The sequence below is a fragment of the Pantoea sp. KPR_PJ genome, assembly GCF_041386365.1.
Lineage (GTDB): Bacteria > Pseudomonadota > Gammaproteobacteria > Enterobacterales > Enterobacteriaceae > Pantoea.
Window position 1 is genome coordinate 115,343 of sequence record NZ_JABMIK010000006.1, and the last position, 57,080, is coordinate 172,422.

54 protein-coding genes (2 of these 54 running past the window's edge) are annotated in these 57,080 nt (G+C 55.7%); 29 read left to right on the forward strand and 25 right to left on the reverse strand.

Going from position 1 to position 57,080, the window contains the following annotated elements; translation table 11 throughout:
- The 3 genes from HP564_RS14045 to speA all read right to left on the reverse strand — a co-directional run.
- On the reverse strand, positions 1–3,030 hold the 5' end (the start) of the coding sequence (locus HP564_RS14045) for an Ig-like domain-containing protein (RefSeq protein WP_371244017.1). Its footprint begins 13,005 nt before the window's first position; 3,030 of the gene's 16,035 nt are visible here — the first part of the coding sequence; its start codon is at positions 3,028–3,030; the stop codon falls past the left edge of the window.
- Positions 3,031–3,264: 234 nt separating this feature from the next.
- Complete coding sequence (locus HP564_RS14050) at positions 3,265–4,077, reverse strand: EAL domain-containing protein (protein WP_371244019.1); 813 nt, start codon at positions 4,075–4,077, stop codon at positions 3,265–3,267.
- Positions 4,078–4,761: 684 nt separating this feature from the next.
- Complete coding sequence (gene speA / locus HP564_RS14055; RefSeq protein WP_371244021.1) at positions 4,762–6,738, reverse strand: biosynthetic arginine decarboxylase; 1,977 nt, start codon at positions 6,736–6,738, stop codon at positions 4,762–4,764.
- A gap of 808 nt (positions 6,739–7,546) precedes the next feature.
- On the opposite strand from speA, the gene metK reads away from it, so the two are divergent.
- The 8 genes from metK (at position 7,547) to ruvX (ending at position 14,826) form a co-directional block, all read left to right on the forward strand.
- A complete protein-coding gene (gene metK / locus HP564_RS14060; RefSeq protein WP_371244023.1) occupies positions 7,547–8,698 on the forward strand; it encodes a methionine adenosyltransferase in 1,152 nt (383 codons plus the stop codon).
- A 426-nt stretch (positions 8,699–9,124) separates the two neighbouring features.
- Positions 9,125–10,522: a sugar porter family MFS transporter gene (locus HP564_RS14065; protein WP_371244256.1), complete on the forward strand. Its 1,398-nt coding sequence runs from the start codon at positions 9,125–9,127 to the stop codon at positions 10,520–10,522.
- 75 nt (positions 10,523–10,597) lie between these two features.
- Entirely contained in the window at positions 10,598–11,110 is a 513-nt protein-coding gene (locus tag HP564_RS14070; RefSeq protein WP_371244025.1) for a SprT family zinc-dependent metalloprotease, read from the forward strand.
- Positions 11,111–11,188: 78 nt separating this feature from the next.
- Positions 11,189–11,896 carry a deoxyribonuclease I gene (endA, locus tag HP564_RS14075; protein WP_371244027.1) on the forward strand — a complete coding sequence of 236 codons (708 nt, stop codon included), beginning with the start codon at positions 11,189–11,191 and terminating at the stop codon, positions 11,894–11,896.
- A 73-nt stretch (positions 11,897–11,969) separates the two neighbouring features.
- Entirely contained in the window at positions 11,970–12,701 is a 732-nt protein-coding gene (rsmE, locus tag HP564_RS14080; protein WP_371244029.1) for a 16S rRNA (uracil(1498)-N(3))-methyltransferase, read from the forward strand.
- A 115-nt stretch (positions 12,702–12,816) separates the two neighbouring features.
- On the forward strand, positions 12,817–13,761 hold the full coding sequence (gene gshB / locus HP564_RS14085) for a glutathione synthase (protein ID WP_033752255.1): 945 nt from the start codon (positions 12,817–12,819) through the stop codon (positions 13,759–13,761).
- Positions 13,762–13,843: 82 nt separating this feature from the next.
- A complete protein-coding gene (locus HP564_RS14090) occupies positions 13,844–14,407 on the forward strand; it encodes a YqgE/AlgH family protein (RefSeq protein WP_371244031.1) in 564 nt (187 codons plus the stop codon).
- Complete coding sequence (ruvX, locus tag HP564_RS14095) at positions 14,407–14,826, forward strand: Holliday junction resolvase RuvX (protein WP_371244033.1); 420 nt, start codon at positions 14,407–14,409, stop codon at positions 14,824–14,826. Before HP564_RS14090 ends, ruvX begins: the two co-directional genes overlap by 1 nt.
- Here ruvX and HP564_RS14100 read toward each other — a convergent pair.
- Positions 14,823–15,860: a type IV pilus twitching motility protein PilT gene (locus tag HP564_RS14100; RefSeq protein ID WP_371244035.1), complete on the reverse strand. Its 1,038-nt coding sequence runs from the start codon at positions 15,858–15,860 to the stop codon at positions 14,823–14,825. The two genes, ruvX and HP564_RS14100, sit on opposite strands and share 4 nt — an antisense overlap.
- 16 nt (positions 15,861–15,876) lie before the next feature.
- On the opposite strand from HP564_RS14100, the gene HP564_RS14105 reads away from it, so the two are divergent.
- Genes HP564_RS14105 through hemW form a run of 4 tightly spaced genes read left to right on the forward strand, consistent with a single transcriptional unit; the run spans position 15,877 to position 18,894 of the window.
- Positions 15,877–16,584 carry a YggS family pyridoxal phosphate-dependent enzyme gene (locus HP564_RS14105; protein WP_371244037.1) on the forward strand — a complete coding sequence of 236 codons (708 nt, stop codon included), beginning with the start codon at positions 15,877–15,879 and terminating at the stop codon, positions 16,582–16,584.
- Between the two features lie 12 nt (positions 16,585–16,596).
- A complete protein-coding gene (locus HP564_RS14110; protein ID WP_371244039.1) occupies positions 16,597–17,151 on the forward strand; it encodes a YggT family protein in 555 nt (184 codons plus the stop codon).
- A 17-nt stretch (positions 17,152–17,168) separates the two neighbouring features.
- Entirely contained in the window at positions 17,169–17,762 is a 594-nt protein-coding gene (locus tag HP564_RS14115) for an XTP/dITP diphosphatase (protein ID WP_371244041.1), read from the forward strand.
- A complete protein-coding gene (gene hemW / locus HP564_RS14120) occupies positions 17,755–18,894 on the forward strand; it encodes a radical SAM family heme chaperone HemW (RefSeq protein ID WP_371244043.1) in 1,140 nt (379 codons plus the stop codon). Before HP564_RS14115 ends, hemW begins: the two co-directional genes overlap by 8 nt.
- 201 nt (positions 18,895–19,095) lie before the next feature.
- Here the strand turns inward: hemW and HP564_RS14125 are convergent, their stop codons facing one another.
- From HP564_RS14125 to HP564_RS14145, 5 genes are all read right to left on the reverse strand, one after another.
- Positions 19,096–20,166 (reverse strand): ABC transporter ATP-binding protein, encoded by a 1,071-nt coding sequence (locus HP564_RS14125; RefSeq protein ID WP_371244045.1) that lies wholly within the window; start codon positions 20,164–20,166, stop codon positions 19,096–19,098.
- Positions 20,159–21,928 carry an ABC transporter permease gene (locus HP564_RS14130; protein ID WP_371244047.1) on the reverse strand — a complete coding sequence of 590 codons (1,770 nt, stop codon included), beginning with the start codon at positions 21,926–21,928 and terminating at the stop codon, positions 20,159–20,161. The genes HP564_RS14125 and HP564_RS14130 overlap by 8 nt, the downstream gene beginning before the upstream one ends.
- Before the next feature lie 74 nt (positions 21,929–22,002).
- A complete protein-coding gene (locus HP564_RS14135; protein WP_371244048.1) occupies positions 22,003–23,091 on the reverse strand; it encodes an ABC transporter substrate-binding protein in 1,089 nt (362 codons plus the stop codon).
- A 179-nt stretch (positions 23,092–23,270) separates the two neighbouring features.
- Positions 23,271–23,969: a response regulator gene (locus HP564_RS14140; RefSeq protein ID WP_371244049.1), complete on the reverse strand. Its 699-nt coding sequence runs from the start codon at positions 23,967–23,969 to the stop codon at positions 23,271–23,273.
- Positions 23,956–25,614, reverse strand: a complete 1,659-nt coding sequence (locus HP564_RS14145; protein ID WP_371244051.1) for an ATP-binding protein — start codon at positions 25,612–25,614, stop codon at positions 23,956–23,958. The genes HP564_RS14140 and HP564_RS14145 overlap by 14 nt, the downstream gene beginning before the upstream one ends.
- Before the next feature lie 361 nt (positions 25,615–25,975).
- On the opposite strand from HP564_RS14145, the gene cspA reads away from it, so the two are divergent.
- From cspA to HP564_RS14160, 3 genes are all read left to right on the forward strand, one after another.
- A complete protein-coding gene (cspA, locus tag HP564_RS14150) occupies positions 25,976–26,188 on the forward strand; it encodes an RNA chaperone/antiterminator CspA (RefSeq protein WP_371244053.1) in 213 nt (70 codons plus the stop codon).
- Between the two features lie 244 nt (positions 26,189–26,432).
- On the forward strand, positions 26,433–26,915 hold the full coding sequence (locus tag HP564_RS14155) for a cold-shock protein (protein WP_371244055.1): 483 nt from the start codon (positions 26,433–26,435) through the stop codon (positions 26,913–26,915).
- 43 nt (positions 26,916–26,958) lie between these two features.
- Positions 26,959–27,204, forward strand: coding sequence for a DUF2543 family protein (locus tag HP564_RS14160; RefSeq protein WP_371244056.1), 246 nt, complete (start codon positions 26,959–26,961; stop codon positions 27,202–27,204).
- A 79-nt stretch (positions 27,205–27,283) separates the two neighbouring features.
- On the opposite strand, the gene HP564_RS14165 is transcribed toward HP564_RS14160, so the two are convergent.
- The 3 genes from HP564_RS14165 to trmB form a co-directional block, all read right to left on the reverse strand.
- Positions 27,284–27,997: a DUF2884 domain-containing protein gene (locus tag HP564_RS14165; protein ID WP_371244058.1), complete on the reverse strand. Its 714-nt coding sequence runs from the start codon at positions 27,995–27,997 to the stop codon at positions 27,284–27,286.
- Between the two features lie 176 nt (positions 27,998–28,173).
- Positions 28,174–28,500: a YggL family protein gene (locus tag HP564_RS14170; RefSeq protein ID WP_371244059.1), complete on the reverse strand. Its 327-nt coding sequence runs from the start codon at positions 28,498–28,500 to the stop codon at positions 28,174–28,176.
- Positions 28,500–29,219: a tRNA (guanosine(46)-N7)-methyltransferase TrmB gene (gene trmB / locus HP564_RS14175; RefSeq protein WP_371244061.1), complete on the reverse strand. Its 720-nt coding sequence runs from the start codon at positions 29,217–29,219 to the stop codon at positions 28,500–28,502. The genes HP564_RS14170 and trmB overlap by 1 nt, the downstream gene beginning before the upstream one ends.
- 155 nt (positions 29,220–29,374) lie before the next feature.
- On the opposite strand from trmB, the gene mutY reads away from it, so the two are divergent.
- The 4 genes from mutY to HP564_RS14195 all read left to right on the forward strand — a co-directional run bounded on the left by mutY (position 29,375) and on the right by HP564_RS14195 (position 32,903).
- Complete coding sequence (gene mutY / locus HP564_RS14180; RefSeq protein WP_371244063.1) at positions 29,375–30,460, forward strand: A/G-specific adenine glycosylase; 1,086 nt, start codon at positions 29,375–29,377, stop codon at positions 30,458–30,460.
- Positions 30,460–30,732: an oxidative damage protection protein gene (locus HP564_RS14185; RefSeq protein ID WP_033792153.1), complete on the forward strand. Its 273-nt coding sequence runs from the start codon at positions 30,460–30,462 to the stop codon at positions 30,730–30,732. Before mutY ends, HP564_RS14185 begins: the two co-directional genes overlap by 1 nt.
- 57 nt (positions 30,733–30,789) lie before the next feature.
- Positions 30,790–31,869 (forward strand): membrane-bound lytic murein transglycosylase MltC, encoded by a 1,080-nt coding sequence (gene mltC / locus HP564_RS14190; protein WP_371244065.1) that lies wholly within the window; start codon positions 30,790–30,792, stop codon positions 31,867–31,869.
- Positions 31,870–32,624: 755 nt separating this feature from the next.
- Positions 32,625–32,903: a DUF1471 domain-containing protein gene (locus HP564_RS14195; protein WP_371244067.1), complete on the forward strand. Its 279-nt coding sequence runs from the start codon at positions 32,625–32,627 to the stop codon at positions 32,901–32,903.
- Positions 32,904–33,086: 183 nt separating this feature from the next.
- Here the strand turns inward: HP564_RS14195 and HP564_RS14200 are convergent, their stop codons facing one another.
- Complete coding sequence (locus tag HP564_RS14200; RefSeq protein WP_371244069.1) at positions 33,087–35,264, reverse strand: ornithine decarboxylase; 2,178 nt, start codon at positions 35,262–35,264, stop codon at positions 33,087–33,089.
- A 503-nt stretch (positions 35,265–35,767) separates the two neighbouring features.
- On the reverse strand, positions 35,768–36,352 hold the full coding sequence (gene ddpX, locus HP564_RS14205) for a D-alanyl-D-alanine dipeptidase (RefSeq protein WP_371244071.1): 585 nt from the start codon (positions 36,350–36,352) through the stop codon (positions 35,768–35,770).
- A 276-nt stretch (positions 36,353–36,628) separates the two neighbouring features.
- Between ddpX and HP564_RS14210 the strand changes: the two genes are divergently transcribed.
- Positions 36,629–37,612, forward strand: a complete 984-nt coding sequence (locus HP564_RS14210; RefSeq protein WP_371244073.1) for an MDR family oxidoreductase — start codon at positions 36,629–36,631, stop codon at positions 37,610–37,612.
- Here HP564_RS14210 and HP564_RS14215 read toward each other — a convergent pair.
- Complete coding sequence (locus HP564_RS14215; protein WP_371244075.1) at positions 37,609–38,118, reverse strand: CinA family protein; 510 nt, start codon at positions 38,116–38,118, stop codon at positions 37,609–37,611. The genes HP564_RS14210 and HP564_RS14215 overlap by 4 nt on opposite strands.
- 388 nt (positions 38,119–38,506) lie before the next feature.
- Here HP564_RS14215 and HP564_RS14220 point away from each other — a divergent pair, with 388 nt between their 5' ends.
- Complete coding sequence (locus tag HP564_RS14220) at positions 38,507–38,794, forward strand: SelT/SelW/SelH family protein (protein WP_371244077.1); 288 nt, start codon at positions 38,507–38,509, stop codon at positions 38,792–38,794.
- Position 38,795: 1 nt separating this feature from the next.
- Here the strand turns inward: HP564_RS14220 and HP564_RS14225 are convergent, their stop codons facing one another.
- The 7 genes from HP564_RS14225 to HP564_RS14255 form a co-directional block, all read right to left on the reverse strand.
- The gene (locus HP564_RS14225; RefSeq protein WP_371244079.1) at positions 38,796–39,332 is read right to left on the reverse strand and encodes a PadR family transcriptional regulator; all 537 of its coding nucleotides are present in this window, start codon (positions 39,330–39,332) and stop codon (positions 38,796–38,798) included.
- Positions 39,333–39,411: 79 nt separating this feature from the next.
- On the reverse strand, positions 39,412–40,203 hold the full coding sequence (locus tag HP564_RS14230; protein ID WP_371244081.1) for a siderophore-interacting protein: 792 nt from the start codon (positions 40,201–40,203) through the stop codon (positions 39,412–39,414).
- 227 nt (positions 40,204–40,430) lie between these two features.
- Positions 40,431–40,634, reverse strand: a complete 204-nt coding sequence (locus HP564_RS14235; protein ID WP_371244083.1) for a hypothetical protein — start codon at positions 40,632–40,634, stop codon at positions 40,431–40,433.
- Between the two features lie 181 nt (positions 40,635–40,815).
- The gene (locus HP564_RS14240; protein ID WP_371244085.1) at positions 40,816–41,682 is read right to left on the reverse strand and encodes a helix-turn-helix domain-containing protein; all 867 of its coding nucleotides are present in this window, start codon (positions 41,680–41,682) and stop codon (positions 40,816–40,818) included.
- A 208-nt stretch (positions 41,683–41,890) separates the two neighbouring features.
- Positions 41,891–42,058 (reverse strand): DUF2474 domain-containing protein, encoded by a 168-nt coding sequence (locus HP564_RS14245; protein ID WP_371244086.1) that lies wholly within the window; start codon positions 42,056–42,058, stop codon positions 41,891–41,893.
- 1 nt (position 42,059) lies between these two features.
- On the reverse strand, positions 42,060–43,064 hold the full coding sequence (gene cydB / locus HP564_RS14250) for a cytochrome d ubiquinol oxidase subunit II (RefSeq protein ID WP_371244088.1): 1,005 nt from the start codon (positions 43,062–43,064) through the stop codon (positions 42,060–42,062).
- Between the two features lies 1 nt (position 43,065).
- On the reverse strand, positions 43,066–44,490 hold the full coding sequence (locus HP564_RS14255) for a cytochrome ubiquinol oxidase subunit I (RefSeq protein WP_371244090.1): 1,425 nt from the start codon (positions 44,488–44,490) through the stop codon (positions 43,066–43,068).
- A 756-nt stretch (positions 44,491–45,246) separates the two neighbouring features.
- On the opposite strand from HP564_RS14255, the gene yghX reads away from it, so the two are divergent.
- Complete coding sequence (gene yghX / locus HP564_RS14260; protein ID WP_371244092.1) at positions 45,247–46,134, forward strand: YghX family hydrolase; 888 nt, start codon at positions 45,247–45,249, stop codon at positions 46,132–46,134.
- Between the two features lie 15 nt (positions 46,135–46,149).
- On the opposite strand, the gene HP564_RS14265 is transcribed toward yghX, so the two are convergent.
- On the reverse strand, positions 46,150–46,521 hold the full coding sequence (locus tag HP564_RS14265; RefSeq protein ID WP_371244094.1) for a winged helix-turn-helix transcriptional regulator: 372 nt from the start codon (positions 46,519–46,521) through the stop codon (positions 46,150–46,152).
- A 103-nt stretch (positions 46,522–46,624) separates the two neighbouring features.
- Here HP564_RS14265 and HP564_RS14270 point away from each other — a divergent pair, with 103 nt between their 5' ends.
- The 4 genes from HP564_RS14270 (at position 46,625) to HP564_RS14285 (ending at position 51,839) form a co-directional block, all read left to right on the forward strand.
- Positions 46,625–47,479 (forward strand): SDR family oxidoreductase, encoded by an 855-nt coding sequence (locus tag HP564_RS14270; protein WP_371244095.1) that lies wholly within the window; start codon positions 46,625–46,627, stop codon positions 47,477–47,479.
- Positions 47,480–47,629: 150 nt separating this feature from the next.
- Positions 47,630–48,730, forward strand: a complete 1,101-nt coding sequence (locus tag HP564_RS14275) for an NADH:flavin oxidoreductase/NADH oxidase (protein ID WP_371244096.1) — start codon at positions 47,630–47,632, stop codon at positions 48,728–48,730.
- Between the two features lie 393 nt (positions 48,731–49,123).
- The gene (locus tag HP564_RS14280; protein WP_371244258.1) at positions 49,124–50,782 is read left to right on the forward strand and encodes an alpha,alpha-trehalase; all 1,659 of its coding nucleotides are present in this window, start codon (positions 49,124–49,126) and stop codon (positions 50,780–50,782) included.
- A gap of 103 nt (positions 50,783–50,885) precedes the next feature.
- Positions 50,886–51,839, forward strand: a complete 954-nt coding sequence (locus tag HP564_RS14285; RefSeq protein WP_371244098.1) for an aliphatic sulfonate ABC transporter substrate-binding protein — start codon at positions 50,886–50,888, stop codon at positions 51,837–51,839.
- An 832-nt stretch (positions 51,840–52,671) separates the two neighbouring features.
- Here HP564_RS14285 and HP564_RS14290 read toward each other — a convergent pair.
- Together HP564_RS14290 and HP564_RS14295 are read right to left on the reverse strand one after the other, a co-directional pair.
- Entirely contained in the window at positions 52,672–52,836 is a 165-nt protein-coding gene (locus HP564_RS14290) for a general stress protein (protein ID WP_071997459.1), read from the reverse strand.
- Positions 52,837–54,036: 1,200 nt separating this feature from the next.
- The gene (locus HP564_RS14295) at positions 54,037–54,981 is read right to left on the reverse strand and encodes a diguanylate cyclase domain-containing protein (RefSeq protein ID WP_371244099.1); all 945 of its coding nucleotides are present in this window, start codon (positions 54,979–54,981) and stop codon (positions 54,037–54,039) included.
- A 241-nt stretch (positions 54,982–55,222) separates the two neighbouring features.
- Between HP564_RS14295 and HP564_RS14300 the strand changes: the two genes are divergently transcribed.
- The 3 genes from HP564_RS14300 to HP564_RS14310 all read left to right on the forward strand — a co-directional run.
- Entirely contained in the window at positions 55,223–56,008 is a 786-nt protein-coding gene (locus HP564_RS14300) for an MBL fold metallo-hydrolase (protein WP_371244100.1), read from the forward strand.
- A gap of 72 nt (positions 56,009–56,080) precedes the next feature.
- The gene (locus tag HP564_RS14305; RefSeq protein ID WP_371244102.1) at positions 56,081–56,605 is read left to right on the forward strand and encodes a TetR/AcrR family transcriptional regulator; all 525 of its coding nucleotides are present in this window, start codon (positions 56,081–56,083) and stop codon (positions 56,603–56,605) included.
- A protein-coding gene (locus tag HP564_RS14310) for an MFS transporter (protein WP_371244103.1) crosses the window boundary here: on the forward strand, positions 56,602–57,080 show its beginning. The gene runs 658 nt beyond the window's last position; 479 of the gene's 1,137 nt are visible here — the first part of the coding sequence; it begins with the start codon at positions 56,602–56,604; the stop codon falls past the right edge of the window. Before HP564_RS14305 ends, HP564_RS14310 begins: the two co-directional genes overlap by 4 nt.

Genomic DNA, 57,080 nt, shown 5'->3' on the forward strand with positions numbered 1-57,080 from the left:
GCTGAGCGCTATCCCGGTTGCACTCTCCGGCGCAACGGTGTCGATGGTGATATTCAGGGTGGCAGAATCGGTAACGTTACCCGCAGTATCGGTGAAGGTCGCGCGGAATGCGTAGCTGCCATCCAGCAGCGCCTCAGGCGTAAAGCTCCACTGCCCGCTGGCATCGGCAGTGACGCTGCCCAGTACCTCATCGCCGTTATAGAGCGTGACCAGCGCACCCGCTGCTGTCAGGCCCGTCAGCACCGGCGTAGAATCACCGGTACTGTCACCGTCATTAAGCTGAACCAGCGTGCTGCCACTGTCGTCAGTGATTTGCAGCGAGCTGGTCGCAGGCGGCAGACCTGCCGCCACCGTTAACTCAAAGGGGTCAGAGGCCGGACTCACGTTGCCTGCCGCATCGGTTACGATAAGGGTCAGGCTGTGGCTGCCGTTGCTCAGTGCAGGAGTGGTAAAGCTCCAGTTGCCGTCAGTGCCTACCGTGACGCTGCCGATGACGACGCTACCGTCATAAAGAGTGACCAGCGAATCGGGCTCCGCCTGGCCGCTCAGGATCGGCGTGCTGTCATCGGTGGTTGCGCCGGAAGTCAGCGGCCCGGTGCTGTCACCGACATCGTCCGTTACTACCAGTCCGCTGACGCCAGCAGGCGGCAACGTATCAACAGTGAAGAGGATGGGCGCAGACGGCGCGCTGATGTTGCCTGCGGCATCGGTCACGGTAGTTGTCAGGCTGTGGCTGCCTTCGGTCAGCGCGGGGGTCGTGAAGCGCCAGCTGCCGTCGCTGCCTGCCGTTGCCGTCCCCAGCAGCTGCGTGCCGTCCAGTACAGAGATGATGCTGCCCGGCTCTGCGGTGCCGCTCAGCACGGGCGTATTGTCATTCGTTGCACCGCCAGAGGTGACCGGGATGACGGTCTCACCGCTGTTGCTACTCAGTAGCAGATCGCCTGCGGCGTCCGGCACCAGCGTATCAATGGTGAGAGTAATCGTCGGCGTATCGGTCACGTTACCTTCTGCGTCGGTAAGGGTGGCGCGGAAGGCATAAGTACCATCGTCCAGCGCGTCAGGGGTGAAAGCCCACTGGCCGCTGGCATCTGCGGTTACGCTACCCAGCACCACATCGCCGTTATAGAGCGTGATCAGCGCACCGGGCGTGGCCAGACCGCTCAGCGTCGGCGTATTGTCGGCAGTGACGGCACCGTTCGAGAGCTGTACCAGCGTGCTGCCGGTATCATCGGTGATCTCCAGTGAGCTGGTAGCAGGCGGCAGATCGGTCGCAACATTGATCACGATGGGCGCAGTCGGTGTGCTGACGTTGCCCGCCGCGTCGGTAACGGTCACCGTCAGGCTGTGACTGCCATTGGTCAATGCCGCAGGGGTAAAGCTCCAGCTGCCGTCTGCGTCAGCCGTCGCCGTGCCCAGCAGCGTATCGCCATCGTAAACGCTAACGGTGGCGCCTGCTTCAGCCACGCCGCTCAGCACTGGGGTATTATCGTCGGTGGAACTGCCCGAGCTCAGCGGTCCCTGACTGTCGCCTGTGTTATCAGTCAGCAGCAATTCGCTGGCCGCTGCGGGAGCAAGGGTGTCAACGGTAAAGGTCAGTGTTGTTGCTTCACTGACATTACCTGCCGCATCGGTTACGGTAACGCTCAGCGTATGGCTGCCGTCAGCCAGTACCGGGCTGGAGAAGGTCCAGCTGCCGTCACTGCCCGCGGTTACCGTGCCCAGCACGCTGTCGCCATCGCGAATAGTGATAAGGCTTCCCGCCTCGGCGGTGCCCTGAAGCACTGGCGTGTTGTCACGGGTTGCGCTGTTTTGTTCGATGGGGGTGATGGTCGCGCTGTAGTTACTGCTCGCGGTCAGATCGCTGACAGCATCCGGCGCAAGGGTGTCCACGACGAAATTAACCGGGCTGGTTGGGCTGCTGACGTTACCTGCTGCATCGGTTACGGTAACGGTCAGGCTGTGCTGACCCTCTGCCAGCACGGGTGAGGTAAAGCTCCAGCGGCCATCTGCGCTGACCGTTACGGTGCCAAGCAGCGTCTCGCCGTCATAAACGCTGATGGTTGCACCGGCTTCTGCTGTTCCGCTTAATACAGGGGTATTATCGTCGGTAACGGTGCCTGCGCTAATTGCGCCCTGCACACTGCCGACACTGTCGCTGATAGTGAGATCGGTTACCGGGCCGGGTGCAGTGGTATCCTCGCCGCCGCCGTTGTCGCCACCGCCCGTGTCACCGCCGCCGGTATCGCCGCCGCCCGTGTCACCACCGCCGGTATCGCCACCGCCCGTGTCACCACCGCCGGTATCGCCGCCGCCCGTGTCACCACCGCCGGTATCGCCACCGCCCGTGTCACCGCCGCCGGTATCGCCACCGCCCGTGTCACCGCCGCCGGTATCGCCACCGCCCGTGTCACCGCCGCCCGTGTCGCCACCGCCCGTTTCACCGCCGCCGTTGTCGCCACCGCCGGTATCGCCACCGCCGGTATCGCCGCCGCCCGTGTCACCGCCGCCGTTGTCGCCACCGCCGGGATTGGTGCCGCCCGTCTCACCGCCGCCGGGGCTGGTGCCGCCGGTACCGCCATCGCCAGGCGTTTGTCCGGTTACAGAGGCGTTGCCACCGCCGCCGCCGCTGCCTGCAAACATCGCGGCAATACCCGCCAGCGCTGCGCCACCGAAACCATAGGCAGCAATGGCTCCATCATTAGTGATATTGTCAGCCAGCAGCCCTTCTGTGCTGTCGATTGAGACAAACTGGAAGCCTTCCTGACCGGGATCTTCTACCCACCACAGCGCGCCCCGCTCATCCTGCAAGACCAGGTCGCTCTCGCCTGTCGGACCATAAAAATTATGAATAACAACCGTTTCCCCGGATTTCGTTGTGACAACCAGGTCGTTACCGTTGCGCGCAAAAGATTGAATGTCAGATCGATTGAGGTTGAGCTGAACTACGCTCGGAGCGGTTAAATTGACATCGCTGCCACTCAGCTGTGAGGCGATCGTACCGCCTTTAGGCGTTACTGAGATATTATTCATATTATGTCTATCCCACCGAGGTTATTAATATTCATAAAAATGTCCGGCATCCTGCGATTCCGGTTTGCTGGTGAATAACGCTGTGTGCTATTCACTCCCCTCTTTGCCGATTTCACCTCTGTGAATGAAATCAAACTAAGTCGTTGAGTCTTTATCCTGGTGAGGGAATCACTTTTATTGTTTTAATAACCCCATGGGTAAGCCTTCACCTTTCAACAAAGTGAAAGCTAAAAATCATAAAAAATGAGTGTGGTTTATTGATCCAACATTAAATTTTTTATGCGATTTTTCAGTTACTTCTTTGCGAAAAACCCGAGCAAAGTCAGTGAGAGGATGTTTATTCCACTGCTCCCCCTGTAAACCCACAACCGGCTTGTGCATCAACCGATCCTGCTGCTGTGGATTATCTACCCCCTGAACAATGACGCCGCGCGACATATCGTTGAGGTGACTGAGCAAGGAATCAAAGGCGTATCCTTCCCCATATTTCCAGAAGAAGGTTTTATCCGTTTTCACATATTCAAATATCCCGCTATTGAGCATGGATAAGGTTGAGCTGCCTGCGCCGAAGTCATCCAGCCATAATAGCGCTGGCGTAATAGCGACAAGATTTTGCAGCTGCAGGCGATCGCGCGCCTGATAACGTTCGGTGAAGAAAGCAGAAATTTCGAGTCGCAAACAGGGCAACTGATTGAGCCGTTGCTGAACAGCGTCGCTCTTAAGAATGTCATTAATAATATCGCTGTCGATATTGAGGCTGATAATGCCGTTAAAGCCAGTTTTATAAAGCTGGGTAACCTGCTCAAGCTGTAGCAAAAACAGCTGCCATTTTTCCGTGGCCAGCAGACAGCTGAATAACGAGTGCTCATCGCGGGTCAGCACATCATCGGTAATAGCCTTGCCAGGCATGAAGCGCGTTAATAGCTCCCATGCGATCGTCTGCCCGGAGGGGGCATGAACAGGATCAAGCAGAAATACGTAATGCTGACGAAGATTTAATTGGCGACCCATTCTACCGCTACCCGCTCCACCCGATAAGTCAGCCACCTAAAAACCAGCAACGGAAATGTCAGGAAAACTCATGTGAAAGTTAAGAAAACATAGAATATTCTTAACACCTTAACCAGATGCTAACGTACAACTTACACTTTGAAAAATAGATTTAAGTCAGATTTGCTGGAATTTTCAATAGGCAAAAGCAATCAATAACCTTATTTATTGCAATTTTTCAGACACTGAAATTTTATAAACATGCGGGAAATTAATTTTTATAGTGGACTTGACGAATTCAAAAAAGTATACGCCGTTGTTTTAAAAGGCTTTAAATAAACCCACTTAAGTAAAAACTTCATCATGACTGATAAATAACATCTGAAAAGAGCCGCTTTCTAATTTCCAGAAAGCGCCAGTTAGTTTCATGTAAACTGAAGTGCGAAATAGTCATAATGTTTAGAAATTATTATATATACCCATGAAATTACATCAGAAAGCCTGCTGCTTTTTAACAATCTATAAGATGTGCTGATCAAAGCGCGGCGCTAACATCGCGATTTTTTTGAGAAATTTGGCGACCGTGTGGTCACAGCCGTGTAAAGAGAGGGGGCAGATGCTTAACGCGCCGTGAAACGTTGACAGCGATCACAGATCGGATAAAAAGTGATCCGGAGCGGAGCGGAGCTGAGGCGGGGAAGAGAAAGGCCGGGCCTCTGAGGAGACCCGGCGGGGAAGAGATTACTCGTCTTCGAGGTAGGTATAGCCGTAAAGGCCGCTTTCAAACTCTTCAAGGAACTGGGCGCGCAGTTCATCATCAAGGTCAGTTTCTTTAACCTGATTGCGGAACAGCGTCATTAACTCATCGGGGTTGAGCTGAACATACTCCAGCATGTCGGCAACGGTATCGCCTTCATCGGAAAGTTCCACGTCAACCTCACCTCCGTGCCGCGCGTAGACGTTGACCGCCTCGGTATCGCCGAACAGATTGTGCATATTGCCCAGGATCTCCTGATACGCACCTACCATAAAGAAGCCAAGCATCGGCGGGTTCTCAGGATCGTACTCCGGCATAGGCATGGTGGTGGCAATGCCGTCGCCATCAACGTAGTGATCGATGGTGCCATCAGAGTCGCAGGTAATATCCAGCAGCACCGCACGGCGCTCTGGCTTCTTGTGCAGACCTTCCAGCGGCAGCACCGGGAAGAGCTGATCGATACCCCAGGCATCCGGCATTGACTGAAACAGCGAGAAGTTGACGTACATCTTGTCCGCCATACGCTCCTGCAGTTCGTCAATGATCGGACGGTGTGCGCGGTTGCTTGGATCCAGGTGCTGTTGAATATAGTGGCAAATGCTCAGATAGAGCTGCTCAGCCCAGGCGCGCTGGGAAAGATCGTAAGTGCCGGACGCATAGCCGGTATGGATGTCATGCAGATCCATCTGGCTGTCGTGCAGCCACTCGCGCAGCGAACGGCGTACGTCGGGCTCGTGCATCTCCTGCCAGGTTTCCCACATGCTGAGGATTGGGCGCGGCGCATCCTCCTGCGGGGCCTGCGGCGTAATAAACTCGTTACGTTCGACGCCAATGATGTTAGAGACCAGCACGGTATGGTGCGCGGTCACAGCCCGGCCCGATTCGGTGATCACCGTTGGATGGTCGAGGCCATGCTCTTCACAGGCATCACCAATGGCCCAGATAACGTTATTGGCATATTCGTTAAGGCCGTAGTTAACCGAACAGTCAGACTGCGAACGGGTGCCCTCATAGTCGACGCCCAGGCCACCGCCTACGTCGAAGCATTTGATGTTAACGCCCAGCTTTGCCAGCTCAACGTAGAAGCGCGCCGACTCGCGTACGCCAGTGGCAATGTCGCGAATGTTCGCCATCTGCGAACCGAGATGGAAGTGCAGCAGTTGCAGGCTGTCGAGGCGGCCCGCATTACGCATAATCTCCACCAGCTGCAAGACCTGTGACGCGGCCAGGCCAAACTTCGATTTTTCTCCGCCGCTCGACTGCCACTTGCCCGATCCCTGAGACGCCAGACGCGCGCGAATACCCAGGCGCGGAATAACGTTAAGGCGCTCCGCCTCTTCCAGCACCATGCGCACCTCTGTCATCTTCTCGATGACCAGGTAGACTTTATGGCCGAGCTTTTCGCCGATCAACGCCAGGCGAATATATTCACGATCTTTGTAGCCGTTGCAGACGATTACCGTGCGGGTCTTACCGGCGTGTGCCAGTACCGCCATCAGCTCGGCTTTAGAGCCCGCTTCCAGCCCCAGCGGTTCGCCTGAGTTTACCAGCGACTCAATCACGCGCTTATGCTGGTTAACCTTGATGGGGTAAACCAGGAAGTAGTCACCGCGATAGCCGTAGGATTCGCGCGCGCGTTTAAACGCCGCGTTAATAGAGCGCAGACGATGTTGCAGGATCTGTGGAAAGCAGAAGAGTGCCGGCAGGCGCTGTCCCTGAGCCTCACGCTCTTTGACCAGCCTGGCGAGATCGACGCGCAGTGCCGGTTCATCCGGATTGGGGCAGACGCTGACGTGGCCAAGTTCATTAACGTCATAGTAGTTATTGCCCCACCAGGCAACGTTATAGGTACGCAGCATTTTGCTGGCATCCTGGTCGTTCATCGCAACCTCCTGCATTGAGCGGAGCACACCCTGTTCGCCAGCTGACGAACCCTTGATAGTCTTCATGTCGTCAGACATCACGAACCTCGAATTTCTGATGGAATGTGAAACAGTTACGCGCTTTTCCCGCGTCCTGTCTGTTAATGAGTTGCCACATAAAACGCTTTGTCCCGTCTACCTGACAACAAGGCCAAAATGAAAAAAGCATAAAACTAAGTGTAAAACACTCAGACCCGTTACGTGTAAGTGGACCCTGAATGCAGCACGATGTTCACTGATGCGTCACAGCCCGCTAGCGTCAATAAAAAAGAACAGATTAACCGGCGCGCCTGTCAGGACTGTGACCACAGAACGCGAATCGTCGGCAAAGAGGAGAAAAGGCAGGACAGGAAAACGCCAGTGTACCGCTGGAGCGCAGAGAACCGCAAAGAAGGAGAGCGTGGTTCATTACTTGTGTCACCTCCACACATGTTTTCGCATGTGGAAACAAACCGGGTGAATGCCAGAGAGGGACTCTGACAGTGGTTACGCACAGCGGCGTTATCCTGTTGGCTGCACCAGGCAGCTGCGGCGTTTTATACCGCTCAGCGGGGGAAATTGCAAAGCGTTTCGCTGGCCTGTCGGGACAGGGCGTTTCTTTTTTTTGCCGCCAGACCTTTTCGAAAAATGCCGTAACAGAAAAAGGGCTGGCATTTCGTTTATCCCTTAACCTAAAATGGCCGTCCAGATGGTTTTCCATCTAAACTGGTTAACATCCAGGCGGTTTGCGCCTGAATAACTGACACGTCTTCAACTGCTCGCGGCTTTGCCTGAAGGGGCGTCAAGTAGGTTCACCTCACTTACGCTATGCAGTCGTATTCAAACCATTTGTAAGGTAAAGAACAGAATGGCTAAACACCTTTTTACGTCCGAGTCCGTATCAGAAGGACATCCTGATAAAATCGCCGACCAGATTTCTGACGCCGTACTGGACGCCATCCTGGAACAGGATCCCAAAGCGCGCGTGGCCTGCGAAACCTACGTAAAAACCGGTATGGTGCTGGTTGGCGGTGAGATCACCACCAGCGCCTGGGTTGATATCGAAGAGATTACCCGTAATACCGTACGTGAGATCGGTTATGTTCATTCCGATATGGGCTTTGATGCCAACTCTTGCGCCGTCCTGAGCGCGATTGGTAAACAGTCACCCGATATCAACCAGGGCGTTGACCGCACCGATCCGCTGGAGCAAGGCGCAGGCGACCAGGGCCTGATGTTTGGCTATGCCACTAACGAAACTGACGTACTGATGCCTGCGCCGGTAACCTATGCGCACCGTCTGGTACAGCGTCAGTCTGAAGTGCGTAAAAACGGCACGCTGCCGTGGCTGCGTCCGGATGCAAAAAGCCAGATTACGTTTCAGTATGACGGCGGCAAAATCGTTGGCATCGACGCCGTTGTCCTCTCCACGCAGCATGCTGAAGATATCGAGCAGGCCACCCTGCGCGAAGCGGTGATGGAAGAGATTATCAAACCGGTTCTGCCGACCGAGTGGATCAACGCCAGCACCAAATATCACATCAACCCGACCGGACGTTTTGTTATCGGCGGCCCGATGGGTGACTGTGGCCTGACCGGACGCAAAATTATCGTTGATACCTACGGCGGTATGGCGCGTCACGGTGGCGGCGCATTCTCTGGTAAAGATCCGTCAAAAGTTGACCGCTCTGCGGCCTATGCAGCGCGCTATGTGGCAAAAAACATCGTTGCCGCTGGCCTGGCGGACCGCTGCGAGATTCAGGTTTCTTACGCCATCGGCGTGGCCGAACCGACCTCCATCATGGTGGAAACCTTTGGCACCGAAAAAATTTCGACTGAACAGCTGACGCTGCTGGTTCGTGAATTCTTCGACCTGCGTCCTTATGGTCTGATTCAGATGCTGGATCTGCTTCAGCCGATCTATAAAGAGACGGCAGCGTACGGTCACTTTGGTCGTGAGCACTTCCCGTGGGAAAAAACAGATAAAGCGGCACAGCTGCGCGAGGCCGCTGGCCTGTAAGTCTGTTTTCAGGCTGTCCCTGCCCGGGGGCAGCCTTTCTTTTTGCTGCTGCTACTGCCCGCATTTCCTTCGCTGCACCCTTTTTGGTTATCTCAACTACACTTCTGGAACTCATCTGCGCGGAGCGTGTTACCGATTACAAATTGAATCGCTTTATTTATCTGCTATTTAGGATTTAACCTGCGTGGTCATTCTACTGAAAATGCGTTATTTTCAGCGTCCTCTGATAGCCGATAATTAACGCCATGTCAGAAACTCAACAGGTGCTATACCTTACTGGTTACTTAACCTTTTCGGGCTGAATATGCTGAATTTCAGGGTTTCGGCGTGTGTAAGCGATTACATTAGCGTGATCGCCCTCACTTTTTCCCCGAAAAAGGTTTTTTAACATTGATAACAACAATGATGGATAAACTCGGAGGCAAAATGCCTGGCAACACTCACAAAAGCAGAACGTCTAATAAGGCGATGACTTTTTTTGTCTGCTTTCTTGCGGCCCTGGCGGGTCTGCTCTTTGGACTGGATATCGGCGTGATCGCGGGCGCACTGCCGTTTATCGCCAAAGACTTTAACGTGACGGCACACCAGCAGGAATGGATTGTCAGCTCAATGATGTTCGGCGCGGCCGTGGGTGCTATCGGCTCCGGCTGGATGTCGTCGCATCTGGGTCGTAAAAAGAGCCTGATGGCCGGTGCTATTCTGTTTGTGATTGGTTCGCTGTGGTCAGCGATGGCCCCGAACCCGGAAATGCTGATTGTAGCGCGCGTGGTGCTGGGTCTGGCCGTTGGCGTGGCGTCCTATACGGCACCGCTCTACCTGTCTGAAATCGCCCCGGAAAAAATTCGCGGCAGTATGATTTCACTTTATCAGCTGATGATTACCATCGGTATTTTGGGTGCCTATCTTTCTGATACTGCGTTTAGCGCATCAGGCGACTGGCGCTGGATGCTGGGCATCATCACCATTCCGGCAATTCTGCTGCTGATCGGCGTTGTCTTTCTGCCTAACAGCCCGCGCTGGCTGGCGGCAAAAGGTGACTTCCGCGACGCTCAGCGCGTTCTCGATCGTCTGCGCGACACCAGTGAACAGGCAAAACGCGAACTGGAAGAGATCCGCGAAAGCCTGAAGATCAAGCAGTCTGGCTGGCAGCTGTTCCAGAGCAACAGCAACTTCCGTCGCGCGGTGTTCCTGGGCGTGCTGTTGCAGGTCATGCAGCAGTTCACCGGCATGAACGTCATCATGTATTACGCGCCGAAGATTTTTGAGATTGCGGGCTTCTCGAACACCACAGAGCAGATGTGGGGGACGGTGATTGTCGGTCTGGTCAACGTGCTGGCGACCTTTATCGCTATCGGTCTGGTGGATCGCTGGGGGCGTAAACCCACGCTGGTGCTGGGCTTCCTGGTGATGGCGGCCGGTATGGGCGTGCTGGGTACCATGCTGCATATGGGTATTCATTCGCAGGGCGCGCAATACTTTGCGATTGCCATGCTGCTGATGTTTATCATTGGTTTTGCCATGAGCGCCGGTCCGCTGATTTGGGTGCTCTGCTCAGAGATTCAGCCGCTGAAAGGCCGCGATTTCGGTATCACGGTCTCCACCGCGACTAACTGGATTGCCAATATGATTGTCGGTGCGACCTTCCTGACCATGCTGAATACGCTGGGCAACGCGCCAACCTTCTGGGTATACGGCTTGCTGAACGTCTTCTTTATTGTATTGACGCTGGTGCTTATCCCGGAAACCAAAAACGTTTCGCTGGAGCATATCGAGCGTAACCTGATGGCAGGCAAAAAACTGCGCGACATCGGTTCACACGATTAAGTCACTCAGGCGGGCTACCAGGCCCGCCTTTTTATTTGGTTGAGTTCCCCTTCCCCGCCGCTTATCCTTTCCGGCATGAAAACACCCCGCCTTCCCATTGCCATTCAGCAGGCCGTTATGCGCTCGCTGCGTCACTTTTTACAGCTTGCCAGTGAAAGGCTGGAGCGCCCTTTCGCCGAACCCGCACTGGTTTACCAGCAGCGCGGCACGGCCGCCGGAACCGCCTGGCTGGAGAAGTGGGAGATTCGCCTCAATCCGGTACTGCTGCTGGAAAATCAGCAGGCCTTTGTCGAGGAGGTGGTGCCGCACGAGCTGGCGCACCTGCTGGTATGGAAAGTCTTTGGCCGCGTGCCGCCGCACGGCAAAGAGTGGAAATGGATGATGCAGGAGGTGCTCGGCGTGCCCGCGCGCCGCACCCATCAGTTTGAAATTGCCTCGGTGCGGGCGCAAACCTTTCCTTACCGCTGCGGCTGCCAGCAGCATCACCTGACCGTGCGTCGTCATAACCGCGTGCTGCGCGGCGAAAGCGAATATCGCTGCGTGCACTGTAAAAGCTTGCTAAAACCCGGCGACTATCTGCCATCCTGAGCGGAATTCCCATTCCGCTCGCCCTGCCATTCTGTTACCCTGCCGCCCTTTTTTTCCGACCAGGTAGAACTTTGGAACATGTCTCGCAAATTAATCGCTGCCGTCGCGCTGCTCCTCTCCCCCTTAGCCTCACAGGCGCTGTCGCTGAATACCTATCATCAGAATAATTTCCAGCAGGCGAAAACCTTCGCCGCCGCCATTAACGCGGATGCGCCCGGCTCGTTTTACTGTGGCTGTAAAATCAACTGGCAGGGTAAAAAAGGGCTTCCCGATCTCAACAGCTGCGGCTACCACGCCCGCAAAAATGCCAACCGCGCCAGCCGCATTGAGTGGGAGCATGTGATGCCCGCCTGGGAGTTTGGTCACCAGCGTCAGTGCTGGCAGAACGGCGGCCGCAAAAATTGCAGCAAAGATGCTGAATATCGCCGCATTGAAAGCGATCTGCATAACCTGCAGCCCGCCGTGGGTGAAGTGAACGGCGACCGCGGCAACTTTGCCTACAGCCAGTGGAACGGTGGCGAGCAGCAGTATGGTCAGTGTGCCATGAAGGTCGATTTCAAAAACAAGCAGGCCGAGCCGCCGGCCCGCGCCCGCGGTGCCATTGCCCGTACCTACTTCTATATGCGCGACCAGTATCATCTGCGCCTGTCACGCCAGCAGACTCAGCTTTTTACCGTCTGGAACAAGCAGTATCCGGTTTCCCGCTGGGAGTGTGAACGTGACCAGCGCATCGCCCGCGTGCAGGGTAATCATAATCCTTATGTGCAGCAGGCTTGCCAGCGTTAAAATCACTGCCCTACACTAACCTCTTCTCGATTCTGCCGCGCCGCGTGCGCGGCGCTCAGCTTTCAGGGCCTGTATGCGCATACCTCGCATTTATCATTCCGAACCTTTACTCAGCAACAGCGAAATCATGCTGGACGAAGATGCCTCTAACCATGTTGGTCGCGTTCTGCGTATGACCAGCGGCCAGCGTCTGAAACTCTTTGATGGCACTAATCTGACTTTTGCAGCAGAGATCACGCATGTTGATAAAAAGCGTGTAAAAGTAAGAGTCCTTGAAGGCCAGCCTGACGATCGTGAATCTCCCCTGCATCTGCATCTGGGCCAGGTGATGTCGCGCGGCGAAAAGATGGAGTTCACTATCCAGAAGTCAATCGAACTGGGTGTCAGCGTGATTACTCCCCTCTTTTCCGAACGCTGCGGCGTCAAGCTGGATGCTGAACGGCTGGCGAAAAAGCGCCAGCAGTGGCAAAAGATCGCTATCGCCGCCTGTGAACAGTGCGGCCGCAATCGCGTGCCAGAAATTCGTCCGGTGATGGCGCTGGAGGCCTGGTGCGCCGAAGCTGACAGCGGCCTGAAGCTCAACCTGCATCCACGCGCGCAGCACAGCATTAATACACTGCCGCAGCCGGTTGAGCGGGTTCGCCTGCTGATTGGTCCGGAAGGGGGGCTCAGCGCCGAAGAGATTGCCATGACCGGTGAGCACGGCTTTACCGATATTTTGCTCGGCCCGCGCGTTTTACGCACGGAAACCACGGCGCTCACTGCAATTACGGCACTCCAGGTGAGGTTTGGCGATCTGGGTTAAGGAATAATCAGGGGTTATATTAAGACGCGCGCAGCATTTACCGGCGTCCTGACTGGTCAGCCTGGCTGACCGCACAGAACGAGGCGGAAAAAACCGCCTCTCTGAGGAGAGAATAATGATTAAACTTGGCATCGTTATGGACCCCATCGCGTCCATCAATATTAAAAAAGACACCAGCTTCGCCATGTTGCTGGAGGCACAGCGTCGCGGTTACGAAATTCACTATATGGAGATGGCCGACCTCTCTCTGCGCGGCGGCGTTTCTTATGCCCGCACGCGTCTGCTGAGCGTGGATCAGAACTATGACAAATGGTACGAGTTTGGCAGCGAGCAGGAGATCAAGCTGGCTGACCTGAACGTAGTGCTGATGCGTAAAGATCCGCCATTCGACACCGAATTTATCTACGCCACCTATATTCTGGAGCGCGCCGAAGAACAGGGCACGCTGATCGTGAATAAACCACAAAGCCTGCGCGACTGTAACGAAAAGCTCTATACTGCATGGTTCTCCGAGTTTACGCCGGATACGTTGGTGACACGCAGCAAAGAGAAGCTGCGCGCCTTCTGGCAGGAGCATGGCGATATTATTATGAAGCCGCTGGACGGCATGGGCGGCGCGTCAATTTTCCGCGTAAAGCAGGATGACCCGAACTTTGGCGTGATCACCGAAACCCTGACAAACCATGGCCAGTTCTTCTGTATGGCGCAGAACTATCTGCCCGCCATCAAAGAAGGCGACAAGCGCGTGCTGGTGGTTGACGGCGAGCCGGTACCTTACTGCCTGGCGCGTATTCCGCAGGGTGGCGAAACGCGCGGCAACCTGGCCGCTGGCGGTCGCGGTGAAGCACGTCCTCTGAGCGAAAGCGACTGGGAAATTGCCCGTCGTGTCGGCCCAACGCTGAAAGCAAAAGGGCTGATTTTTGTCGGCCTGGACATCATTGGTGATAAACTCACTGAAGTGAACGTCACCAGCCCGACCTGCGTGCGTGAAATTGAAGCCGCATTTCCGATCTCCATCACCGGCATGTTGATGGACGCAATCGAGAAGCGTCTGGGCTGAGCATGACCCTGGAGCCAGGCTCCGTGATCAACCCAAACCGGCGCGTACCCGCGCCGGCTATCTTTTGGTACATCGAGTGAGAATGAATTTACAGCATCATTTTTTGATTGCCATGCCTTCACTACTGGACCCCTTTTTCAAACGTTCTGTGGTTTATATCTGCGAGCACAATGAAGAAGGTGCGATGGGCTTGATCGTCAATAAGCCGATGGAAAACCTGACGGTGGAAGGCATTTTAAAGAAGCTTAAAATCGTTTCTGGCGAGCGCGACCCCGCGATTCGTCTGGATAAACCTGTCTTTAGCGGTGGCCCTCTGGCTGACGATCGCGGCTTTATCCTTCACTCCGCGCAGCGCACCTTCTCATCCAGCATTCGTATTTCTGATAATACGGTAATCACCACCTCGCGTGACGTGCTGGAGTCGCTTGGCACGGCTTCACAGCCGGAGCATGTGCTGGTGGCGCTGGGTTACTGCGCCTGGGAGAAAGATCAGCTGGAAAATGAGCTGATGGAGAATGCCTGGCTGACCACACCGGCCAACAGCAATATTCTGTTTCAGACGCCGATTGCCGAGCGCTGGCGCGAAGCCGCACGCAGCATGGGCATCGATATTCACAGCATCGCCAGTGATGCGGGACACGCCTGATGACGACGCAAACCCTGTTAGGCTTTGACTTCGGCACCAAAAGTATCGGCGTGGCGGTGGGTCAGCAACTCACCGGCAGCGCCCGCCCGCTTGCCGCGCTCAAGGCGCAGGACGGCACGCCAGACTGGCTACAGATTGAGCGCCTGCTGAAAGAGTGGCAGCCCGATTTTGTCGTAGTGGGCCTGCCGCTAAATATGGACGGCACCGAGCAGCCGCTTACCGCCCGCGCGCGTAAATTTGCTAATCGCCTGCATGGCCGCTTTGGCATTCGCGTTGAGCTTCAGGACGAACGCCTTAGCACTGTGGAGGCGCGCGCTGGCCTGTTTGAGCGCGGCGGCTACCGCGCCCTCAGTAAAGGCTCAGTCGACTCACAGTCCGCCGCCATTATCTTGCAGGACTGGTTCGAAACCCACGGCTAGCCTTCGCACGATGCTGGCACGCTGTTTTCGCCAGGCGCCGGCGCAACACGCCCTTCCCGCTGTCGCGCCAGCAGGCTCTGTTCAAAGGTTTGCATGCCAGCCTGTGCGCCCGTTTGCAGCACGCCGCCAATCTGATGCACCTTGCCATCGCGGATCAGGCTGGCAACAGCAGGCGTGGTAATTAAGACCTCAAACAGGCCGATGCGGGCGTTATCGCTGGTGGGTACCAGCTTTTGCGCCATCACTCCCTGCAGGCTACCCGCTAGCTGACTGCGCACCAGCGGCTTCTCTTCCCCCGGAAAGAGATCCACCAGCCGCTCGATCGCCTGTGGTGCACCGCGCGCGTGCAGCGTCGCCAGCACCAGATGGCCGGTTTCCGCCGCGGTCAGCGCATGGCGAACAGTGTCGCTGTCGCGTAGCTCCCCCAGTAAAATCACGTCGGGATCTTCACGCAGCGCGGCCCGCAGCCCCAGGCTAAATGAAGCGCAGTGGGTGCCGATCTCGCGCTGCTGGATAAGCGACCGCTGGCTGGTATGCACGAACTCAATCGGATCCTCCAGCGTGATGATATGCCTGGCCTGCTGGCGGTTGATTGCCCCCACCATCGCTGCCAGCGTGGTCGATTTGCCGCTGCCCGTGGCGCCGGTGATCAAAATCAGCCCATCCTCCAGCGTCAGCCAGCGCGATACCGCAGGCGGCAGGAACAGGCTCTCTACGGTCGGGCAACAGGTTGTCAGCAAACGCAGTGCCAGCGATATTCCCTGCCGCTGCGTAAAAAAACTGCCGCGTACTCGCTGCCCACTGGCCAGGCAAAGCGCGAAGTCAGTTTGTCCCTGTGCCGCCAGCTCTGCCTGCTGCCGCGCCTCCAGATAGTCTCTGGCAACACGCTCCAGCCAGTCCGCTGTCAGCGGCGCGATATCCGGCACTCTCTCCAGTCGTCCGTGGCGTCGCCAGCGAGGCGAATCTCCGCTGCACAGGTGCAGATCGGCAGCATTATGCTTTACACTAAGCGCCACAATTTCTTCCAACTCCATAGACAGCCTCCTGACGATGACCTCAATCCAGCACAACCTACAGCAACTGCGTCAGCGAATCCGCGCTGCCGCGACGCAATGCGGGCGCGATCCAGAAGAAGTTACGCTACTTGCCGTCAGCAAAACCAAACCTGCAAGCGCAGTCGCAGAAGCGATCGATGCCGGGCAGATCGCCTTTGGTGAAAATTACGTGCAGGAAGGGGTTGAAAAGATTGAGGCGCTGGCCGCACATCCTGACGTGCAGTGGCACTTCATTGGACCGTTGCAGTCGAACAAGAGTCGTCTGGTTGCGGAGCACTTCGCCTGGTGTCACACGGTAGATCGGCTGAAGATTGCCCAGCGCCTGAACGATCAGCGGCCCGCCTCGCTGCCGCCGCTGAATGTGTTGATTCAGGTAAATATCAGTGACGAAAACAGCAAATCTGGCATCATGCTGGAGGCTTTGCCCGAACTGGCGCAGCAGGTCGCCGTCCTGCCTCAGCTGCGTCTGCGCGGCCTGATGGCGATTCCCGCACCGGAGAGCGACTATCAGCGTCAGCTGGCGGTGTGTCAGCAAATGTCCGCCGCCTTCCAGCAGTTGAAACAGCACTATCCCGACGTTGATACGCTTTCTCTGGGAATGAGCGACGACATGGAGGCGGCCATTGCCGCAGGCAGCACCATGGTGCGTATCGGCACCGCGATTTTTGGCGCGCGAGACTATGCGCGCAACCCACAACAATAATTGAGGAACCTCATGTTAACACTGACGTTTTTAGTCAAAACGCTGATCGACCTGTATGTGATGGTGCTGCTGCTGCGCATCTGGATGCAGTGGTCACGCTGTGACTTCTACAATCCGCTGGCGCAGTTTGTGGTTAAAATTACCCAGCCGATTATTAAGCCGCTGCGCCGCATTATTCCGGCTATCGGCCCGATTGATACCGCCTCGCTGCTGCTGGCGTTTGTGCTCACCACGTTGAAATACCCGATTCTGCTGCTGATTCAGGTCGGCGCTTTTTCGGTCGATCCCGCCAACCTGCTGGTTGGCCTGCTGTCGCTGGTGAAATCTGCGGGTTATCTGGTGTTCTGGGTCATTATCGTGCGCTCGCTGATGAGCTGGATCAGCCAGGGCCGTGGCCCGCTCGACTATGTACTGGTTCAGCTCACTGAACCGCTGATGTCACCGATCCGCCGCATTCTGCCTGCGATGGGCGGCATCGACTTCTCAGCAATGATTGTGATTCTGGTGCTCTATGCCCTGAATTTCCTCGGCATGGACCTCTTTCCGGGTCTCTGGTTTCTGCTGTAAATATGACTGGAACTGCTATGCAAAAAGTTGTGCTCGCCACCGGCAATCCCGGCAAGGTACGTGAACTGGCGGATCTGCTTGCCGCCTTTGGCCTGGATATCGTGGCGCAAACCGATCTGGGCGTAGAGTCGGCAGAAGAGACCGGCCTGACCTTTATTGAAAACGCGCTTCTGAAAGCGCGCCACGCGGCACAGATCACCGGCCTGCCCGCCATCGCTGACGATTCCGGTCTGGCGGTGGATGCGCTGGGCGGCGCGCCGGGTATCTACTCTGCGCGCTATGCCGGGGAGCACGCCAGCGATCGGGAAAATCTTGAGAAGCTGCTGAATGCGCTGGAGTCAGTACCGGACGGCGAACGTCAGGCACAGTTCCACTGTGTACTGGTCTATCTGCGTCACGCAGAGGATCCAACGCCGCTGGTTTTTCACGGCAGCTGGGCGGGCGAGATTACCCGCTCCGCAGCCGGTGAAGGCGGCTTCGGCTACGATCCGATTTTCTACGTGCCCGCACTGGGCAAAACCGCCGCTGAGCTAAGCAAAACGGAAAAAGGCGCGGTTTCTCATCGGGGTAAAGCATTGACGCTGCTGCTGGAAGCGATGCGCAATGCCTGATTTACCACCGTTAAGCCTGTATATCCACATTCCGTGGTGTGTGCAGAAATGTCCTTACTGTGACTTCAACTCCCATGCGTTAAAAGGTGAGGTGCCGCATATCGAATATGTGCAGCACCTGCTGCGCGATCTGGAAAACGATCTGCCGCTGACGCACGGACGCGAGGTGCGCACTATCTTTATCGGCGGCGGCACGCCAAGCCTGCTGAGCAGCGAGGCGATGCAAATGCTGATGGAGGGTGTGCGAGCGCGCCTGCCGCTGGCCGCCGATGCGGAGATCACCATGGAGGCGAATCCCGGTACCGTGGAGGCAGATCGCTTCAGCGCCTACCAGCGTGCCGGTATCAACCGCATCTCTATTGGTGTGCAGAGCTTCAGCCCGCAAAAGCTGGAGCGTCTGGGGCGCATCCACGGGCCGGAAGAGGCGAAACGCGCCGCGCAGCTGGCTGATGGCTTATCGCTGCGCAGCTTTAACCTTGATCTGATGCACGGCCTGCCCGATCAGTCGCTGGAAGAGGCGCTGAGCGATTTGCAACAGGCTATCGCGCTCGATCCGCCCCATCTCTCCTGGTATCAGCTGACCATTGAGCCGAATACGCTGTTTGGCTCGCGCCCGCCTGTGCTGCCGGATGATGACGCACTGTGGGATATCTTCGAGCAAGGCGATCGCCTGCTGACCGCTGCCGGCTATCAGCAGTACGAGACCTCGGCCTATGCAAAGCCTGGCTACCGCTGCGAGCATAATCTTAACTACTGGCGCTTCGGTGACTATCTCGGTATCGGCTGTGGTGCGCACGGTAAACTGACGCAGCCAGACGGACGCATTGTACGAACCGTGAAGACGCGTCATCCGCGCGGCTTTATGCAGGGCCGCTACCAGGAGAAGCAGTATGAGGTTGCCGACGCGGAGAAGCCGTTTGAGTACTTTATGAACCGCTTCCGCCTGCTGGAGGCCGCGCCGCGCGACGAGTTCAGCCGCTACACCGGCCTGAGCGAGCTGGCCATTCGCCCGCAGATGGAGGCGGCGATTGCCGCAGGCTACGTGGCGGAGAGCGCAACCCACTGGCAGATAACCGACAAAGGTAAACTGTTTTTGAACTCGCTGCTGGAGCTGTTTCTGGCGGAAGAGTAAGTCAAAAGCCGACCCCCGGGTCGGCTTTTTTATATCAGGCTGGCGTGAAACAGACGAAGCGTGGGGGTCTTAACACAGGCTGACTGCCCTCTGCGTGACCAGAGCAAACGCGAGATTTTGCATCGCAACGACCGCTTTCTTTTCACTCTGCGACAGCCACTCTCCCTGGAGATAAAGCAGGCGGCCAGAGCCGCCCTTACCTTACGCCTTTGGGAAAATCCACAAATGGTTTTCGGGCAGCGCCAGACAGCAATGCTGAGGATCCCGAACGTCATTGCCGTAGGCCCGAATCGCAAAATCGTCGCCGGCAGTGCGAAACAGATATTCCCAGCGATCGCCCAGATACATACTGGTGACCAGCGGCAGCTCCATCTGGTTGTCACCCGGCCCCTCAACCAGTTTCACACGCTCAACGCGGATCACCGCCGTGGCCTCCTGCCCGGATTGCACGCCCTCACCTGCCATGCCCCACAGCGCCCAGCCTTTGCCCTCAATGCGCGCCTTACCGTCGCGCAGTTCGGTGACTTTACCGTGCAGACGGTTATTGCTCCCCATGAACTCGGCGGTAAACAGCGTTTTCGGAGAACCATACATCTCCTGCGGCGTGCCCTGCTGCTCAATCTTGCCGTTATTAAGCAGCAGGATACGGTCAGATATCGCCATCGCCTCATTCTGGTCGTGCGTTACCATCAGCGCAGACAGGCCCAGTTTGATGATCAGCTCGCGCAGGAAGACTCGCGCCTCTTCACGCAGCTTGGCGTCGAGATTCGACAGCGGCTCATCCAGCAGAATAACGGGCGGGTTATAGACCAGCGCGCGGCCAATGGCGACGCGCTGCTGCTGCCCACCGGAAAGCTGATGCGGATGGCGCTTACCCAGATGGCCCAGCCCCAGCTGGTTGAGTACGTCCTGCACCCGCTGATTGATCTCTCCTGAGGCGACCTTACGCAGCTTCAGCGGGTAGGCCACATTCTCAAACACCGTCTTATGGGGCCAGAGCGCGTAGGACTGAAACACCAGCCCCAGGTTACGCTCTTCCGCCGGGATCTCGCTGCGCGGCGTTCCGGCATAGACCCTGTTTTTGCCGATAACGATGGTACCCTGCGTCGGTTTTTCCAGCCCGGCGACGGCGCGCAGCAGCGTGGTTTTACCGCTACCAGATGGCCCAAGCAGTGAAACCACCTCACCGCGCTGCAAATTCATCGACACCCCTTTCAGCACAGGATTGTCGCCATAGGTTAAATGCAGATTTTCCACCGTTAATTCAATCATGTAATTTCACTCCAAATCGCAGGGCAATACCCAGACCGACGACCACCAGCAGGATGTTAATAAAGGAGAGCGCAGCGACAATATCGATAGCGCCCGCAGCCCACAGCGAAACCAGCATTGAGCCGATGGTTTCCGTGCCGGGCGACAGCAGATAGACGCCAGTAGAGTATTCACGCTCAAAAATCAGGAACATCAGTAACCAGGAACCAATCAGACCGTAGCGTGACAGAGGGATGGTGACGTGACGCGTAATCTGTCCACGCGTGGCTCCCGTACTGCGCGCCGCCTCTTCCAGCTCCGGCCCCACCTGAAGCAGCGTAGAGGAGATGAGCCGCAAGCCGTACGCCATCCACACCACGGTATAGGCGAGCCAGACGCTGAAAATGGTGCTGCGCAGCGAACGCAGCCAGACAATCAGGTTATCGCGCAGCCACTGCGACCAGGCGAAATCGGAAAGCCAGCCCGATTTAAGCGAGTTATCCAGCCACAGCGGCAGGAAAAGAAAGACCCAGAGAAACGCCAGTCCAGCCAGCAGTCCCGGCACGGCACGCGGCACCAGCACGCTGTAGTCGAGAAAACGCGTGGTGTTATCTGGCTTACGGTGCATGGCAATGCCAATAAACAGGTAGCAGGCCACGGCTAATGCGCCGCCAATCACCCCGATAGCCATGGAGTTGACGATCGCCCGCAGCAGGTTGGGCTGTGCCCAGATAGTCTGGAAGGTTTTGATCGACAGCTCATCCCACAGCGAAACGCCAACGCCCCAGTTAGAGATAAAGGCACGCAGCACTACGCCGAGCAGCGGCACGCCAATCGTCACCGTCAGCCAGAAGGCCACCACCGCACCGGCAACCCAGCGCCATTTGCCCAGCGGCAGGGCTCGCGCCTGTGACGCTTTGCCCTTCAGAGTGACAAAGCGGTTGGCGGTGCGCATCAGCCGGCGTTGCAGCATCACCAGCGGAATCGTGATACAGATCAGGACCACCGCCACGGCCGCCATCAGATGGTAAGAGGGCGTACCGAGTTTATTGGTCAGCTGGTAGAGATAGGTGGCCAGCACCATGTTGCCTTCGGGATCGCCCAGCACCAGCATCAGGCCAAACACCTCCAGCCCGAGGAAAAAGAGCAGCACAACGGCATAGAGAATAGAGGGGCGCACCATCGGCAGGCTAACCGCTGTCATCACCTGTAACGGCGAAGCTCCGGCAATACGCGCCGCTTCCTCCACATCCGATCCCACGCTGCGCAGGGCCGACGAAATGTAGAGGTAGGCATGGGGGACGTGCGTCAGACCCGCAATGATCACAATGCTCGACAGGTCGTAAATATTCCACGGCACAAAGCCCAGCAGCGACTCGGCCCACAGCGAAAAGAAACCGACCGGCCCGGCGGCCACCACATAGCCAAACCCCAGCACCATGGGCGAGACAAAAATTGGCACGAGGATCAGCGGCTCAATGATGCGTCTTCCCGGCAGGTCGGTGCGCACCATCAGAAACGCCAGAATCCCCCCGAGCGGGATGGCAATAATCACCAGCCCAAAGGCCAGAATAAAACCACTTCGCAGCGCTTTGTAAAAGTCGGGATCGGTGAAAATAAACTCAAATGCTTCCAGGCTCCACGCTTTAGACGGCGCAAAAAAGGGCGCGGATAAGAAACTCTGTACAACGATAAACGACAGCGGCACATAGATAACCAGTGCGGTGATCAGCACCACAACGCCGCGCGGCAGGCTTTGCCACTTTCTGCGCAATGCACTCATATTGAAACCCTGAATGGCGAAATCAGACGAGAGGAAAAGAGGCGCGGCGCAGCGGCCGCGCTTCCCTGCTACCGTTATTTACCGGCGGCCGTGCGCCACTGTTTGATGTAATCGAGACGTTTTTTCGGCTGCAGGTACTCCAGCAGGCTTTCATCAACCGGAATAGGCTTCAGCGCATTGCCCAGCATTTTGGTCATGCCATCAATGTCATTTTTGCCTTCAATATCGTTGCGCAGCGAGGGAATATCAGCCTGATTAGCCAGAATGCTCTGCCCTTTCTCCGACAGCACGTAGTCCAGCCACAGTTTGGCCGCCTCGCGGTTTGGCGCCTGCTGGCTAATGAACGAGACGCGCGACAGCACCAGCGTGTAGTCCTTCGGATAGGCGATACCCAGAGACGGGTCAGTTTTGGCACGCGCTTCCGCGTAAGAGCCAAGGATATTAAAGCCGATCAGGTTTTCACCCGACGACACCCTTTCCATCATGGTGCCCGTTGAGGACTGAACGGACAAACCGCCCTTCGCTACCTCTGCCAGCGTTTTGAAATAGTCAGGATCGGCTTTGGAATCCTGTACCGAGAGCATAAAGCCCAGCCCCGATTTCTCAATATCGTAGGTGGTCACTTTGCCCTTAAACTTATCAGTCTGGCTGGCGATCAGCTTTGCCAGCGCCGTGTGTGAATCAGGCACGTCACCGGCCGGGATCATGCGTTTGTTATAGATAATGACCACCGGTTCATAGGTGGTGCCATACGCCTTGTTTTTCCAGACTGCCCACTTCGGCAGCTGCCCCAGTTCGGGTGACTGATATTCCTGCGCGTAGTCGGTTGCCAGCTTCAGGCCGGTATCCATTGAGGAGCTCCAGACCACGTCGCCGCTGCTGCCATCCGAGGCTTGCTCACTGATAAAACGGTTGTACAGCTCGGTGCTGTTCATGTCGTTATATTCAACTTTGATACCGGGATAGGTGGTTTCAAACCCCTTGATTAGCGGCCCGGCAGCTTTAATGTCGGTGGTGGAATAGATAATGACTTTGCCTTCTTTGGTCGCGGCATCCACTACTTTTTGATAGTCCGCCGGGTAGCCCTGTGGCAGGGCAGCAAAAGCCGAAGATGAGATAAATACGGTCGCAGCAACCAGAGACAGAGGAGTAATGTTTGACATTATAATTAACCTTTTAGTTACACTTTATGCACTAAAGGTCAACATAGCCGAACAGATTCGGTAGACAAGAGGTGACGGATTGTTATCTTCGCGAAGTGTGATTATTGGCGTTTTTTTGGCAATTAACACCATTAAAACCACGGCAGGGCCTGGCAGGTGGTTTGCGCCCGATCACACTATTACGTTCCGGCGATCTTGCGGTAGAGCCGCCGTGGATGACCAATGTTGCCATACTGCATCTCCACGCCGATAAAGCCGATCTCTACACAATATTCCAGGTAACGGCGACCCGTGGTTTTGCTGATCCCGACCTTTTCCACCACCTGCTCTACCGACCAGCTGCTGTCCGGGGCATCGCTAAAAAACGCCTTAACGCGCGTCAGGGTCAGCGTCTCGATCCCTTTGGTTGAGGGCGCGGCCGGTGCGTCACCGACCGGCAGATTGAACAGTTTATCAAGCGCATGCTGGTCCACCTTTTTCATCTGGCTCATGGTCTGTACCAGCAGCATAAAGCGTTCCAGCGAGGCACGCAGACGGCCAAAAAAGACCGGTTTAATCAGATAGTCTAACGCCCCGCTGCGCATCGCATGGCTACAGGTCTGCATGTCGCTGGCGGCGGTAATAAAAATCACTGAGCACTCAAAACGCTTTAGCAGCGGATCGTCGATCAGCGTGACGCCCTGGCCGTCCGGCAAATAGTTATCGAGCAACACCAGGCGCGGCTGGTGCTGCTCGATAAGATGGCGTGCCTGCGCCAGCGTGCCCGCAATGCCCGCCACGCGCAGATGAAAATGCTGCTCAATAAATTCACGATGCAAACCGGCAAGGTGCGGCTCATCTTCAACAATCACGACACTGAGTGGTTTAACATGGCTCATGGCGAGCTCCTGTCGACGCTGTGGGCTGAACCGGGATAAACACCGAGAAGATAGTGCCCTGCGGCGAATTGTGTTCAATTTCGATGCTGCCGCCCGCCTGATGAACATAACCCGCCGCCAGGTAAAGGCCAAGGCCGTGCTCTGAACCCGTCGCCTCATTGCCGCAGGATGGCTTGCTGGTCACGCCCTGCTCAAACAGGTGCGGCTTCAGGGCATCATCTACGCCACAGCCCTGATCGGCCACCTCGATCACCAGCTCCCGGTTGCGATCGGAAATATAGAGTTCGATCGGCGCAGCAGGGTGGCCCGCCTTGAGCGTGGCATCAACCGCATTGTCCAGCAAATTCCCCACGACTGACATCAGTGCCGTTTCGCCGATCGTCGCGGGGATGCGGGTTAGCTGACAGGCCGGATCGAACGTCAGCTCCACGCCTTTTTCACGCGCGCTGACATATTTTCCCAGCAGCAGCCCGCAGAGGGCGGGCGAGGTGAAGCGCGCCGAGACAAAATCGAGCACCTGCTGCGCCCCCGATGACTGCGCCTGGATGTAGCGTATGGCATCGTCGTAACGCTGCATCTGCAGCAGCCCCACCAGCGTGGCGGTCCAGTTGAGCTGTTCATGACGCATAATACGCAGGCTGTCAGCGTATCGCTTTACCTGGCTTAGCTGGCTGCTCAGGGTGTTGATATCGTTTTTATCGCGGAAACTGCATACCCATCCGCCTGGCTCGCCGGGTTCAAGTTCAATTGCCACCCGGTTGACGATAACCTGGCGCTGATTGAGCACGGTAATTTGATCGTGATCGCGCGGGTTGCCCTGCCCCGCGCGGTGGCTGAGAAAGGCGGGATGGATCTGCACAATTTCATTGAGCGGCCTGCCCAGCAGTTCGCTTTCGCTCTGCTCAATCGCCAGCAGTTCCCGGGCGGCACGGTTGATGAGAATCAGCTGCTTCTCGGCGTTAACGGCAAATACCCCTTCATACATCGCCTCAAGCAGCGCCTTTTGCTGCAGCACCAGCAGCGCAATGTCTTTCGGCTCCAGCCAGAACATCTGTTTTTTAAGATTACGGCTAAACATCCAGGAAAAAATAAACAGCAGCAGGAGCAGTGCCAGACCGTAAAGGCTTGCCTGCCACAGCAGGCTGATGTTGATGTTAGCGATATAGGAGGTGAGATAGCCGATCGAGACAATGCCGATCACCTGGTGCCGATCGTTAAAGACAGGCGCTTTGCTGCGCAGTGAGACGCCGATACCGCCTTTGCGCACTGAGATGATGGTTTTCCCCTGCAAGACTTCTGCATTGTCACCACCAATCAAGGGCAAGTTAAGGCGCTCCGGTGATTCCGAGTGATAAAGATGTTGCTCATGGGCATCGCCGATAACAAAGTAGCTGGCATCGCTTTGCGCGCGCAGAGGCTGGATCAGCGCGGCGATACCCGCCAGATCGCGGCGCGCGATCTTATCTGCCAGCCCCGGCATCAACGCAATTTCACTTGCCTGCACGCGCGCGCGCTGCCCCAGATCGTGGTGAAGCTGGCGATCGATAAAATGAAACAGAATCGTGCCCAGCAGTGCGAGCAGCAGGCAGGAAAAGAGTACCAGAGAGAGAAAGAGTTTCACCTGAAAAGGTAATCTGCGTTTCATACTACCTGTTGTTTGTGCAAAGGGGAGCGACAGTCTGGCAAAGAGTATCACGTGAACCGCACAGCCATGACGGGCGAAAGCCAGAGTTGTGAAGTCGGCCCAGGCTCACCACAGCCATCCGGGCGTTTAAGCGGTTAAAATAAATTCAATTAAGGTTTGCTAAATAAATGCCCCTGTGTCTTAATAGCGTCCTCGGTTTGGAATACAGACCTTATGAAAGCAGTTTTAGTAAAGCAGTCCTCAGTTCAAGTGTTATCCACAGATACCCTTCTTCGTGAGTCTCCTCCTAAGCGCCCATAAGTAGTTCGTGATACAGGCCATCTTCGCCGCTTTTAGTGGCTCATAAATTAAGGAAATATCTATGTCTAACAAAATGACTGGTTTAGTAAAATGGTTCAACGCCGACAAAGGTTTTGGCTTCATCACGCCTGACGACGGCAGCAAAGATGTATTCGTACACTTCTCTGCTATCCAGAGCGACAGCTACAAAACGCTCGATGAAGGTCAGAAAGTCTCTTTCACCATTGAAAATGGTGCTAAAGGCCCAGCTGCCGGCAACGTTACCTCGCTGTAAGCTGCGCATTATCAGCACGCTTGCAGTAGCGATGACGGTAACAACCTGAGCAGTTAAGCACTGCTGATAAGAAAAACCCGCCCCGTGCGGGTTTTTTTGTCTCTGTCAGGCAGCCAGTCTGCCTGTACGCTCGCATAGCCCAACTTTCTCATCCACACTTAGCCAAAGCCGTAGTCTGTACAGCCATTGTGCATTACACTGCGCGCTGTAAAAACTGAGTAGATTAACGATTAAACAGGCGGTAATGGCGATGAACGGAACGATCACAACCTGGTTTCAGGACAAGGGTTTTGGATTTATCAAAGATGAAAACGGCGACAACCGCTACTTTCATGTGATCAAGGTCGCCAACCCTGAGCTGATCAAGAAAAATGCTGCGGTGACCTTCCAGCCGACCACCAACAATAAAGGGCTGTCAGCCTTTGCGGTGAAAGTCGTCCCGGACAGCAAATATATCTTTATTGCCGGTGAGCGCCTTAAGCTGACCTCGATTAAATCCTTTCTGGTTTACAGCGAAGAAGTGCCGGCCGATGCCCGCATCGATAAAGAAAACGCCGTGCTCTCAGTGGGCATGCTGTTAAACAATATCCGACCGAAATCCAACGTTAAGCCTGGTGAAATGCGCTCGCTGAAAAAACTGGCGATCACCACCTTCCAGGGAACCACGCTGATCTTTTCAGAGGATGAGATCGACATTGATGCCACGGTAAAATTGCTCAAAGTGTAAAACAAACCCTGTGCAGTCAGGCGCTACTGCTGGAGATGAAAAAATGAAAGAAGAAATTGCACTTAAATATTATGAAGTTGCGGATGAATACGCGACAGAGGCCGTTGAGCCGGTCAGCGAGTCAGAGCGTGACTCTCTGGCCCGCTATTTCCAGCTGCTGATTACGCGCCTGATGAATAACGAAGAAATTAGCGAGGAAGCGCAACAGGAGATGGCCGCTGAAGCCGGTATTAAGGCGCAGCGTATTGATGAGATTGCCGAATTCCTGAATCGCTGGGGCAATGAGTAGTCGGCCGAGGCTCGCTAACGCCTGAGCCTCCTTGCTTGCCGGGAGCATAACCTGTAGATCCTGCCCCCGGCACTCCTGCTTACGACTTCACGCTACCGACCAGCTTTTTGCGCTGATCTTCCAGGCTAATCACACGGTTGCAGACTTCCTTACCGAAGTTTTTGAAATCCTGCTCCTGATTGCTCCACTCCGCCTGAATCGACTGTTGCAGGCCGCCCAGGTTGCCCATAATGGCCTGAAGCGGATTGCTGCCGCTGGCCTGCTTGCTACCCATCTCGTTCAGACTGTCCTGCAATACGCCGCCCATTGTGCTCTGCACCAGACGTTCACCGTCGGCACGCACCTGATCTATCGCCTGATAGTGGAAGGTCAGGCCGTCGTCACGATGTTCAATAATGCGGTTCATCTGCTGCCTGAGCTGGCCGTTAAGCGTGCTGAGACGATTGCGCACGTTGCTGTCAGCGCCGAGCTTGTCGACAATCACCTTATCCAGCGCAACGCGGCCCTTTTCCAGGCGCGAAGCGGCACCGGTATCGATCCAGGGCAGATCGCGACGCAGCGCATTCTGGTAATCAATCGCCTGCTGGCGCTGTGCGGCGTTCACCGCCACCTTCTGGCCGTTAAACTGCACATCGCCCTGCGGAGAGATCACCAGGTTGCCGTTTGCGCCGACCACCTGCACGCTTTGCGGCGTTAACACTACGTCATCCTGAGGTTTCACGCTGCACTCCCAGGCAGCCTGCGCCTGCGTCGCTGCCAGCAGCAGTGCGGCAATAAGCGTTTTACGAACCATAATCTCTCCCAACAAAACGTATTCCGTGTAACTGCCTTCACGCGTTAAGCGGTCAGGCGTAACAGCCAGCGCACAGCCTCCTCAGCCTGTCCGGGTACCGGGAAGAACGAGCGCTGGCCGGCGTCAAAAGCGCAGCTGAAGCCAGCCTGAAGCTGACTTCGCGCCGGGTAACATAATTAGTCCCACCAGACGTCGAAAAGTTCGGTCACCTGGACATCGCTGAGCTGGCGATCTTCCAGCCATTTGCGCACCTGCTCGCGATGCTCATCGGTACACTTGCCGGTTTGCTGCAGGCAAACCAGACCTTCCCACACCAGGTAACCGCTGCCGTCGTAGGCCAGCCCGTTCGGCGCAATCACCTCATTGATAAAGGCGTCAACGGTCTTGTCAATCTCCTGCTCTGACGTGCCGTCGGCGAAACGCCAGGCAACGGAAAAACCCAGTTCCTGAAACTCGTCAATATGCAGTTTCTTACGTAAACGGCGGCTGCGTTGTGTGGCCATTATTTAATCCTCTCAAACATTAAGTCCCAGACGCCGTGGCCCAGGCGCTGCCCGCGCTGCTCAAATTTAGTCAGCGGACGCGTCTCTGGGCGCGGCACGTAATTCTGTGTCTCTGACTGGTTTCGATAACCGTCGATGCTGCTCATCACCTCCAGCATGTGCTCGGCATAGGCTTCCCAGTCGGTCGCCATATGAAACACGCCACCCAGCTTCAGTTTGCGCATCACCAGTTCAGCAAAGGGCACTTGCACAATGCGGCGCTTATTATGGCGCGCTTTGTGCCAGGGATCCGGGAAAAAGAGCTGCACCATACGCAGCGAATTATCCGGGATCATCTTCTCCAGCACCTCTACTGCGTCGTGACACATCACGCGCAGATTTTCCACACCCGCCTCTTTAGCAGACCCCAGACAGGCACCGACGCCCGGTGCATGCACTTCAATACCGAGAAAGTTCTGCTGCGGGTTATTTTGCGCCATGGTTACCAGCGACGCGCCCATACCAAAGCCGATCTCCAGCACCACCGGCGCATCGCGGCCAAAGAGACGCGTCAGATCGAGCGGCTCCGGCTGATACTCTACGCCCATCTCCGGCCAGTATTGATCGAGCGCCAGCTGCTGTCCCTTCGTCAGACGCCCCTGGCGGCGTACAAAACTGCGAATACGGCGCAGTGGCCGCCCGTTCTCATCAAATTCTGGAGTGATGACGTCATTAATCATGTTGTCGCCTGCTGAGTAGCCTGTTTAGGGAAAGGCGCATTATGCAAAGTTAATTAGCAGAAGCAAGCCCTTGCAATCTTCAGGTTTACACCGGGGCTGCGCCTGTGCTGGAATGCCTGCCTGAGTGTAGAGTAATCACGGAAAATTTCCTTCTTATGATGCAAGCGCCGCAGTTCGCGCAACAGGTGCTGGAGTGGTATCAGCGCTTTGGCCGCAAGACCCTGCCGTGGCAGCTGGAGAAAACCCCCTATAAGGTGTGGCTCTCTGAGGTCATGCTGCAACAAACCCAGGTTGCCACCGTTATCCCCTATTTTGAGCGCTTTATGGCGCGCTTTCCCACGGTCGCCGATCTGGCCGCTGCGCCGCTGGACGAGGTGCTGCACCTCTGGACCGGGCTGGGCTACTATGCGCGCGCACGCAACCTGCATAAGGCGGCGAAACGGGTTGTAGAGCAGCATCAGGGCACGTTTCCAGCTAACTTCGACGACGTGGCGGCGCTGCCGGGCGTGGGGCGATCTACCGCAGGGGCGGTGCTGTCGCTGTCGCTCGGCATGCACTTTCCCATCCTCGACGGCAACGTAAAGCGCGTGCTGGCCCGCTGTTATGCAGTGGGCGGCTGGCCGGGGAAGAAAGAGGTTGAGAAGCGGCTGTGGCAAATCAGTGAAGAGGTGACGCCAGCGCAAGGCGTTAGTCAGTTCAACCAGGCCATGATGGATCTCGGCGCGCTGGTCTGTACCCGTTCAAAGCCTAAATGCGAAATCTGCCCGCTAAACAGCGGCTGTATAGCGTATGCCAACGGCACTCAGGCGAGCTATCCCGGTAAAAAGCCAAAGCAGGTGCTGCCGGAGCGCCAGGGCTGGTTCCTGCTGTTACAGGATGGCGACGACGTCTGGCTGGAGCAGCGTCCACCGGTGGGCCTGTGGGGCGGTCTGTTCTGCTTTCCGCAGTTTACAACCGAAGAGGCGCTGCACGACTGGCTACAGGCGCGCGGCATTACTGCAAAGCCGCAGCCGCTGACCGCATTTCGTCACACCTTCAGCCATTTCCATCTGGATATCATCCCCATGTGGCTATCAGGGTCATCTGTCGGGGCGGTAATGGATGAACCAGGCGGTCTCTGGTATAACTTAGCCCAGCCGCCGTCAGTGGGGCTGGCGGCACCGGTTGAACGGCTTCTGCATGAGCTGCGCCATCCGCAACAGCTGGCCCTGCACCGGCATGAGATCGAAGAGGAAAAGTAATGAGCCGCACCATTTTTTGTACGTTCCTGCAACGTGACGCTGAAGGTCAGGATTTTCAGCTCTATCCAGGCGAACTGGGTAAACGCATCTACAATGAAATCTCTAAAGAAGCCTGGCAGAAGTGGATGGCCAAACAGACCATGTTGATCAACGAGAAAAAGCTCAACATGATGAATCCAGAGGACCGTAAGGTGCTGGAGAAGGAGATGGTAAATTTCCTGTTTGAAGGCAAAGAGGTCCACATCGAAGGCTATACGCCACCAGAAGCATAAATTTTAGGGCCTCAGCGTTGAGGCCCCTCTCTTTTCCGGGTCAGGCACGCATTAACAATGAATAAGAAATTACTCGCACTGCTGGTGATCGCTCCCCTTTTGGTCTCCTGCTCAGGAAAGAAATCATCGCAGTATCATGAGGAATGGGTTAAAGACACCAACGGCTTCGATATTCTGATGGGCCAGTTTGCGGCGAACATTGAGAATATCTGGGGCATCAAAGAGGTTCTGATTGCCGGACCAAAAGATTATGTCAAGTACAGCGACAGCTACTACACCCGCAGCCACATTAACTTCGAAAGCGGTAACATTACGATCGAGACCATTTCCGGTACCGATCCCATGGCCAGCCTGCGTCAGGCGATCATCACCACCCTGCTGATCGGCGACGATCCCAGTAACGTCGATCTCTACTCTGACGCTAACGATATTGTCATCAGCAAAGAGCCGCTGCTTTATGGTCAGGTGCTGGACAATACCGGCCAGCCGATCCGCTGGCAGGGGCGCGCGGGTAATTTCGCTGATTATCTGCTGCAAAATAAACTCCAGCGCCGCGTATCTGGCCTGCACGTGATCTACTCCGTCACCATCCCGATGGTGCCAAACCATCTGGACAAGCGTGCGCACAAATACCTGCCAATGGTACGCAAGGCCGCTGAACAGTATGGCGTGGATGCCTCGCTGATTCTGGCAATTATGCAGACGGAGTCGAGCTTCAACCCCTATGCGGTCAGCCACGCCGATGCGCTGGGCCTGATGCAGGTGGTACAGCACACCGCAGGCGTCGACGTGTTTCGCATGAAGGGCAAATGGGGTAAGCCGAGCCGCAGCTACCTGCTCGATCCCGAGAATAATATTGATGCCGGTACGGCTTATCTGTCGCTGTTGCAGAAGAGCTATTTGGGCGGGATCCAGGATCCTCTGTCGCGTCGCTATGCGGTGATCACTGCCTATAATGGCGGTGCAGGCAGCGTACTGCGCGTTTTCTCCAGCGATAAAGATCGCGCGTTTAATGCGATTAACAGTATGTCACCGGGCCAGGTGTATCACACCCTGACGACGCAACATCCGTCAGCGGAGTCACGGCGTTATCTCTATAAGGTGAGTACGGCACAGCGCAGTTACCGGCGCTATTGAGGTAAGCCGATACGCGTCAGGTTTGTCGCCGCAGGCAGGTTCATCCTGATGCGATCGGCTGTCAGCAAGGGGAGCGCGCAGCAGAGCACGTTCCCTACGCCTGCCTGGAGAGCGCCGTGACGCCCACCGTCACCCTGCCTCTGCCTCTGCCTCTGCCTCTGCCGTAAAGCAGACAGGATCGTGCTTATCTGGCGGGGGCGTCTCTTCGAGGCTGATTCGCCGCGCTTTATCTCCCTCTCCGCGAATACCCGTTCCCGACGTGACAGAACAAATTAAAAATAATTTTCGTAGCAGAGCGGGTTATTTTCACGTAATTCCCTCTTCTGCTTTACAGTTAATTAAACACAATAACCATGACGGATTCATTATTTCCTCGACCAGGAAAACTTTCACAATTTCTTGATAAAATATGGGCCGGAATAGCGGGGAAGCGAGACGATCCCGCCCCGTTCCCCGCGCCGGACCCGTATGTTGTCGCCTTACGTTTAGTACCTGTTTAACAGAGGGTGGCTACATTAATAATAAATTTATTGTAATTATTAGCGGCAACATCTTTTTGAAATCCATCCTGTTCCTCAGGATAAAGGCGGGCCTGGCACGCTGAAAAGATTTCAGGGAACGTCACCTTATCATCCGTCTGGTTGAATACGTGCAGATTATTTCTGCTTCATACAATTAGCGCTGAAAATATATTTAATATGTTTGCCGCCAAATACTGGCTTGCATTTATTTCCATAAAAAAATGAGGATAGTTAATGAAAAAGTTGTCAGCTGCTTTAATTTTTTCGCTGCTCTTTGCTGGCTCCGCCATGGCGGTGGAGATCGTTCCTGCCACTGACCTGGTCGGCTATACGATTAAAGATCGCATTTCCGTTTCTGGCGTGCGCGGTGGAAAATCACATGCGGTTAATGCCCTGAAAACTGAAGCAGAAAAGAAAAAGGGTGAGTACATCTATATTACCTCGCTGCGTCAGCCGGGTGATTCCAGCAACTGGAAAGGCACTGCGCTGGTCCTTGAGAAAGCCGCACACTGATCCTTTCTTTTCCGGATCAGGTAGCGTGACGAAACGCCGCGGGATGTTATCCTGCGGCGTTTTTGGCTTAGCGACGGTTGCTGACGCTGTTGCTTTCTGACGCCCGGCGTCGGTCAGAGGCGACGCCTTTTGCCATTACTGAGACCAGAAGGTGTTACCTGCCCTCTTGCCCGCTATCGCGCATCAGAGACGTCGCGCGGGTTCGTCATCGGATGCGATCATCATATTCGCCACCAGCTGCTTGCGTCCCGTGCCATCCTCCTCGGTATAGACCCCCTGCAGTTCAGGTGAGAAGCCCGGCAGCTGATTGATGCCCTCCTCAAGCGCGAGAAAGTAGCGCTGCACTGCCCCGCCCCAGACCTCGCCCGGCACCACACAGAGCACGCCAGGTGGATAAGGCAGCGCGCCTTCCGCAGCAATGCGCCCTGCGGCGCTGGCGATGGACACCAGCTCAACATCGCCGCGGATATAGGCCTGATGCGCATCCTGCGGATTAACCTTCACCGTCGGTAAACTCTGCTGGCGGAACATCGCCTTCTGCAAATCCTTCACGTCAAAGCTGACATAGAGATCGTGCATCTCCTGACAGAGCTGGCGTAGCGTGTAGCCCTTATAGCGTGCCTGATTCTTGCGATAAACAGTGGGCAGCACCTCCGCCAGCGGCGCATCCTCTCTGACATGCTGCTCAAACTGCGCCAGCATCGCCACCAGATGCGCCATCTTTTCCGGGCTTTCGGCTGGCGTCAGCAGGAACAGAATAGAGTTAAGATCGCACTTCTCCGGTACGATGCCGTTTTCACGCAGGTAGTTGGCGAGAATGGTGGCGGGGATACCAAAGTCAGCATACTCGCCGCTTGCGGCATCAATGCCCGGCGTCGTCAGCAGCAGCTTGCAGGGATCGACCAGATACTGATCCTGCGCGTAACCAGCAAAGCCGTGCCATTTTGCCTCGGGCTCAAAGCTGAAGTATCGGCTATCGCTGGCGATCTGCCCGGTTGGTGCATCCTGCCAGCGCACGCCGTTGACCTGCTCCGGCACAAACGGCAGGATCATTTCGCAGCGTTCCAGTATCGCTTTGCGAGCCTCAATGCCGAGCGTCACGCATGACTGCCAGAGCTGGCGTCCCGCATCACCCTGATGCATTTTGGCATTGACATCCAGCGCGGCGAACAGCGGATAAAACGGACTGGTAGAGGCGTGAAGCATAAAGGCGTTGTTGAGCCGCTTGTGCGGGCAAAAGCGCTTCTGACCACGAATATGGTTATCTTTTTTATGGATCTGCGAGGTTTGCGAGAAGCCCGCCAGCTGCTTGTGCACCGACTGGGTAACAAAGATCCCCGGATCCTTTTCGGTCAGATCCAGCGTCAGCGGTGATGTCCCTTCCATGACCGGAATAAACTGTTCATAGCCGAGCCATGCTGAGTCAAACAGAATGTAGTCGCACAGGTGCCCGATACGATCGACCACCTGCCGCGCGTTATAGACCGTGCCATCGTAGGTACCAAGCTGAATGATCGCCAGCCGGAACGGCCGCGCATCACCAGCGCGCTGCGGCGCAACCTGTTTAATCTGCTCGCGCAGCCAGGCTTCGTCAAAGCAGTGCGCATCAATGCCGCCGATAAAGCCAAAAGGATTACGCGCCGCCTCCAGATAAACCGGCGTAGCGCCCGCCTGAATCAGTGCGCCATGATGGTTCGACTTATGGTTATTCCGGTCAAACAGCACCAAATCGCCGCGCGTCAGTAGCGCATTGGTCACCACTTTATTGGCGCTGGAGGTACCGTTAAGCACAAAGTAGGTTTTGTCTGCGTTAAACACCTTTGCGGCAAACTTCTGTGCGTCTTTCGCTGAGCCCTCGTGGATCAGCAGATCCCCCAGCTTAACGTCGGCGTTGCACATGTCAGAGCGAAACACGTTCTCACCGTAAAAATCGAAAAACTGCCGCCCTGCCGGATGCTTTTTGAAAAATGCGCCCCCCTGATGTCCGGGGCAGGCGAAGGTGCTGTTCTGCATATCGACATAGCGCGTCAGCGTGTCGAAAAATGGCGGCAGCAGGTTCGCCTCATACTCTGCGGCAGCCGCTTCCAGCGCGGCCCACTCTTCTGCTGAACCGTTCAGCTCGCCGGTCACGCCAGGCAGGTGCAGGACCTCCTCTTCCCAGGAATTCGCCACAAACACCGGTAGATTAAAGCCGGTATGGCGCAGCAGCGTCAGCACGCCGCTGCGGGTGTCTGCCAGCGAGACGACCACTGCCGCCACGTCAGTAAAGTCGGTATTATCCAGCGTCACTACGTCACGCCCGGTATTGAGAGTAAGGCTTGGGGCCACAGCAGCGCTGGCGGCAATTTTCAGTGGTGTCATAACACAAATCCCCAACGGTGAAGGATGAGTGGGTGCCAGAGGCACGGCAATGGGGAAGATTCCCCGGCGAATAACGTCAGGCGGAAGCGCAATAACAGGTAAAGCCGCACCCGATAGACATCAGTAAAGCCAGATCGCGTCTGTCTTTACGCATGCCCAACAGCGAACGTTTGGCTGGCCTCACCGCATGGTGAGAGGAGGAGTCGTCGTGGAAATGCACGAGGAGGTCGTGTGGCGCACGGGGCAAGGCGCGCAAAAGCAGATGCGGTTGCGCATTGTTCCGACCATGACAGCCTCCTCAGTAGATAAGGGAAAAGAGGCGCAATAATGGCATTTTTCCCTCAGGGTCACAACCCGCCACCTGCAAAAACGGGGCGGCAAACAACCCATTGATATCAATGGGAAATTGCGTACAGCCGCAAAAACAAAGCGATTAAATAACTGAATATTTTGATATTTTATTCATCTTTTAGCCTGCACAACCGCCGTCGCGCCGCGGCTGTTCAGGTCAGGGATCCCTCTGCCGCTGCGGAAGGAAAGCAGGTAAACCGATCCCTGAGCAGGGGATAGCTGTCTGAATCGGGCAGTTCAAAATGCCACCATTCGGTAGCAATCCCCTTAAAGCCACCGCCATACATAATGGCATTCAGCAGCAGGCGGTTACGCTGGGCCTGAACGGGCACATCCGGATGAAAAGGGTGCGACAGGACATTCATCTCATCAAATCCGGTTCCCATATCCAGTATGTTGCCGCTTGCAGAATCAATCAGCGTAACGTCCAGCGCCGTTCCACGGCTATGATGCGATCCGCGAGTCAGTGGTGCCACATAGTCCTGATCAGGATTCGCCTGCCAGAGTATCTCCTGTGCTTTTTGCGGGCGGTAAGCATCCAGAATAAGCAACTGAAAGCCCGCTACCTGCGCAATCTGAATACTCTTTTCCAGCGCTGCGGCGGCATCAGCATGTAACAGACACTGCGGATCGCGATAGATGGGCCGTCCGGTGAAATTATCAGCCGATGCATATTTCAGATCGACGGAGAGCTGGGGAAACATTTTTGCAATATCAACGAGCTGTGCCGTGGTCATTCCTGAATGCCCTTTAGTGGGATTGCTCTGTGCCTGTACTGACCGGGTGTTTTATACAGGAGTGATGCTGGCCCGGTAAGCGGAAAATCACAAGTTTACCGAAGGTTGTTTACCGCGCAAGCAACGCGCTTCTGCCTGAAAATTTTTCTCTTTTGCATTCACTCTGCGTTTAATCAGGGTAATGGTTTTCAGTCAGTTGCTTCCGGCCTGCACGCCTGGCATAAAAAAAAGATTAGCGTAGACTGACCCGCACATTTCCTGTTTGCCGGAGGCTGCATGTTTACCGCATTAGTCATTGAAAATGATGAGCAAGGCTACCGCACCACGCTGAAAGAGCTGAACGAATCCCAGTTGCCCGATCACGACGTCACCGTTGACGTCACCTACTCCACGCTGAACTACAAAGACGCGCTCGCCATCTGCAACAAAGGCCCGATTGTGCGCCAGTTCCCTATGGTACCGGGCATCGATTTTGTCGGACGTGTAACCGCCAGCCGTCATCCTGAATGGCAGCTGGATGATGTGGCGCTGCTGACCGGCTGGGGCGTGGGTGAAAAACAGTGGGGCGGCCTGGCGCAGAAGGCAAGCGTCTCTGGTGACTGGCTGGTAGAGGTGCCCGCCACGCTGAGCCCGCTGCAAACCATGGCGATCGGCACGGCGGGACTGACGGCGATGCTCTGCGTGATGGCGCTGGAAAAGCAGGGCATCACGCCCGATCGTGGCCCGGTACTGGTGACCGGTGCCAGCGGCGGCGTCGGCAGCTTCAGCGTCAGTTTGCTGTCGCGTCTTGGATTTGAGGTAATTGCCGCCAGCGGGCGCGCCAGCAACGAAGCGTATTTTACCGATACGCTCGGCGCACGTTCGGTGATCGACCGCGATGAGCTGTCACAGCCCGGCAAGCCGCTGGCGAAAGAGCGCTGGGTCGCCGCGATCGACAGCGTGGGCAGCCATACGCTCAGCAACGTGCTGGCATCCACTCAGCGCGACGGTGTGGTCGCCGCCTGCGGCATGGCGCAGGGACTGGATCTGCCCGCCAGCGTTGCGCCCTTTATTCTGCGCGGCGTCACGCTGGCAGGCGTTGACAGCGTGATGTGCCCGAAACCGCTGCGTCAGCTGGCATGGCAGCGACTTGGTGAACTGCTTAACAGTGACGTGCTGACCAAACTCACGACGCTGATCCCCCTCAGTGAGGCGAGGCAAGGCGCGCAGGACCTGCTGGATGGCAAGGTGCGCGGCCGACTGATCGTTGACTGCCGTTAGCCGGGCTGATGCAGGGCCGCATCGCGTAGCAGCACGTCGAGGCGTTCCAGCGCAAACTGTGCGCCCTGCTCCATCACCGATTTTGGTTCCCCCTGAAAACGCCGCATCTCAGCGATGACGCTGCCATCGGGCAGCGTCCAGCCAAACCAGATGGTGCCTGCCGGTGTGCCATCTTCGCCCCCGTCCGGCCCGGCATAGCCGGTAATGGCCAGGCTCACCGGTTCCCCGGATCGTTCGCGCGCCCCCACTGCCATTTCGCGTGCGGTTTGTTCGCTCACGGCGGTGTAGTGTTCAAGGGTCTCCATCCGCACGCCCAGCAGCCGATTTTTTGCATTATCGCTGTAAGTGACGAAACCGCTGGTATAGAAGTTGCCGCTGTTTTCTACCGCCGCCAGCGTCATGCTGATCAGGCCTGCGGTGCATGATTCCGCCGTGGCTAACTGCCACTCCGCTTCAAGAAGACGGTTACCGAGCTGTTCAGCGGTCTGGCTTAGTGCATCAGTCATATTCTGCATCCATGTTGATTGATTCAGACTATGAAGTATGGCTGAAAATCAGCTCGCCGCTAACGCTAACGCCATGAAAAATAAGCCAAACGGCATCAGGCCCGCAGTGCAGCGGTCTCCCCCTGCTGTCGGTTGCCGCCTGAAAGATGAATGAGATGAGCGCCCCCTGTTGATGGCGGGTATTTGCTCGCGACGTTGCCGTCAGTAAAATCGGTTTCTCAGCAAAAACGTAACGACAACAAGGCGCTGGTTATCAATTATCATGTCGGAAATGCACTGTAAGCCGTAATGACTATCAACAGCCTTTAAGTTAAGCGATCTCTGGCACCGCGCGATTGGTTAACCTGCGCGGCAGATTAATCTCTTAAGGACATGACGGGAGACAACAATGAGCGATAAACCTTCGGTAACTATCCACTACTGTACTCAGTGTAACTGGCTGCTGCGCTCCGCCTGGATGGCGCAGGAGCTGCTGCACACCTTCGCAGACGATCTGGCGGCGGTAACGCTCAAACCCGGCACGGGTGGGGTATTTGTGATTACCACTGATGACGAAACCCTCTGGGATCGCAAACGCGACGGCGGTTTTCCCGATGCGGCGGCGCTGAAGCAGCGTGTACGCGACGTCTGTTTCCCCGATCGTTCGTTAGGTCACGTTGATAAGAAAAAGTCCTGAATCAGCTGGCCGCAATTTTAGCGGCTGCTACATTCAGGGCGTCAATCACCTTCTCCAGCGCTTGCGGCGAGATATCCTCCTGCGACAGGCGCGCGTTTAGCGCGGTGCGCATGCGGTATATCGCCTGATCAACGTCGGGAAGGCTGCGGTTATTGACCAGAGTGGCCAGCGAAGCGAGTCGCCCGATCAGATGCTGGATATGCGCGTGCTGTTCAGACAGCAGCGTGCGTCCGGCCGCATTCAGCGTATAGGCTTTCCGCGTCGCGTGGGCGTCAACCACGCGGATGGCGTCCATCTCTTCCAGCAGGGTCAGATTGGGATAAATAATGCCGGGACTGGGCGAATACTCCCCTTTTGACAGCTCTTCAATCGACTTGATCAGCTCATAGCCATGTGCATTGTTTTGCGCAAGAAAGTGCAGCATTAACAGGCGAATATCACTGGCATCCAGCATCTTTTCACGCCGCTTACGGCGGCCGCCGCATCCGCCGCGCGGAGCGGAATCCTGATGACACGAGAAAGTCGGATCCTGTTTCATTGCCTGCCTGAGGGGACGATTGACGGGAGGGTGATAGTAGTGCGCCCCCCGGCAAAATTCAACACGGGAGGCGGCCAGCCTATTTTGCGTGCCAGTACGCGACGGCGCGCACAAAGGCGGCGTCCAGGCCGCGACGCTCAATAAAGTAGTCGCTGAGCGCTTTGACAAACTCCCCTTCGCCGGTCAGCCAGATAAAGTAATCTTGCTGTGGCACCGCAATCTTATCCAGCGCGGCGATAAGGGCTTCCCCCCTCTCTGCCTGCATCGTGCCGCTTCCGAGCCAGTGCGCGTTCACGCCCGACAGCGCCGGCAGATAACCGCAGCCGATCGACTCATCAACGCAGGCAAACAGGTGCAGATGCTGCGCCTCGGCCGCCGTCAGGCGACGGTTTAATGCCGGCAGACCGGTTTCATCACAGACATAGAGCTGAAACGCGTAATCGGTCGGCACCACCAGCGAGCCGCGCGGGCCGCCGATCACCAGCCGATCGCCCTCTTTCGCCTGCTGCGCCCAGCTGCTGGCGACGCCGCCATCGTGGATATAGAAATCGAGCGTCAGCGACGATTCGCCATCAAACCCCAGCGGCGTGTAATCACGCGCAGGCGGGCGCACGCCGTCAGGCCAGACAATGCCCTCTTCGGTCATCTGCGGCAGCTGAAGCGCGGTGCCATCAGGCAGGGGAAAAAACACTTTGATGTGATCGTCAAAGCCCGGCGACTGAAAGCCTGCCAGATCGCTGCTCTGGAAGGTTACGCGCCAGAATTGATCGGCCACCCGCGTTTTACTGGCGACGGTAATATGACGAAAGCGAAGTTCATTGCGCACGCGCTGTGGCGCACGACGCTTTGACGAGAGGTTATCAGAGTGCATGGGTTCTCCTTCTGCACAGCCGGTATGTGCAACCCGCTGCGAACATCAATACGATATAAAAGCAGTAATGATTCTCATTTAAGGCAGAAAGAGTACTCATGATATATCTTACATGCAAGGATCGATTGTGCTATTTGCATGCAGCAGAAGCGGTGCGCAGGCAGGGCCTGCACACGCAAGATTAAGGAAAAGTAACGAAAAGGATGCGGCGGATAAGCGCGCAGGCGTCAGGCGTTATCGTTCCAGCCGTCAGGCGTGAAGTGCTTTTGCGACTGCTGCGGCAGCGCATTATCGCCCAGAATTTCATGCTGGGCTGGCTGGGCGTGCGGATGCAGACTTTCAGGCGGAGTGAAAGGTTCAGCCATTTGAGCACGGGCAAAAAACGGCAAAGCAGAAAGCGCCGTCATCAGGAACAGCGTGGTTAGTTTCATAATGTTCGTCAGTTTATCGCTGGTGCGGAAGAACCAGCAGGCAGATGAATATCCAGACCGGAGAGCTTTATGCGCGATTTCTGCATGGCTCTCGGGTTAAGGCAGGAATTTTACGCCAGACATGGACTTTATTTTATAAAATCGTGCGGTTTGTCACGCTTTGCCGCACGAAAAAGCGTGGTCAGCTACGCGAGACGGGAATAGAAAAGACGCCAGAGAGTCGGTCAGGCGTGGAGGCTTTCATCTCCAGACGCAGCAGATCCTTGCCCTGACGACGCGCGACACCCAGCGCAGGCAGATGCACATAGTAGAGATCGGCAATAAAGCGCGTGAGCGCTTCTGGCGCGCCCTGCCAGGGGATTACGGCATAGAGGCCGCGCGCGGAGGTCCAGTTAACAATGTGCGCCCCCAGGATATCGGCGTGCTGACTCTCCAGCGCCTGGAACAGGCTGATGTGCTGCTGCTCCGCCGCAGAGTGGCCAGGTCCGTACTGAAAACCCAGCCAGCCGCGCTCGACGTGCTGACCGGCAAAGCTGACAAAACGGCGTGCCTGCTGCGCCACGGTCTGCGCGTGATCGTGGACGTAGTCGCCAAATTTGCACTCCCACTCCACGACTTCACCGCGCAGCTGCAATTCATCGCGCTCTACCAGCTGCGCCTGCATCATTTCACTGTCCACGCAGATCGGCCCATGAAAGCTTTGTAGTTGCAGATCGGGCACGCGACGAAATGCGCCAGGCGTCAGCGAGAAGTGGTTTTTAAACACGCGAGTAAAGTTTTGCTGGTTATCAAAGCCAAAGCGCACGGCGATATCGATAAGTGGCATACGCGTTAAGCGCAGCGCCATCGCCGACATGGTCAGGCGACGCTTGCGCGTATAGGCTGCCAGCGTCTGGCCGGTCATCTCTTTAAACATGCGCTGCATGTGCCATTTGGAGTAGCCAGATTTCAGGGTAATCAGGTCGACATTAAGATCGTCAGTCAGATTTGCCTCAATCCACGCCACCAGATCGCTGATGTACTGTTTTTTTACGTTCAGGCTGAGCATTTCGGTGAGGGTCGTAGGGAGTATTGCGAAATTACTCACATAATTATAACAAAAGCGTCTCAGGCATGTAAGGAAAGGTAAAGGAAGCGCAGGCAAAGCCGTGGGAAAAGGCATTTAATGCTTAGCCGGCAACGCGCCGTATCCGCCTGAAGTGCTGGCATAAAAAAAGGCTGGCACAGCCAGCCTTTCATTCATTGATCTGATGCTATTAATGGCTTCGCATGCCCGCGGCGGTCATCATCATCCGGAACAGCATTGCCACCACACCCAGTGCCAGCACGCTTGCGCCATAGATCACCACCAGCCACAAAATGCGCTTCCACCAGGGAGCCTTGGGTTCAATAGGGTTTTTCACGCTGCCAGCCTCGGTCTGCATATCAGTGATATCCTTCGTCTGCTTTGATTTTCCCGCGGAACACGTAGTAGCTCCAGAAGGTGTATCCCAGGATCATCGGAATAATCAACAAGCTGCCCACCAGCATAAAGGCCTGGCTGATCGCCGGAGAAGCGGCCTGCCAGATAGTGACAGAAGGCGGAATAATATTCGGCCACACGCTGATCCCCAGCCCGGAAAAGCCAAGGAAGATCAGTGCCAGCGTCAGCAGGAACGGCGAATAGTGTGCCTCGCGCTTAATGGCGCGAACGATGCCCCACGAGCAGAGCAGTACCAGCACCGGAACCGGCAGGAACCAGTAAAGGTTGGGACGGGTAAACCAGCGGTGCGCGATGGCATCATGGCTGAACGGCGTCCACAGGCTAATGATGCCCACCACGATCAGCAGCGCAATCACCAGCGGCGTCGCCAGCGCAGACATCTTACGATGCAGGTCATGCTCGGTTTTCATGATCAGCCAGGTGCAGCCCAGCAGCGCATAGGCGATAACCAGACCCACGCCGCAGAACAGCGGGAAAGGAGCCAGCCAGTCCATTGCGGAACCGCTGAAGTGGCGGCCCGTTACCTGAATACCGTCCAGCATGGCACCGACCGCGACGCCCTGGCTAAAGGTTGCCAGAACAGAACCCGCCACGAAGGACTTGTCCCAGAATGCGCGATGCGATTCCGTTGCCTTAAAGCGGAACTCAAAGGCAACGCCGCGGAAAATCAGGCCAATCAGCATCGCCGTCAGCGGGATAGAGAGCGCATCAGCAATCACCGAATAGGCGAGCGGAAACGCGCCATAAAGCCCTGCCCCACCCAGCACCAGCCAGGTTTCGTTGCCGTCCCAAACCGGTGCGACGGTATTGACCATCATGTCACGCTCAACGGGATCCTTGTTAAAGGGAAACAGCAGCCCGATACCCAGATCGAAGCCGTCCATCACGATGTACATCAGGGTGGCGAAAACGATAATCGCGAACCAGATAATGGAAAAATCGATCATCTTATTTTCCCTCCTGTGGATCGTTCAGACTTTCATGAGCCGCAGAGAGCGGACGGGCAGGCGTTTTGTCGTGGCCAGGACCACCGTGACGCACATCTTTACCTTCGCCGGTCAGCGGGCCTTTCTTAATCAGGCGAACCATATAGACGTAACCCACGCCAAATACCGCCGAATAGACCGCAATAAAGGCCAGCAGGCTGATGCTCATATGCAAGTCGCCATGGCCAGATACCGCATCAATAGTACGCTGAACGCCGTAAACCACCCAGGGCTGACGTCCAATTTCTGTGGTGAACCAGCCAGCCAGCAGCGCAATCAGACCCGATGGCCCCATCAGCAGCGCGAACCACAGGAACGGGCGCGACTGGTAGAGACGGCCTTTATAACGCAGCCAGAGACTGACCACCCCCAGCGTAATCATCAGCAGTCCCATCGCCACCATCACGCGGAAAGACCAGAAAATGATCAGTGAATTAGGACGATCTTCTTTCGGGAAGGTCTTCAGGGCCGGCACTTGCTTATCCAGGCTATGCGTCAGGATCAGGCTGCCGAGATAAGGAATTTCCAGCGCGTATTTGGTGCGCTCTTCTTCCATATCAGGCACACCAAACAGGATTAGCGGCGTCGCCTCACCCGGCGGGTTTTCCCAGTGGCCTTCAATTGCCGCAATTTTCGCAGGCTGATGCTCCAGCGTGTTCAGGCCGTGCGCATCGCCAATCATGGCCTGAATCGGCGCCACGATCAGCGCCATCCACAGCGCCATAGAGAACATCTTACGTACCGCCGGGTTATCGTTACCGCGCAGCAGATGCCAGGCAGCCGATGCACCAACAAAGAAGGCGCTGGAGAGGAAGGCTGCGACGGACATATGGAACAGGCGGTACGGGAATGACGGGTTAAAGATAATTTTCAGCCAGTCTTCCGGCACGACAATGCCGTTCTGAATCAGGTAGCCCTGTGGCGTATGCATCCAGCTGTTAGAGGCAAGGATCCAGAAGGTGGAGATCAGCGTACCCAGCGCAACCATGCAGGTGGCAAAGAAGTGCAGGCCTGGACCAACGCGGTTCCAGCCAAACAGCATCACGCCGAGGAAGCCGGCTTCAAGGAAGAATGCCGTGAGGACTTCATACGTGAGCAACGGGCCGGTAATACTACCCGCAAACTGTGAGAAGCCGCTCCAGTTTGTGCCGAACTGGTAGGCCATCACCAGACCCGATACCACGCCCATACCAAAGTTTACGGCAAAAACTTTGGACCAGAAGTGGTAGAGATCGCGATAGGTCTCGTTACGGCTTTTCAGCCACATGCCTTCGAGCACTGCCAGAAAACTGGCGAGGCCGATGGTAATGGCGGGAAAAAGAATGTGAAAGGAAACAGTAAAAGCAAACTGTATCCTGGCCAGGTGGAAGGCGTCTAATCCGAACATTGCTTACCTCGTTGCCACATATAACACCATATATTTACTTATAATTAACAACTAAAGCGCGACGTTAATATTTATGCCGTGCTCAAGCCAATTGCTGACGCGAATTTATAAGAACTCGCGCCTGACAAACAGAAACAGTCTGGGATGTAAAAACTATAACAGTCTTTTTTGATTTTGGTCATTGTTTTTGTCCGCAATCGTCTATTTTCACGCCCTTTTTCAGGTTAATTCACAGGCCTTAATGTGACATTATTGTTATTTGTTGTTGCGGGATTAAGGAAAGAGCAGCAGAAAGCGTTCAGTAATTTTTTTGCCACGCAACGCGCTGTTTTGGTGTGTTATTTTTCAATACCCGCACCAGAAAAGCGGTCAACTTTGTTGCCTGGCAGATATCTTAACTAATGCAAATGAAGCATTTAGGCTAAAAAAAACTCTTTTTAAAGCGTTACGCTTAAAAAAACCGATATATTGCATCCTGCCGTTAGCGCTAATTCCGCCTGCCTGAATTAACACAGCTATAATCAATGAAATAAAATTGTTAATAGTGGTTAAACATAACGCAGCGTTAATAATGAAGGGATGAAGCGCACGTTACTGACGTATCATTCCAGCCGTCTGTGCAGGTTATTTTCTTTTCTCAGCCCAATCCTGGTCCTGTCCGATCAACACGGTTAACAGATTGCGGCACCGGGTTTGCCAGCGGACGCTGACTGTGTTCTGTTAGAGCGTCTGGTCAATCTGCGTTGAGGGATCCCTATGGCACGTCTGACAGCACACGATTTTCCCCAGGAACTGCTCGAGCTCTATGACTACTACGCGCATGGCAGAATCAGCAAGCGAGAATTCATTTCCATGGCCGGTAAGCTGGCCATTGGCGGAATGACCGGTGCCACGCTGCTTAGCCTGATGAGCCCTAATTACGCCTTAGCGCAGCAGGTCGACTTTACCGATCCCGCCATCAGGCCTGAATATATTCACTATCCTTCTCCGCAAGGTCACGGCGAAGTACGCGGTTATCTGGTGCGTCCGGCACACAGGCAGGGTAAAACAGCAGCCGTGGTCGTGGTACATGAGAATCGTGGACTGAATCCCTATATCGAAGATGTCACACGTCGCGTGGCAAAAGCAGGCTATATCGCGCTGGCACCAGATGGGCTAAGTTCGCTGGGCGGCTATCCGGGTAACGATGACCAGGGCCGCGAAATGCAGGCGAAAGTGGATCCCGTCAGGTTAATGAATGATTTTTTTGCGGCGGTCGATTTTCTGACGCATCACCCGGACAGCAGCGGCAAAGTAGGTATGACGGGGTTTTGCTATGGCGGAGGGGTCTCAAACGCCGCGGCAGTGGCATTTCCGGAGCTGGCCTGCGCGGTTCCTTTTTATGGTCGGCAGCCTAAAGCGGAAGATGTTGCCCGCATCAATGCCCCCTTGTTGCTGCACTACGCCGGGCTGGATAACCCTATTAATGCAGGCTGGCCCGCTTATGAGGCTGCACTCAAAGCAAACCACAAAGTCTATGAAGCCTGGGTCTATTCCGGCGTCAATCACGGCTTTCACAACGACTCCACACCGCGCTACGACCGTGCGGCGGCAGAACTGGCCTGGCACCGAACGCTCGACTGGTTTAAGCGTTATCTCTCCTGAGGGAGGGACGCATCATCAGGCTTTATCACGCTGCCTCAGAATGCGGTCGACGTTAAGCTCCAGCCAGTCCGCCAGCCCTACGACCTGTCCTTCCAGTTCGCGGCCCAGCGGCGTCAGGCAATATTCGACGTGAGGCGGCACAACGTTGAAGGCGATGCGTTCCACGAAGCCATCCTCCTCCATATGGCGCAGCGTCTGCGCCAGCATTCGCTCGCTGACGCCGCCTACGGCCCGGCGCAGTTCGCTGAAGCGCAGCCTGTTATCGCGCAGTGCCAGAAAGATCAGCACGCTCCAGCGGCTGGTCACGCGCCTGAGCACCTCACGCGACGGGCAGTTAACGTTTAGCAGCTCACCGCGGCTAAATTTTTCGCTTATCTTTTCAGACATTTATCGCTCTTTTCTCAAACTAACAATGCTGTAAGTACTTACGGAAAGTTAGCTTATCCCCTAGTCTTTCTGTCGACAACGTAAAACGTAGAGGAGAAAGAAAATGATTGCAGTAACAGGTGCAACCGGCCAGCTCGGCCGTCTGGTCATTGACGCTCTGCTGAAAAAAGTGCCGGCAGAAAAGATTATCGCGGCCGTACGTTCGCCGGAAAAGGCCGCTGACCTGGCAGCTAAAGGGGTGACGGTGCGCAAAGCGGATTACAGCCAGCCGGATACGCTGCTGTCAGCCTTTGGCGGCGTTGAGAAGCTGCTGCTCATTTCCAGTAGCGAAGTCGGCCAGCGCGAGGCCCAGCATCAGGCCGTCATCAACGCCGCCCGGTCAGCTAACGTGAAGTTTATTGCTTATACCAGCCTGCTGCATGCCGACCGCTCTCCGCTGAGTCTTGGCATTGAGCACCGCGCCACCGAAGCGCAGCTACAGGCTTCCGGTATTCCTTTCGCCCTGCTGCGTAACGGCTGGTACACCGAGAACTACGCGGCAAGCATTGCGCCAGCACTGACTCACCATGCCTTTATCGGCGCGGCGGGTGAAGGCCGCATCGCCTCGGCCGCACGACGGGACTACGCCGAAGCAGCAGCAGAGGTGATTAGCCGTGATGACCAGGCGGGCCAGATTTACGAACTGGCAGGCGATGACAGCTATACGCTGGCGGAATTTGCCGGAGAAATTGCCCGTCAGTCGGGTGAGCAGGTGGAGTACGTTAACCTGTCTGAAGCGGAATTTGCCGACGCGCTGAAGGGGGCCGGTTTGCCTGACGGGCTGGCGGATATGCTGGCAGACTCGGACAAAGGCGCATCTCAGGGGGGGCTGTTTGATGACTCCCGTACCCTGAGCAAGCTGACTGGCCACGCCACGACGCCCTATCAGGATGTCATCAGGGCCACGCTGGCAAAATAGACCTTTCGCCGGATAACAGTGCGCGCAGCACAGTCAGCGAAGGTCCGGGCAGATATCTCAGTATAAAGTGCCTGACCCACTGCGCCTGAACCTGATGCGGATAATCCGTTCAGGCTCAGGCGACGTCACTGATATCGGCAAGAGGATGCTATGTCTCTGTTTTCTGAATTTCGCCTGAAAGACGTTACGCTGCGCAACCGCATCGCCGTGCCGCCAATGTGCCAGTACAGCGCCGAACAGGGCCGGGTTAACGAATGGCATCGCGTACACTACGCGGCGCTGGCACGCGGCGGCGCAAGCCTTGTTATCGTCGAAGCGACCGCCGTTTCGCCTGAGGGCCGTATTACTCCAGGCTGCCTGGGACTGTGGAATGACGCGCAGGCTGAGGGCCTGGCGCAGGTTGCGCAAACCATCAAAGCGGCCGGTGCTGTACCCGGCATCCAGATTGGCCATGCCGGACGGAAAGCCAGCGCCAACAAGCCATGGGAGGGGGATGACCATATTGCCGCAGACGACGGACGCGGCTGGGAGACGATTTCCCCCTCTGCCGTTGCCTTTGGCAATAACCTGCCACAGGTGCCACGCGCGATGACGCTCGACGATATTGCCCGCGTGCGCAACGACTTTGTGCAGGCGGCTATCCGCGCCCGCGATGCGGGCTATCAGTGGCTGGAGCTGCATTTTGCCCACGGTTATCTGGCACAGAGCTTTTTCTCTGTCCACGCTAACCAGCGCACCGACGAGTACGGCGGGGACGCCGCTGGCCGCGGCCGCTTCCTGCGTGAAACCTTTGATGCCGTGCGCGAGGTATGGCCAGATAATCTGCCCCTGACCGCACGCTTTGGCGTGCTGGAATATGACGGCCGCGATGAAGAGACGCTGGCAGAGGCGATCGATCTGACGCGCTACTGGCGCACCAACGGTCTGGATCTGCTGAGCGTCAGCATGGGCTTCTCCACGCCGGATGCCGCTATTCCCTGGGGCACGCCAGCCTTCCTGGCCCCGATTGCCGGGCGTATTCGTCACGAAGCCGATATCGCCGTCGCCTCTGCCTGGGGTATCGATGCGCCACAGATCGCTAATGCCACCGTGGAGAAGGGTCAGCTTGACCTGGTTATGGTTGGCCGCGCGCACCTGAAAAATCCGCACTGGAGTTATCAGGCGGCGCTGGAGCTTAACCAGCCACAGCCATCGTGGGTACTGCCTGCGCCTTATGCGCACTGGCTGGAGCGCTATCGCGTCAGCGAGTAACGTGCCAGAGCGGGCAAGCCTGTCGAAAGGATCGCCCTCTCTCCACGCGACAAGATCATCGCGCATTTGTGCCCTCCCAGAAGGGCACATCTGCATACCGGGCAAAAATCCCACAAAATGATCATCCGACAACGCAGCGGCAACGTCGCTTTTTGTCAAATTTCGCGTTTTTTTTGCAACCCGGCACTATTTATTTTTACTCGGCAAAGATTACTCCTAAATAGATGTTTAGGAATAAGCACGTTATTTGCTTGATAAGCTGAGCAATTCCGCTAAATAACCGATTGATAGACAATTTTTATTACGTTCATAGATATTCTGCATTGTTGTTTGGCTCAACCATAAGTCTATAATTTTTCTTTTGTGAAACCCCTCAGACTCCAGGAGGCCGCTATTAATACTTATCGCCAGCAACTCAACGCATTCGATGAGATTCGCAATGGGGCGGAAGTTGAGTATCAATACGATCCCCACGAGCTCAAGCTTGACCGCATGCAGGATTCCGAGCCGGAACCGGAGCTGATCGAAGGCTTACCGGCGCCTGACGCGCTGACGCCGGCCGATCGCTACATGGAGCTGTTTGAACATGTGCAGACGTCGCGCATCTTTGAGGACAGCAAGACTTTTCCGGACTGCTCACCGAAATACGACCCGCTGGACGTATTAATGCGCTATCGCCGCCAGAAACGCAGCCGTGATTTCGATCTGGCAAGCTTTGTGGCGGACCATTTTTATTTACCGGGCGTTAACGAAAGCTTTTATGTTTCGAATCCCGATAAAACGCTAAACGAACACATTGATGCGCTATGGCCGGTATTAACTAAAATGCCTCAGCAGCATTTGCCGCACTCCTCTTTACTGCCGCTGCCGAAGCCCTATGTAGTGCCTGGCGGACGCTTTGGTGAAACCTATTACTGGGACTCCTATTTCACCATGCTCGGCCTGGCGGAAAGCGGTCGCGACGATCTGCTGCGTCATATGGCGGATAACTTTGCGTGGTTGATTGATAATTACGGCCATATTCCCAACGGTAACCGTACGTATTATCTGAGCCGTTCACAGCCGCCGGTATTTGCGCTGATGGTTGAACTGTTTGAAGAAGATGGCGTGCGCGGGGCCAAACGCTATCTCGATCAGCTGATGAAAGAGTACCAGTTCTGGATGGATGGGGCAGGCTCGCTGATGCCACGTCAGGCATACCGCCATGTTGTGCGTATGGCTGACGGCTCGCTACTCAATCGCTACTGGGACGACCGCGATACGCCGCGCGATGAATCCTGGATTGAGGATATTGAAACGGCCAGCCACTCCAGTCGTCCAGCGAGCGAAGTCTACCGCGATCTGCGTGCAGGCGCGGCGTCTGGCTGGGACTACTCTTCGCGCTGGCTGCGCGATCCTAAACGTCTGGCCAGTATTCGCACCACGCAGTTCATTCCGATCGATCTGAATGCGTTTCTTTACAAGCTGGAGCTGATGATCGCCACCCTCTCTCACGCTAAAGGCGAAGAGCTGACCGCGCTGGCCTGGCAGAAAAAAGCCGAAACGCGCAAACGCGCCATTAACCGCTACCTGTGGGACAGCACGGCGGGCGTTTACCGTGACTATGACTGGCGACGTGAACGCTTCGGCGCATTCACTGCCGCCGCGGTAGTGGCGCTGTTCGTCGGGCTGGCAACGCCAAGGCAGGCGCACCTGCAGGCTATCGCGCTGCGTCAGCTGCTGCTGACCAACGGCGGACTGGTCGCTTCTATGGTTGAAAGTGGCGAACAGTGGGATAAACCCAATGGCTGGGCACCGATACAGTGGATGGCCGTTGTCGGCCTGAATCAGTATGGTGAAGAGACGCTGGCCACCGAGATAGCGGTTAACTGGCTTACGACAGTGAACAATTTCTATCAGCTCCATCATAAGCTGGTAGAAAAGTATGACATCTGCGGCGATCGGGCTCGTCCCGGCGGCGGCGGTGAATATCCGTTGCAGGATGGTTTCGGCTGGACGAACGGCGTGACCCGACGTCTGATGGCGATGTACGGTCATCATCTGGCCGGTTAACCTTTTCCCGTTTTCACGCATAGCTAATGCAAAAAAGGCGTTTAGCGCGTTTCTGACGCGCTTTTATCATCACGGTGATGATAAACCTTCTCCAGGAACGCCCATGAAACTTTCTCGTTCGCTGCCGGGCGGCATGCTACTGCTCACCGCCCTGCTCTCTCTGTCTGCCCAGGCGGATGAAACGCTACGTATTGGTTACCAAAAATCCTCTACCCTGCTGACGCTCATTAAGCAGCGCGGCGATCTTGATAAATCGCTGGCTGCGCAGGGCATCAGGGTCAGCTGGCACGAGTTTTCCAGCGGTCTGCCGCTGCTCGAAGCCCTCAACCTCAACAATATCGATCTCTCAGCAGACGTTGCAGATACCGTGCCGCTGTTTGCTCAGGCCGCAGGCGCGAACCTGACCTACTACGCGCGTGAAACGCCGTCGCCAGATGCCCAGGCCATTCTGGTGCCCGCGGATTCGTCGATCAAGACACTTCAGGATCTCAAAGGTAAGAAAATTGCTGTCACCAAAGCGGCAGGTAGCCACTATCTGCTGATTGCCGCCCTCAACAAAGCCGGGCTGACCTTCAGCGATATCTCTCCTGCCTGGCTGACGCCCGCTGATGGACGTGCTGCGCTGGAAAATGGCAGCGTGGCTGCATGGGTCACCTGGGAACCCTACGTTACCAGCGCGCAGGTAGAGCAGCATGCGCACGTGCTGACCAGCGGCAAAGGACTGGCAACCTATCAGCGCTATTACCTCGCCTCTACGCCGTTTGCCCGTACCCATCCTCAGGTGCTTGATACTGTTTTTCAGGCGCTAAAGCAGGAATCTGTCTGGCTTAAGGCGCATCCGTCCGAGGCAGCCGCGCGACTGTCGCCGCTGTGGGGCAAGCTGCCGGTTGCCACTATTGAGAAAGCGAACAGGCAGCGCAGCTACCAGGTGGAGGCGGTGACGAAAAGCGATCTGGCAGAGCAGCAAACCATTGCAGACGCTTTCTACCACGCGAAGCTCCTGCCAAAGCGGATTAACGCACAGGCTCCCGCAACCTGGCAACCCACAACAAACTAACGCTTATGCTGGCCTTTGCGGGCCGGCATACCTTAAAACCGCTCAGGGCTCGTAAAAGCATAGTAAGCACGCACTTTCAACCCAGCCCCCGTATCTCCTAAATTTGTTAATTGAAGCATGTTAATCTCGCACATTCTTTCTTTAATAAGCCGCTTATCTTTCCCATCAGCGTTATTTCACTTCCGGCGAAAACATCTGCACACCTTGCCTGACAAGCTGTTTAGACTGCACTGTTAATTTTCTGTACCTCTCTGTAACAAAAAGGAGGTATGACCCACCAGTGATGTTACCGACCCTTTCCTTTACCAGAGAAAATTATTTATTCACGCGAGTAAGACATCAGCGTTATCCATACCCTCACCGTACCTTGTTTGCACAGATATAAAAAATGGCCAACAGGAAACGCTGCCTCTTATTTATCCACCAGCTACGCTGTCAAAAGTAGCATGTGAAATGCATTTTTTTCAGATATGCCAATGAGTTAGGATTATCATTTGTTTTAAGCAAAGCGGTAAATAGGCATTCATTTATGCTCTGGCATATTTGTACAACATTACTCTCCTCTGTATAAATATAATGAATTAATTAATGATGACCGGAGTCGATGTCAGATATCTATTCAGGCAGGCCGCTTACGCTGGGCGCATTTTATGACCTCAGATAAAAAAGCCGGACAGAGGATGTTCCTGCCCGGCTTAATTGCTGAAATCCCGATTTAAACAATCAGGAAGGCTCTTCTGTCAGAGGGATTCGCAAAGAGAACGAAAAAAGAAGAAGAATGACTCGCTCACAGTCAAATGTCGTTCATCACTTCATTTAACTGACTGTAATTTCAGCTTCTGCGACTGATTTTACCTCCTTTCCGACCGGCTTCAATTGCACGTTCAGGGTTGTTTTTGAAATTGCCGCCGCTCTTCTGGCCGCCCTTTCTGCCCGCTTCCGCTGCTCGCTCTCGATCAACCGCAAAGTTCCCAGCTCCACCACGATATTGAGACATACTGTGTTCCTCTTAAGGATTAATAATAAAAATATCACAGCCTACGCTTCATCAGCGTTGATGGCGCAGCGTTAAATGTAGCTTTTATAAATAATGGATCAAGTCTTGCGTGCTGGAGAATTAAAAAAAACGCTTTCAAAGAAAACAAATCAATGAGCCGACAGTTTCTTAATGAAATCATGCTTTCGGGTGATTACGCTGTGAAAAACCTCATTCCCACCCCCTTATTTGCCCTTATAAATACTTAAACCACGCCTGTTTAACCTTCATTTCGGATAAATGCACTATTAAAAACGAAGCGGTAACATCAACCTGATCGTTCAATATAAGCGGAACGGCTGATCATTAAATGATCATCTTTCCGTTAATTTTAGGAAAAAGACCTAAACGTCAGTTAAGGCAAACAAACCATAAAAGCGAAGCGGCTTAACTCTTTATTTAATGCTGTAAGTCATTAAAAATGATCGATAAATGATCAACCTGGCGGATTTTTAAATTATTTACCGCTTCGATTATTACTCTCGCTTATTCTTAAGCGAGGCGGAAATAAAACTCCGATCGGGGGTTCAGGCATGTTTTAACGATACTTGCGGCCAGCCACTGTGAAAAATTTGCGACACGTCGTTTCAGATAATCCGCTATCAGGCCTGACAGAGCGCACGCCAGGCTGCCTCTGTCGCCACGCAATAACGCTGTGCCGCGAGGTGGCGCTCACGCTGGCGCGCTGCGAATGCGGAAGAGCCTGTGGCTGGTAACCTCATATCCAGCGTTTGCATACAAGCGCGAGGAGGTTGAGAAACGGCGCGAACCGCTCAGGTCAGGAGAGCAGTTTCTCTGCTGGTCGGTTTCTGGCCGCTCCACTGATGGTCTGCGCCAGTGTGCCTCTCGATAACAAATTTGCGCGAATGCGCTGAGCCCAGGACAGCGCGGATTTTCAGGTGAGCAGCGCAATAAGGTTGCGAGCAGGGTTGCACGGCAGCAGAGCGGGTCGTGCTGTCAAAAGAGGTTTTAGCGTCAGCGAAAAGGAGAATAACGGTATGGCGTTCGTGCTGATGCGGGTGAAAAACAACAGGACCTTAAGGACGCCCTCATGTCTGAGACGTGGCGCGTCAGTCAGCGCTGCCGCTATCCCAAACCGGGCGTTCAGGGATACGGCAGGCAGCTTCTGCTCCGCCTGCTGCGTGCGCGCTGCCGGGTACGCTATCCCAGCCCGATGCCACTTTTACCGTTACGCTTGATGCGGTACATCGCTTCATCAGCGCGGCTCAGCACCGTGCTAAATCCCTCCTGCGGTCGCGTCTGCACAATACCGATAGAGGCACCAATGCTGGCGGTGCCGTTCTCCAGCTCAAAGGGCATCAGCGCCGCCTCAAGGCAAGCGTAACCGATTTCTGCCACGAGAGGATCATCCTGACCGAAGGGCATCAGCAGCACAAATTCATCCCCGCTCAGCCTGCCGCAAAGCACGGATTCAGGACAAATCTTACTCAGGCGCTCGCTGAGCTGAATCAGCAGCCGGTCGCCGCTGCGATGGCCAAGCGTATCGTTAACGTGTTTGAAATCGTCAAGGTCGATAAAGGCCACACAGAGCGCATCCTGCCTGCGCATCTGGCTGAAGGCGGTGCGCAGTGCGTGACGGTTGGGAAGCTGCGTCAGGGGATCGTGATTCGCCAGTATCGCCAGCTGCGCTTCGTACTGCTTCTCTTTAGTCATATCGATATGGGTGCCGGTGACCTTCAGCGGTTTACCGTTTTCATCCCATTCGCTGATGCGGCCGCGATCCAGTACCCAGCTAATACTGCCATTTTTGGCGATCATGCGGTGCAGCGCCTCATAGTAGGGCGTCTTGCCTTCAATATGGTCATAGAAGGCTTTCAAGACCTCTGCGGCATCTTCCGGATGCAGGCTCTCCTGCCATTCAGCGAAGTTCGCTTTGCTCTCTTTAGGCTGATAGCCCAGCATTGCCCCCCAGCGCCGGTTGAAAATTACCAGCTTTCCGCTGGGGATATCGAGCTGCCACAGGCAGAGGCCCGTACCGTCCAGCGCTGCGCTGAGCTTGCTGCGTGCGTCATGCGCTATACGCTTGAGTCGCGCATTATGCTTTTTCAAAATCTGTATCTGCTGACGCAGCGTTTCTTCAGACATAACATGCGGACGTAGAGAAATAAGATGTATTTTGCCTGTGCGGATATTTCTGTAAAGAGAGGCGGTTGAAACGTGATGAGCAGCGCTTTATTGGTTTAACCACGGGATTTTATCTGGTTTAACGCAGGCTTTCCGCAGACTCAGCGGTTGAGCTTCGCTATTCAGCGCGCTGCAACCTGCTCTCTTCTCGTCAGCGGCTACCGACTATAGTCAGAACTACGCTAACGTGACTGAGGCTGTAATGATGAAAATATGCGCAACCTGCGGCACTGCATATGCCGACCCTTTACCGCAACGCTGTAAGATTTGTGAGGATGAGCGGCAGTGGGTGCCCGCCAGCGGCCAGCAGTGGACGGATTTTGCCTCGGTAACGGACTGTCATCAGAACAAATGGCAACGCCTTGAAGAGGATCTGCTCAGCATTAAAACCGTGCCGAACTTCGCCATTGGTCAGCGCGCCCTGCTGCTGCGCAGTGGCGGCGGCAATATTCTCTGGGACTGCATTGCCAGCCTCGATTCCGCCACGGCTGAGCTGATCCATGCGCTTGGCGGCCTCAGCGCCATTGCGATTTCTCATCCCCATTACTACACCACCATGCAGGCGTGGGCCGCTGAGTTTGATGCGCCAGTCTGTCTGCATGCTGACGATCGTGAGTGGGTGATGCGCGACAGCGCTGCCCTCCAGTTCTGGCAGGGTGACGTGCTGCCGCTAAACAGTGAGGTGGATATGGTACGGCTGGGCGGCCATTTCGCTGGTGGCTGCGTGCTGCACTGGAAGGCTCATGGCGGCGTGCTGCTGGCGGGCGATATTATTCAGGTCACGCCAGGGAAAGATGCGGTCTCCTTTATGTGGAGCTACCCCAATATGCTGCCGCTCGCCGCCGCCACGGTTGAGGAGATGCTGCGCCGCTGTACCAGGCTCGATTTTTCCCGGCTCTACGGTGCTTTTGAAGGTCAGGATATTGTTCGTAATGCAAAGGATGTGGTGTTGCGCTCCGGGGAACGCTACCTGCGCGCGCTGGGATAGTTCTCTCATACGCAGGGAAAAAAAAGAGGCCGCCACTACGCAAAAGTAAAACGATCGGTTTACTTTTAAAGTATGAGCAAACGCGACGATATTTTGCAGGCGGCTGAAAGGCTGTTCTACAACAACGGTTTTCACGCGACCAGTACCGACCAGCTGTGTCGGGAGGCGGGCGTCTCCACACGCACGTTTTATCACCACTTCGCTTCGCGTGAGGCGCTGACGATTGGCGTAATGGCAGCACGCAGAGCGCGATTCTTCAGCGATCTGCTTCCGGCACAGCATCCGCAGGCACTGCACGGGCTGTTTACCACGCTCGGTAAATGGACGGAACAGTATGGTGCGCAGGGCTGCTTCTTTATAAAGGCCTGGGGTGAATATGCAGAGAAAGATGCCATGCTGGCGGCGCATGCGCTTGACTATCGCTATGCGCTGCGCCGTTATATTAGCGACTGCGTGACGGATGAGGCGCTGGCAAATGCGGTGTGGATGCTGTTTGAGGGCGCGGTTATGTCCGCCGTAATGCTTGGCCCCGATGCGGCGAAGCACGCGGGAGACGCCGCTGCACGGCTGCTGTCTCAGCAGGAAGCCTGCCAGTGAAATCAGCCACGGCGCTGAGTATGACCGGCTTCTTACTGATCGCCGTGACCTATGGCATGGCGCGCTTTGCATGGGGTCTGATGATGCCTGCGGTGAAACAAGATATCCCCTTCAGCGACCACCTTGCCGGAATAATTACCGCCTGTAGTTATCTGTCCTACTGCCTTGCGACCGCCGCTGCGCCCTGGCTGGTGACGCGGCACGGCACCAGAGCAACGGCTTATCTTTCTGCTCTCTGCGCCGCAGGCGGTTTGCTGCTGCTGGCCTGCGCCTTTTCGCCGCTGATGCTCGCAGGCGGACTCTTTATCGCCGGGCTGAGCGCTGGCCTCGCCTCGCCTGCCATCGCCAGCGCGGTCAGTGAGGGCATGCCGCCTGCGCAGCAGGAGAGCGCCAATACTGCGATTAACGCCGGTACCAGCGCGGGCATTATGCTTTCCGTGCCTGTTCTGCTGTTGCTGCCGGGCAGCTGGCGCGC

Excerpts from the sequence above, each read along its gene's own strand:
- speA (WP_371244021.1), bottom strand. The coding sequence starts at position 6,738 with ATGTCTGACGACATGAAGACTATCAAGGGTTCGTCAGCTGGCGAACAG.
- metK (WP_371244023.1), top strand. The coding sequence starts at position 7,547 with ATGGCTAAACACCTTTTTACGTCCGAGTCCGTATCAGAAGGACATCCT.
- HP564_RS14065 (WP_371244256.1), top strand. The coding sequence starts at position 9,125 with ATGCCTGGCAACACTCACAAAAGCAGAACGTCTAATAAGGCGATGACT.
- HP564_RS14070 (WP_371244025.1), top strand. The coding sequence starts at position 10,598 with ATGAAAACACCCCGCCTTCCCATTGCCATTCAGCAGGCCGTTATGCGC.
- endA (WP_371244027.1), top strand. The coding sequence starts at position 11,189 with ATGTCTCGCAAATTAATCGCTGCCGTCGCGCTGCTCCTCTCCCCCTTA.
- rsmE (WP_371244029.1), top strand. The coding sequence starts at position 11,970 with ATGCGCATACCTCGCATTTATCATTCCGAACCTTTACTCAGCAACAGC.
- gshB (WP_033752255.1), top strand. The coding sequence starts at position 12,817 with ATGATTAAACTTGGCATCGTTATGGACCCCATCGCGTCCATCAATATT.
- HP564_RS14090 (WP_371244031.1), top strand. The coding sequence starts at position 13,844 with ATGAATTTACAGCATCATTTTTTGATTGCCATGCCTTCACTACTGGAC.
- ruvX (WP_371244033.1), top strand. The coding sequence starts at position 14,407 with ATGACGACGCAAACCCTGTTAGGCTTTGACTTCGGCACCAAAAGTATC.
- HP564_RS14100 (WP_371244035.1), bottom strand. The coding sequence starts at position 15,860 with ATGGAGTTGGAAGAAATTGTGGCGCTTAGTGTAAAGCATAATGCTGCC.
- HP564_RS14105 (WP_371244037.1), top strand. The coding sequence starts at position 15,877 with ATGACCTCAATCCAGCACAACCTACAGCAACTGCGTCAGCGAATCCGC.
- HP564_RS14110 (WP_371244039.1), top strand. The coding sequence starts at position 16,597 with ATGTTAACACTGACGTTTTTAGTCAAAACGCTGATCGACCTGTATGTG.
- HP564_RS14115 (WP_371244041.1), top strand. The coding sequence starts at position 17,169 with ATGCAAAAAGTTGTGCTCGCCACCGGCAATCCCGGCAAGGTACGTGAA.
- hemW (WP_371244043.1), top strand. The coding sequence starts at position 17,755 with ATGCCTGATTTACCACCGTTAAGCCTGTATATCCACATTCCGTGGTGT.
- HP564_RS14125 (WP_371244045.1), bottom strand. The coding sequence starts at position 20,166 with ATGATTGAATTAACGGTGGAAAATCTGCATTTAACCTATGGCGACAAT.
- HP564_RS14130 (WP_371244047.1), bottom strand. The coding sequence starts at position 21,928 with ATGAGTGCATTGCGCAGAAAGTGGCAAAGCCTGCCGCGCGGCGTTGTG.
- HP564_RS14135 (WP_371244048.1), bottom strand. The coding sequence starts at position 23,091 with ATGTCAAACATTACTCCTCTGTCTCTGGTTGCTGCGACCGTATTTATC.
- HP564_RS14140 (WP_371244049.1), bottom strand. The coding sequence starts at position 23,969 with ATGAGCCATGTTAAACCACTCAGTGTCGTGATTGTTGAAGATGAGCCG.
- HP564_RS14145 (WP_371244051.1), bottom strand. The coding sequence starts at position 25,614 with ATGAAACGCAGATTACCTTTTCAGGTGAAACTCTTTCTCTCTCTGGTA.
- cspA (WP_371244053.1), top strand. The coding sequence starts at position 25,976 with ATGTCTAACAAAATGACTGGTTTAGTAAAATGGTTCAACGCCGACAAA.
- HP564_RS14155 (WP_371244055.1), top strand. The coding sequence starts at position 26,433 with ATGGCGATGAACGGAACGATCACAACCTGGTTTCAGGACAAGGGTTTT.
- HP564_RS14160 (WP_371244056.1), top strand. The coding sequence starts at position 26,959 with ATGAAAGAAGAAATTGCACTTAAATATTATGAAGTTGCGGATGAATAC.
- HP564_RS14165 (WP_371244058.1), bottom strand. The coding sequence starts at position 27,997 with ATGGTTCGTAAAACGCTTATTGCCGCACTGCTGCTGGCAGCGACGCAG.
- HP564_RS14170 (WP_371244059.1), bottom strand. The coding sequence starts at position 28,500 with ATGGCCACACAACGCAGCCGCCGTTTACGTAAGAAACTGCATATTGAC.
- trmB (WP_371244061.1), bottom strand. The coding sequence starts at position 29,219 with ATGATTAATGACGTCATCACTCCAGAATTTGATGAGAACGGGCGGCCA.
- mutY (WP_371244063.1), top strand. The coding sequence starts at position 29,375 with ATGATGCAAGCGCCGCAGTTCGCGCAACAGGTGCTGGAGTGGTATCAG.
- HP564_RS14185 (WP_033792153.1), top strand. The coding sequence starts at position 30,460 with ATGAGCCGCACCATTTTTTGTACGTTCCTGCAACGTGACGCTGAAGGT.
- mltC (WP_371244065.1), top strand. The coding sequence starts at position 30,790 with ATGAATAAGAAATTACTCGCACTGCTGGTGATCGCTCCCCTTTTGGTC.
- HP564_RS14195 (WP_371244067.1), top strand. The coding sequence starts at position 32,625 with ATGAAAAAGTTGTCAGCTGCTTTAATTTTTTCGCTGCTCTTTGCTGGC.
- HP564_RS14200 (WP_371244069.1), bottom strand. The coding sequence starts at position 35,264 with ATGACACCACTGAAAATTGCCGCCAGCGCTGCTGTGGCCCCAAGCCTT.
- ddpX (WP_371244071.1), bottom strand. The coding sequence starts at position 36,352 with ATGACCACGGCACAGCTCGTTGATATTGCAAAAATGTTTCCCCAGCTC.
- HP564_RS14210 (WP_371244073.1), top strand. The coding sequence starts at position 36,629 with ATGTTTACCGCATTAGTCATTGAAAATGATGAGCAAGGCTACCGCACC.
- HP564_RS14215 (WP_371244075.1), bottom strand. The coding sequence starts at position 38,118 with ATGACTGATGCACTAAGCCAGACCGCTGAACAGCTCGGTAACCGTCTT.
- HP564_RS14220 (WP_371244077.1), top strand. The coding sequence starts at position 38,507 with ATGAGCGATAAACCTTCGGTAACTATCCACTACTGTACTCAGTGTAAC.
- HP564_RS14225 (WP_371244079.1), bottom strand. The coding sequence starts at position 39,332 with ATGAAACAGGATCCGACTTTCTCGTGTCATCAGGATTCCGCTCCGCGC.
- HP564_RS14230 (WP_371244081.1), bottom strand. The coding sequence starts at position 40,203 with ATGCACTCTGATAACCTCTCGTCAAAGCGTCGTGCGCCACAGCGCGTG.
- HP564_RS14235 (WP_371244083.1), bottom strand. The coding sequence starts at position 40,634 with ATGAAACTAACCACGCTGTTCCTGATGACGGCGCTTTCTGCTTTGCCG.
- HP564_RS14240 (WP_371244085.1), bottom strand. The coding sequence starts at position 41,682 with ATGCTCAGCCTGAACGTAAAAAAACAGTACATCAGCGATCTGGTGGCG.
- HP564_RS14245 (WP_371244086.1), bottom strand. The coding sequence starts at position 42,058 with ATGCAGACCGAGGCTGGCAGCGTGAAAAACCCTATTGAACCCAAGGCT.
- cydB (WP_371244088.1), bottom strand. The coding sequence starts at position 43,064 with ATGATCGATTTTTCCATTATCTGGTTCGCGATTATCGTTTTCGCCACC.
- HP564_RS14255 (WP_371244090.1), bottom strand. The coding sequence starts at position 44,490 with ATGTTCGGATTAGACGCCTTCCACCTGGCCAGGATACAGTTTGCTTTT.
- yghX (WP_371244092.1), top strand. The coding sequence starts at position 45,247 with ATGGCACGTCTGACAGCACACGATTTTCCCCAGGAACTGCTCGAGCTC.
- HP564_RS14265 (WP_371244094.1), bottom strand. The coding sequence starts at position 46,521 with ATGTCTGAAAAGATAAGCGAAAAATTTAGCCGCGGTGAGCTGCTAAAC.
- HP564_RS14270 (WP_371244095.1), top strand. The coding sequence starts at position 46,625 with ATGATTGCAGTAACAGGTGCAACCGGCCAGCTCGGCCGTCTGGTCATT.
- HP564_RS14275 (WP_371244096.1), top strand. The coding sequence starts at position 47,630 with ATGTCTCTGTTTTCTGAATTTCGCCTGAAAGACGTTACGCTGCGCAAC.
- HP564_RS14285 (WP_371244098.1), top strand. The coding sequence starts at position 50,886 with ATGAAACTTTCTCGTTCGCTGCCGGGCGGCATGCTACTGCTCACCGCC.
- HP564_RS14290 (WP_071997459.1), bottom strand. The coding sequence starts at position 52,836 with ATGTCTCAATATCGTGGTGGAGCTGGGAACTTTGCGGTTGATCGAGAG.
- HP564_RS14295 (WP_371244099.1), bottom strand. The coding sequence starts at position 54,981 with ATGTCTGAAGAAACGCTGCGTCAGCAGATACAGATTTTGAAAAAGCAT.
- HP564_RS14300 (WP_371244100.1), top strand. The coding sequence starts at position 55,223 with ATGATGAAAATATGCGCAACCTGCGGCACTGCATATGCCGACCCTTTA.
- HP564_RS14305 (WP_371244102.1), top strand. The coding sequence starts at position 56,081 with ATGAGCAAACGCGACGATATTTTGCAGGCGGCTGAAAGGCTGTTCTAC.